Source organism: Bradyrhizobium sp. S3.3.6, from assembly GCF_040546905.1.
Taxonomy (GTDB): Bacteria; Pseudomonadota; Alphaproteobacteria; order Rhizobiales; family Xanthobacteraceae; genus Bradyrhizobium; species Bradyrhizobium cytisi.
In genome coordinates this window covers 450,238-507,908 of record NZ_JBEPOT010000002.1, presented here as the reverse complement: position 1 = coordinate 507,908, position 57,671 = coordinate 450,238, and the positions used below count along the sequence as shown (strand labels likewise).

Below are 57,671 nucleotides of genomic sequence, written 5' to 3'. Positions count from 1 at the left end.
CTGCTGTTTGCCGCCGCACGCGACGACCATGTCCGCACATTGATCGAGCCCGCGCTCAAGCAGGGCATTTGGGTGCTGTGCGATCGTTTCGCAGACTCAACGCGGGCCTATCAGGGCAGCCTCGGCAGCGTGCCCGCCGGTTTGATCAACGCCATGCAGCGGGTCACGATCGGCGATCTCAAGCCGGACCTCACCTTCATCCTGGACCTGCCGGTCGAGATCGGCCTGGCACGCGCGTCGGCGCGGCGCGGCAGCGGCACGCCTGACAGGTTCGAGGGCGAGAAGCTCGCCTTCCACCAAGGCCTGCGCGAGGCCTACCGCAAGATCGCCGCGGATGATCCCGCACGCTGCGTGCTGATCGACGCCAATTCCGATCCTGATACGGTTGCCGAACGCGTCTGGACCGCGCTGCGCGACCGCCTCCTGCCGACGCCCGCATCGGTGATCTCGGCATGAGCCCGCGTCAGGTCGAGCGTGAATCCGCCATTCCGCATCCGCGCGAGACAAGCCTTCTGTTCGGCCATCGCGAGGCCGAGACCGCGCTGCTCACCGCCTACCGCAGCGGGCGCATTCCGCACGCCTGGCTGATCGGCGGGCCGCAGGGCATAGGCAAGGCGACGCTGGCCTATCGTATGGCGCGCTTCGTGCTCGCTCGCGGCCAGCTGCTGGCGCCCGCCGTGCAGGGCGCCGAGGATCTCGCGATCGATCCTGATGACGCCGTGGCGCGGCAGGTTGCGGCGAGTTCGCATGGCGGTCTCTTGACGCTGGAGCGCACCGCCAACGACCGTGGCGTGATGCGGACGGTCATCACCGTCGACGAGACGCGCGAGACCATCGCGTTCTTCGGCTCGACTGCGGCCGCGGAAGGCTGGCGCGTCTGCATCGTCGACACCGTTGACGAGCTCAATCCCAATGCGGCGAACGCGCTGCTGAAAATCCTCGAGGAACCACCCCAGCAATCGCTGTTCCTGCTGGTCAGCCACGCGCCCGCACGCGTGCTCGCCACGATCCAGTCGCGTTGCCGCAAGCTGCGCTTGCGCTCGCTCACGACCGACGAGGTGATTGCCGCAGCCGCGACGGCCGCCGACCTCGCTCCGACCGATCTCGCGTTGCGCGAGGCGGCGGAGGCCTCCGAAGGCAGCGTTGCACGGGCACTGACCCTCCTTGGCGGTGATGCGCTAAAACTCCAACAGCGGACGGCGGCACTGCTGGCACGTCTGCCGCAAGTGGATCCGCGCGAATTGCACACGCTCGGCGAATCCCTTGGCACCAGCGACCGCGTCGCGCTTGCGGCCTTCATCGACGGCATCGATCGCTGGATCGCCGAACGCCTCCATGCGGACGAAGCCAATGCCAACCAAAACCTGCCGCGCCTTGCGCGCCTAGCTGAGGTATGGGAAAAGATCGTCCGCGCCGCGCGCGACACCGAAACCTACAATCTGGAGCGAAAGCCCTTGGTTTTCTCGGTGTTTGGCTGGCTCGCGGACGCAACGCGCTAGGCGCAGGTACGTTTCCAAATTTTGAGAAGCTGGTAAAGGAATTCGTGGTGGCAGCGCGAGCTAAGAAAATCGCCAAGGGCAAGAGCAGCAAGAAGAACGCTGCCAAGAAGGCCGCGAAGGCGCTCGCGCGCAAAGCGGCCAAGAAGGTCAAGACGACCAGGAAGGCTACCACCAAGAAGGGCACTGCGAAGACGGCCAAGAAGGCCGGCAAGAAAGCTGCGAAGAAGCAGGTCGTCGCCAAGAAAGCCGCGACAAAGAAAGCCGCGACAAAGAAGGCCGCCAAAAAACCCGCCAAGGCTCCGGCGAAGAAGGCGGCAAAGAGGGCGAGGGCGACCGCGCCCGCCGTGATCGCCGGGCCGACTCCAGTCGCCACACCCCCGAAGGCCGTGAAGCCCAAAGCGACGAAACCAAAGGCGCCGCCTGCACCGAAGCCGGTGGCCGCCCCGAAGCCGGCAGCGCCGGTTGCCGAGCCCGCGCGTGACAACGTCTTCTACATCTCAACCGCGATCGCCTATCCGAACGGTAACCCGCATATCGGTCACGCCTATGAGGCGATCTCGGCCGACGTGCTGGCGCGCTTTGCGCGGCTCGACGGCAAGGACGTGTTCTTCCTGACCGGCACGGACGAGCACGGCCAGAAGATGGTTCAGACCGCGCAGAACGAGGGACTCACCCCGTCTGCGCTCGCAACCCGTAACGCCGACCGCTTCAGGGAGATGGACCAGCGCCTGAACGTGTCGTTCGACCGCTTCATCCGCACGACTGAAGAACAGCACCACCGCTCCAGCCAGGAGATCTGGCGGCGCATGGAAGCGAACGGCGACATTTATCTCGACAGCTATTCCGGCTGGTACTCGGTGCGCGATGAAGCCTATTACGCCGAGGACGAGACACGCCTGAACGACGACGGCATGCGCCTTGGCCCGCAAGGCACGCCGGTCGAATGGGTCGAGGAGGAGAGCTACTTCTTTCGTCTGTCGGCCTATCAGGACAAGCTGCTCAAGCTCTATGAGGAGCACCGGGAGTTCATCGGCCCGGACGCGCGCCGGAACGAGGTCGTCAGCTTCGTCAAGGGCGGCCTGCGGGATCTCTCGATCTCACGCACCACCTTCGACTGGGGCGTGAAAGTGCCCGGTGCCGAAGATCATGTGATGTATGTGTGGGTCGACGCGTTGACCAACTACATCACCGGTGTCGGCTTCCCCGACGAAAGCGACACGAACTGGCGCTACTGGCCGGCGGACGTGCATATCATTGGCAAGGACATCATCCGCTTCCACGCGGTGTACTGGCCGGCATTCCTGATGTCGGCTGGCATCTCGCTGCCGAAGCGGGTCTATGCCCATGGCTTCCTGTTCAGCAGGGGCGAGAAGATGTCGAAGTCGGTCGGCAATGTCGTCGATCCCTTCAACCTCGCCGACCAGTATGGCGTCGACCAAATGCGCTATTTTTTCCTGCGCGAGGTCTCTTACGGCCAGGACGGCAACTACAACCATGAAGCCATCGTCGCGCGCATCAATGCCGATCTCGCCAACGATCTCGGCAACCTTGCGCAACGCTCGCTGTCGATGATCGCCAAGCAATTCGGCGGCGTGCTGCCGGAGCCGGGCGAGTTCAGCGACAGCGACAAGGCGATTTTGGCGATGGCCGACGGCATGATCGCCGCGTCGCGTGAGGCGATGGCGACGCAGCAGATCCATCACTGGCTCAATGCCGTGTGGGCCGTGGTCGCCGAGGCCAACCGCTATTTCGCGGGCGAGGCGCCGTGGGCGCTGGCCAAGACCGATCCGGCGCGACAGAAGACGGTGCTCTACGTCACCGCCGAAGTCGTGCGCCAGATCGCGATCCTGGTCCAGCCGGCGATGCCGACCGCGTCGGGCTTGCTGCTCGACAGCCTCGGCATCCCCGCGGACGAGCGCGATTTTGCGATGCTCGGCGGTGACAAGCGGATCGCTGCTGGATCGACGCTGCCAGCGCCGACGCCGGCGTTCCCGCGCTACATCGAGCCGGCGGCCTGAGGCGTTCGAACGATGCTGGTCGACAGTCACTGCCACCTGGATTTTCCTGACTTTGCGGAGGATCTCGACGGGATCGTGTCGCGTGCCCGCGCGGCCGGGATCGGCCGCATGGTCACGATCTCGACGCGGGTGCGGAAGCTCGATCAGCTTCTCGCCATCGCCGGGCGTTACGACGACGTCTATTGCTCGGTCGGCACTCATCCGCACAATGCGGACGAGGAAGACGGCATTGCGCCGGACGAGTTGATCGCGCTGACGCGGCATCCGAAGGTGGTCGCGCTCGGCGAAGCCGGGCTCGACTATTTCTACGACGACGGCTCGCCGGAGGCGCAGGCGAGGGGCTTTCGTGCCCACATCGCGGCGGCGCGCGCCACCGGCCTGCCGCTGGTGATCCACACCCGCGAGGCGGATGAGGATTGCGCGCGCATCCTGGAAGAGGAGGCGGCACGCGGACCGTTTCGCGCCGTGCTGCATTGTTACACCGGCGGGCGCGAGCTGGCTCTGAAGGCGGTGTCGCTCGGGCTCTACATCGGCTTCACGGGCATCCTGACCTTCAAGAAGTCGGATGCCTTGCGCGCGCTCGCGGCCGAACTGCCGGCTGACCGTATTCTGATTGAAACAGATTCGCCCTACCTTGCGCCGGGCAAGTTCCGGGGCAAGCGCAACGAGCCGGCCTATGTGGTCGAGGTCGCAAAAGTGCTCGCCGAGACGCGCGGCGTGTCGCTCGAAGAGATCTCACGCCAGACCAGCGAAAACTTCTTCCGCCTGTTCTCCAAGGTGAAAGCTTGAGGTTCTGATCCGCATGACGCTGACGCTGACGATCCTGGGGTGCGGCTCCTCCGCCGGCGTACCGCGCCCGGCCCTCGGCTGGGGCGCCTGCGATCCCAACAATCCCAAGAACCGCCGCCGCCGCTGCTCGCTGCTGGTCGAACAGACCTCGAATCACGGCACCACACGCGTCGTGATCGACACCTCGCCGGACCTGCGCGAGCAGTTGATCTCGACCGATGTCGACCACATCGACGCAGTGTTCCTGACGCACGAGCATGCCGACCAGACCCATGGCATGGACGATCTGCGCTCGGTTGTGATCCATATGCGCAGGCGCATCCCGGTCTATTTCAATCAATCGACCGCGAAAGATATCATGGCGCGGTTCTCCTATTGCTTCATCTCGCCAGAGGGCAGCGACTATCCGCCGATCCTGACGCGGCATTCGATCGAGGCAGGCGGGAGCCAGATCATCATTGGCAAGGGCGGGAACGTTACAATGACCGCCTTCCTGGTCCAGCACGGCAACATTCCCGCGCTCGGCTATCGCATCGGCAATGCCGCCTATACGCCCGACCTCAACGACATCCCGCCCGAGAGCTTTGGCGCCCTGGAAAACCTCGATCTCTGGATCGTCGATGGCCTGCGCTACACCCCGCATGTCAGCCATTTCAGCATCAACGACGCGCTGTCCTGGATCGAGCGCTTCAAGCCGAAACGTGCCGTCATCACCAACATGACCGCCGACGTCGATTACGAGGTGATCCGGCAATCGCTGCCATCAGGCGTAGTGCCGGCCTATGACGGGCTGCGGCTGGAGACTCACTGAGCCCATCCAGCGGAAATTTTTCCGCAGGCCGGCATGCTCCTTGCTTTCGCGAGCCCTGTCGTGTTGGTCTAACGTCTCAAAGACAGGCGTCGGATGGAGGCGATAATCAAGCGAGGCTGGCGATATCGCCGAGCTTGATTGAGCCGCAATATGAGGATGGGGGCCGGGTTGGCAGAGCACGGCGACGACGTAACAGCTATTGGACCTGTCCGACGCGTTCTGGATCTGCTCTATCTGGGTGCGGGTTACGCTGCCGGCGTCTTCCTGTTCGCGATCTTCGCCATCATGATGGTCATGTCGATCGGGCGGCAGTTTGCGCTCAACATCCCGGCCGGTGATGATTTTGCATCGTGGTGCATGGCTGCGATGGCGTTTCTGGGGCTCGCCCACACCTTCAAGCGCGGCGAGATGATCCGGGTCGGCCTGCTGCTCGAGCGCCTGCACGGGCGAAGCAAGCAGGTCGCGGAGATCGTGGCGCTCGGCATTGCAACGGCCTTCGTTCTCTACTTCACTCGACATGCCGTGCAGATGACTTACGATTCCTGGCGCTTCAACGACGTGGCGCAAGGCGTCATTGCGCTTCCTCTCTGGATTCCCCAGCTCGGCTTTGCCGGCGGTCTTGCGATCCTGTCCATCGCGCTGATCGACGAAATGGTCAATGTCGTCGGCGGCCACCGTCCGAGCTACGAGAGGAGCTCCCCGGACGAGACGCCGGACGAATTTATCGAACGTATCTCGCAAGGCGGCGGCGGTTGACCATGGTCAATCTTGGCATGATCGAGCTGTCGTTCATCCTCCTCGGGGTCATGATCCTGCTGCTGGGAAGCGGCATCTGGATCGCCGTTTCGCTCGGGCTCGTCGGCTTCGTGGCGATGGCGCTGACCACGAGCCTGCCGCTAGGGTCGGTGCTTGCGACCACCACCTGGAGCGCAAGCGCGTCCTGGACGCTGGCGGCATTGCCGCTGTTCATCTGGATGGGCGAGATATTATTCCGAACAAAACTGTCGGAGGAGATGTTCCGCGGACTTTCGCCCTGGGTTCAGTGGCTGCCGGGGCGCCTGACCCATGTCAATGTCATCGGCTGCGGCATCTTTGCAGCTGTGTCGGGCTCCTCTGCCGCGACCTGCGCAACCATTGGCAAGATCGCACTGCCGGAGCTCGACAAGCGCGGCTACGACAAGGGGCTCAGCCTTGGGTCGCTGGCCGGCTCCGGCACGCTCGGCTTGCTGATCCCGCCGTCGATCCCGATGGTCGTCTACGCGGTGACGGCGAACGTGTCCGTGCTTCAGGTGTTCCTTGGCGGCTTCCTGCCGGGCGTGCTCGTGATGGTGCTCTATTCCGGCTACATCATCATCTGGTCGCTACTCAATCCAAAAAAGATTCCGCCGCGCGACCCGCCGATGCCGTTTCGCCGGAAGCTGCAAGAGTCCGCCAAGCTCGTCCCGTGCCTGCTTCTGATCCTGGCCGTCTTCCTCTCGCTCGTGCTGGGTTTTGCGACCGCGACCGAATGTGCCGCCTGGGGCGTTACCGGCGCGCTGCTGCTGGCGTGGTGGAGCGGCACGCTCACGCGCAAGACCTTCTTCGAAAGCATCATGAGCGCGACGCGCCTGACCTGCATGATCATGCTGATCCTGGCAGGCGCTGCCTATACGACGGCCGCGATGGCCTATACCGGCATCCCGGCGGCGCTTGCCACCTGGGTCCAGGGACAGCAGCTCACGCCCGGCATGCTCGCGCTGTATCTGAGCATCACGTACATCATTCTCGGATGCCTGATTGACGGCATCTCGATGATCGTGCTGACCGCGGTCATCGTGCTGCCGATGGTCAAGCAGGCCGGACTCGATCTGGTCTGGTTCGGCGTCTACCTCATCATTCACGTGGAGATGGCGCAAATCACGCCGCCGGTCGGCTTCAACCTGTTCGTGCTCCAGAACATGAGCGGCCGCGATACGTTCACTGTGGCGCGTGCGGCGTTCCCCTTCTTCGTCCTGCTGCTGGCCGCCGTATTCATCATCACCGAATATCCGCAGATTGTGCTGTTCCTGCCCAAGCTCGCCTTTCCCGATTGATCGCACCCGGCATTCTAAAGTGACCGTGAGGAGAAGTACGATGACGCTTCATTTGCTCCGCGCAGGCCTGATTGCAGGCGCCGTGTTGGCCGCTGGGCCGGCCTTTGCCCAGACGAAATGGAATCTGCCGGCAGCATACCCGTCGGACAATCCGCACTCGGAAAATCTGGTTGCCTTTGCCAAGGACGTCGAAGCAGCCACGTCGGGAAAGCTCCTGATCACCGTTCATCCGAACGCTTCGCTGTTCAAGGCACCCGACATCAAGCGCGCGGTCGTGACCGGGCAGGCGCAAATGGGTGAGCTGCTGCTTTCAATCCACGAAAACGAGGATCCCGTCTTCGGGATCGACGTCGTGCCGTTTCTCGCGACCAGTTTCGCGGAGTCGGTGAAGCTGTATCAGGCCTCGAAGCCGGCAATCGCGAAGAAACTCGATGCGCAGGGCATCAAGCTGCTCTTCGCCGTGCCGTGGGCGCCGCAAGGCGTCTATGTCAACAAGCCGCTCGCCACGATCGAGGATATGAAGGGACTGAAATGGCGCGCCTACAATGTCGGAACGGCGCGCATCGGCGAGCTGGTCGGCGCGCAGTCGGTCACGATCCAGGCGGCCGAGCTTCCACAAGCGCTTGCGACCGGCGTGGTGAATTCCTTCATGTCGTCTGGCGGCACGGGTTACGATTCCAAAGCCTGGGAGTCCCTTAAGTATTTCTATGACGTGCAGGCCTGGATTCCGAAGGACTACACCTTCGTCAACAAGGCTGCGTTCGAGGCGCTCGACAAGCCGACGCAGGACGCCATCCTCAAGGCCGCCGCCGCTGCGGAAACACGCGGCTGGAAGGCTTGGGAGGACAAGGCCAATTGGTACATCGATCAGCTCAAAGCCAAGGGCATGATCGTTGAGCCGCCCAGCCCGGCGTTGAAGGCCGGTTTCCAGAAGATCGGCGAGCAGCTCACCGCCGACTGGCTCAAGAAAACAGGCGCTGACGGCCAGGCATTGATCGACGCCTACAGGAAGATGTGAGGACGGGTAGGGCTTTCGTCCGCCGCGTGCGAGCGGGCGGAAGTCTCCTGCACGTTCGCTTCCATCGACAAAATGGCGATATCACCAAGTGTAACGCAGGACAGCCTTGCCGGTATAGGAGCGTACAAGGCTCGATAGCTCGCTGTCGACATTTGCTGCGGCCGACCATCCGTTGAGCGCTCGCAGCTCGAGCGATACGCCCGTCAGCGCCGAGTTCGGCGCAATCGCGGTGCTGCCGATGACGAAGCCTTGAGGGGATACGGCCTGGAGCACCGCCGGCATCGATTGCGTCGCGCTGAAATCATGTGCCCAGGCAAGACGTCCACGCAAGTCGAGGAGGCCCCCAGCCAGCAGGAACGACGTGCCGGCGCGCAGGCCGAGCTCGCTGCGGCTGTCGGTGAAGCTGTTGCTGCCGGAGGTCGTCGCGGATGGGTCGGCCGCGTAAGCCGGCTGGCCGGGGTTGGTGGCCAGGCGAAACATGGTGATCTGGCCGGCCGCGTAAGGCGTGATGCCGAGCCAAGGCGTCGCAAAGCGGTAGCCGCCTTCGATACGGCCGGAATAAGCGTTGGCGTTGACGGCCGGGGAGAGCTGGTCGCTGCGGGGCGGCGTCACCTGATGATCGCTGGTGATGGCCTGCCAGCCATAGGCCAGCGCGGTCGCGACATAGGCCGCGCCGATCGTGTGCCTGACGAAGGTGCCGGCCTGGAACAGGTCGGAGCGGCCGCTGGACAGATTGCTGGCAAAGCCGGTGCCGCCGCCGGCGAGCGCAAAACCCACCCGCGTCTGCGGCGAGAGCGAGTAGTCGGCGCCAACCGCCGTGGCAAAGCTCCGGCTGACCGAGCCGTTGCCGCCAGTCGACATCTGCGAGCCACCGATACCTGAGGCCCAGATGCTCCAGTGCGGAGCCGCGAGCGATGGTTTGCCGTAGATCGCCTCATAGGCTTCCCGCCCGATGCCGCCATGTGTGCGGTCATTACCGGGATCGGCATAGGCCGAAAGTTCCGAGTCGAATTCGGGTCGACCGATGCCACGCCCGTCGATGGCTGGATCCAGCAGGGCCTGCGTGAATTGCGCCATCGCCAGGAACGTGGCTTGCGCCATCTCGGTCTGCGACGAAGCAGCAGCGGAGCCACCGCCAAACCCCCGCTGCATGCCAAACCTGCCTGCGGTGGCGAGACCTGGAGGCTCGGCGTTCCAGCCATAGTTCGGCTGCATCCCGGCGCCGCCACCATTTCCATTGCCGTAGGGCACGCCGCCAAGAGCCGAGGCCTGCGGCGGGGGGCCGAGCATCGGGCCACCCATGCCAGCAAAATTATTGCCGCCGCCGAAATTGCCGAAGCCGCCGCCAGATGCGTTCGGACCGGGATAGCCAAAATTCTCGGAGCCTGCGAAAGCGCCGTACTCACGCATGACCTGGGCATCCGCCGCGCGCGGCAGCAGCAATCCGGCCGTCAATAGCAGCAGCGCCAGACGCGCACGCACGTCTGTGCTCACGACACCAACCGCATGAAGCGCCCCAACCGCGCCGGTTGCCGGCCGCGCTGCCTGCGCGGCGAATCAGGTGGAAACAGCGAATCCGACGGGAGCGAAACGTAAATGCGTCTCTAATGTTTTCCAATCTTTTCCTGTGATGTCCTGATGTCGTCGAACATTCACAATCGTTTCGGGACGACGCGCGACCGTTACGGCCCATGTTTCTACATGTGTCTGAAACCGGAACGCACTCAGGCTGTAATCGCCTTGGCCGAGCCGACCTCGTTGCGCAGCAGGAATTTCTGGATCTTGCCCGTCGACGTCTTCGGGATCGGTCCGAACACGACGGCCTTCGGCGTCTTGAAGCCGCTCATATGCGAACGGCAGAAGGCGATGATGTCGGCCTCGCTCGCGCTCGCACCGTCCTTCAATTCGACGAAGGCGCAGGGCACTTCACCCCATTTCGGATCGGGCTTTGCGACCACGGCGGCGAACAGCACGGCAGGGTGCTTGTAGAGGATGTCCTCGACCTCGACCGACGAGATGTTCTCGCCGCCGGAGATGATGATGTCCTTGGAGCGGTCCTTGATGATGACGTAGCCGTGCTCGTCGAGCACGCCAAGATCGCCGGTATGAAACCAGCCGCCCTCGAAGGCTTCCTTCGTCGCCTTCTCGTTCTTGAGGTAGCCCTTCATCACGATATTGCCGCGGAACATGACCTCGCCGATGGTCTCGCCGTCACGCGGCACCTCCTGCATGGTCTGCGGATTGATGACCGTGACGCCTTCCTCGAGCGGGTAGGGCACACCCTGCCGCCGCTTCATGCGCGCCCGTTCGGGCGCTGGAAGCTCATCCCAGCCGGGCTGCTCGGCGCAGACGGAGGCGGGGCCGTAGACCTCGGTCAGGCCATAGACGTGCGTGAGCTTGATGCCGATGTTTTCCGCACCCTCCAGCACCGCGACTGGCGGCGCGGCGCCTGCGATCAGGCCGACGACGCGGCGGGCGGCGTTGCCTTTGGGTGCGTCGGGCGCATTGATCAGCGTGTTGTAGACGATCGGCGCGCCGCACATGTGGGTGACGCCGTGGGCTTTGATCAGATCGAAGATCTTGCTCGGCTCGACCTTGCGCAGGCAGACATTGATGCCGGCGGCCGCCGCGATGGTCCAGGGGAAGCACCAGCCGTTGCAATGGAACATCGGCAGCGTCCAGAGATAGACCGGATGCTGGCCGAGTTGGCCTGCGAGGATGTTGCTGACGGCGTTGAGATACGCGCCGCGATGATGCGTGACGACGCCCTTTGGATTGCCTGTCGTACCGGAGGTATAGCTCAGCGCGATCGCGTCCCATTCGTCCTCGGGCGGAATCGCCGTGAAGCCGGGATCGCCTTGCGCAACCGCCGCTTCATATTCGATCTCGCCGATGCGCTTGCCGCCCTTGAAGACGGCATCGTCGACGTCGATCACGAATGGCTTTGGCCCGCTCATCTGCGCCAGCGCATCGGTGATCACGCTCGAAAACTCGGGATCGACCAGAATGATCTTGGCGCCGCCATGGTCGAGCTGAAACGCGATCGAGGGCGCGTCGAGACGGATGTTGAGCGCATTGAGCACGGCGCCCGTCATGGGCACCGCGAAATGCGCCTCGTTCATCGCCGGGATGTTCGGCAGCATCGCCGCGACGGTGTCGCCAACGCCAATGCCCTTGCCGGCAAGATAAGAGGCAAAGCGCTTGCAGCGCTCGTAAGTCTGGGCCCACGTGAAGCTGCGGCCTTCGTAGACGGTGCTGACGTGATCGGGATAGACGGCGGCGCTGCGCGCGAGGAAGCTCAGCGGGCTCAGCGGCACATAGTTGGCAGGGGTCTTGTCCAGGCCGATATTGTACTGGCTCTCACGCATCGACACCCTCCTTCACACCGCCTTACAGGAATCCGATCGAAATCCACGGGAAGACCGCGACGATGATCAATCCCACCAGCAGCGCCAGCAGATAACCCCAGATCGGCCTGATGCCCTCGGCCGGATCGACGCGTCCGATGGCGCAGGCGGCATAATAGCCGACGCCGAAGGGCGGGGCGAATAATCCGATGCCCATGGCGAGAATGATCACCATCGCGTAGTGGACCTCGTGCACCCCGACGGCACGCGCAATCGGAAACAACAGCGGCCCGAACAGCACGATCGCCGGGATTCCCTCCAGCACGCTGCCGAGGATGGTGAAGGCCAGGATCGAGACGGCGATGAAGGCCGCCGGTCCCCCGGGCAATCCCGTCATGGCTGATGCCAGCGAGCGCGAGAACCCGGACTGGGTCAGACCCCAGGCCATGCCGGTGGCCGTGCCGATGATCAGGAGGATCGCACCCGACAGCGCCGCGGTCTCGACCAGCATCGGAAACAGCCGCCGCCAGTCGAAGCGGCGGTAGACGAGGAGGCCGACGAGGGCGCCATAGACGATGCCGATGGTGGAGACTTCGGTGGCGGTGGCGATGCCTTCGACCACGGCGTAGCGGATCACGAAGGGCAGTGCGAGCGCGGGCAGGGCGATGACGAAGGTCTTGCCGATCTCGCTGCCCGTGGCGCGGCGGACATGACTCATATCCTCGTGACGGTAGCGCCACCACACCAGCATGCAGAGCGTGACCGCAAGCACCACGCCGGGCAGGAGGCCGCCGGTGAACAGCGCCGCGATGGAGACGCCGGTGACCGAGCCGATCGTGATCAGCACGAGGCTCGGTGGGATGGTCTCGGTTTGGGCGCCAGTTGCCGCAAGGAGCGCTACGAGATCGCCGGGCTTGGCGCCGCGCTGCTTCATCTCCGGGAACAGCACGGGCGCGACCGCGGCCATGTCGGCGGCCTTGGCGCCGGAAATGCCTGAGACCAGATACATGGCGCCTACCAGCACGTAGTGCAGCCCGCCGCGGACATGGCCGAGCAGGCTCGCCAGGAACGCCACCATGGCCCGCGCCATGCCGGTCATCTCGATCAGCAGCCCCAGGAACACGAACAGCGGCACCGAGAGCAGGATGAGGTGGCTCATGCCCTCGTCCATCCGCCCGACCAGCACCATGACCGGCGTACGCGTGGTCAGCGCCAGATAGCCGAAGATCGCCAGCCCAAAGCCGAACGCAATGGGAACGCCGGCAAAGACACAGAAGCCGGCGACGCCGACGAAAAAGATGACAAGGTTGAGATTGCCGAGCGGCCGCAGATAAGGCTGCGCCAGCCAGAACAGGCCGATCACGATGACGACCGACAGCACGGCGGCCACGACCGTCCGGTAGTCCGCCGCGCGCAGCAGCCGCAGCAAGGCAAACGCCGCCATCAGGCAGATCCCGACCGGGAGCGCAGCGGCGCGCCACATGTTCGAGATCTGGAGCGCCGGCGTGGTGATGTAGCTCTCTTCGTAGGCGTAGTCGTAGGACGGCCAGACGATCAGCGCCAGGAACGCAAGTGCGGCACAGGTCGCGACGAGGTCGAGATAGGCCCGCATCGCCGGCCTGGCGCTCGCGACGATCGCTGTCATGCGCATGTGCTCGGAGCGGCGGAACGCCACCGCCGCGCCCAGCATAGCCAGCCACAGGAACAGGATCGAGGCGAGCTCGTCGGACCAGATCAGTGGGCGGTGGAGACCGTAGCGCGCCACCACGCCGGCAAACAGGATCACGATCTCGGCGACCACCAGGACGGCTGCCGGGATTTCGACGATGAGGCCGAGGATGCGCTCCAGCGAAGCCAGCAACGAAGGTCGGCGAGGGGACTGCACAGCCACCTCGCCCACCACTTCGGTCACCTTAACCTCGATATGAGCCATGACGGCCTGGATGGGTTACGACAGCTTGCCGACGGCCTTTTCCAGGAGCTCCCAGGGCTGCTCGCCGTATTTGCCTTTCCACTCGGCATAGAAGCCGGCGGCGCGCAGCTTGTCGCGGAACGGCGCGACCGTGGGCTGGTTGAAGGTCAGGCCCTTAGCCGCGAGCTCCTGCTGGAGATTGGCGTTCAGCTTGGCCGTGTCCACACGCTCGTTGACGGCGGCGGCATTGATGTTCTTGGCGACGACGGTGCGCACGTCCGCCGGCAGCTTTTCCCACGCGCGGCGGTTGGCCAGGAACCAGAAGCCGTCCCACATATGGTTGGTCAGCGAGCAGAACTTCTGCACCTCATAGAGCTTTGCGGTCGAGATGATGGCCAGCGGGTTCTCCTGGCCCTCGACGATCTTAGTCTGGAGCGCCGAATAGACCTCGCTGAAATTGATCGAGGCGGGCGCGGCATCGAACGCCTTGAACATCGAGGTCCATAGCGGCGACACCGGCACGCGAATCTTGAAGCCCTTGAGATCGTCCGGGCCCGTGATCGGCTTGCTCGACGACGTTGTCTGGCGGAAGCCGTTGTCCCAGATCTTGTCCATGACCTCGAGGCCGGCTTTCTTGATCTCGCCGCGGACATAGCCGCCGAGGTCGCCGTCCATGGCCTTCCAGACCGTGTCGTAGTCCGGGAATGCGAAGCCGATGCCGTTGATCGATGCCGCCGGCACCAGCGTTGCCAGGATCAGGCCGGACAACGTGAAGAACTCGACGCCGCCGGAACGGATCTGGCTCAGCATGTCGGTGTCGGACCCGAGCTGGTTGTTCGGAAAGATCTGGAGGTCGAACTTGCCATTGGTCTCGCTCTTGATCGCGGCCGCCATCTCCTTGGCGCGCACGTTCAGCGGATGGGTGTCCGGCAGGTTATTGGCATATTTGTAGGAGAACTCGGCGGCCTGGGCACGGGCCACATAAGGCGCGCCGACGCCGCCAAAGACGGCGGTCGCGGCGGAGGCCTTGAGAAGCGTGCGGCGGGAAAAACGCGTTGAAAAGACCATGGGTCTGCTTCCTCGGAAGTTTGTTCTTGTTGTGAGACGCAAACCTATACAGACGTCTGGTCGGCAGTCATCTGCGATCTCGCGAAGCTCGCTTATTGCAGCCGGACAAGGTCGCGGCAATATCGGCTTTGGGCAGATGGGCCGGATTCAAAAACCGAAAAACAACCCCATGCACAGTAGCCGTCAAGAGCCGGGACGATGGTTGGTGGTCGACCGGAGAATCGGCTGGAAGCGAAGGTGTAGTGGCAGGAATTTCGCCTAAATAATTGATCTAATTCGATATAAATATATTCCATAATATACCTTATGCGAATTACGGGATAACCAAGCCAAGCTGCCTGTAAATGCCCAAGTGGATGTCAAGTGAAGTCGCGCCCGCCCCGGCAAAAGGCTGAACCTCCAGGCACCGGCTGACTTGAACCGCAAAATGGCGCGCCGCGCAGCGGCTCACTGCAGTTTCATGACCTGCTCAAGGGCGACCCGGTGCTTCAGCACGGCAAATCTCTCCCGCGCGCTGAGGCTGGCTACGACCTCTTCGAAACTGTCGCTCTGCTCAATCTTGGCGCGGGCAATCGCAAGGTCCACGTCGATCCATCGCGATTTGCGCGGCGGCGGCTCCAGTGACTCCATATGCGCTCTCAACAGCCCACGGTTTTGCCAGAGCGCCAACAGGGCTCCGGGAATCTCGATCCGGGGCAAGCAGGCAAGCTCGCTCGCCCGCTTCAGCACTGTCGGCGAGAGATTATCCTCCGGCGTCGCAAACAGGCGCGCCATTCTCATTGGTGCCGACGTGACGAGTCCGATCGGAATGGCAAGAGCGAGGCCAATGATCACCGGCGACATCCAGAGGAGCAGCGGCAGCGAAACGGCGTAGGCACTTGCCGCCATCGCCATCCCGCACAAACTCGGGACGGCGAATTTGCGATAGACCTCCTCGCGCCTGATCCCGCCGTCGCCTCGCCGTTGCACCTGCCAGCCGGCATCACGCCCGAGCAGGATCTCCGCCACGGCAGTCGATTGAAAGATCATCATGGACGGAGCGATCAGGGCTGCAAGCAGGCTCTCGGCGATGACCGCTGCCAGGACACGAAATCCGCCACCAAAGGCCTGCCGTTCCGCACGCTTCGTGAGCAGAACAAGATATGCCAATAGCTTCGGCAGAATGAGGAGCCCCATGGTCGCGGCAAAGACCCAGGCGGCAAGCACGGGATCTTGTGCGGGCCACGTCGGAAACAACGCAAAACCTTTGGGAAAGTATTCTGGCTTGACGAAATAGGCCTGCAGAGAGATGAGAATTCCGAGCAATAGAAACAGCAGCCACAGCGGAGCGGTCAGGTAAGAGCCGATCCCGGTCAACAGGTGAAGCCTGGATATCCAGTGCAAACCGCGGGCCGGCAGAACGGCGAGATGCTGGAGATTGCCCTGACACCAGCGGCGGTCTCTTGCGGCAAAATCCAGCAATGACGGCGGCACCTCCTCGAAGCTGCCGCCCAGAGCGGGGGCCATGAAGATCCCCCACCCGGCCCGTCGCATCAGTGCCGCTTCGACAAAATCGTGACTAAGGATGTGCCCACCGAACGGCTTCCTCCCGCGCAGTTCGGGTAAGCCCGCCTCCTGCGCGAAAGCCTTTGTCCGGATGATGGCATTGTGTCCCCAATAGTTGCCCTCGGAGACGTGCCACCAGGCGTTTCCGGCAGCGATCAACGGGCCGTACAGACGGCTGGAGAACTGCTGAAGCCGGCTAAACAGGGTGCGCGCATTTACGACGATGGGAAGCGTCTGAATCAGTGCGGCTTGTGGGTTTGCCTCCATCGCGTGCACCAGCCGAACGATGGTATCTCCGCTCATCAGGCTGTCCGCGTCGAGAATGATCATGCAGTCGTAAGCGCCGCCGAAGCGCCTCACCCATTCGGCGATGTTGCCGGACTTCCGAGCGGTGTTGTCGGACCGGTGCCGATAGTAGAGACGGCCGGAACCACAGCTCCGCTGCAGTTCCACAAATGCAAGCTCCTCACTGATCCAGATGTCCGGGTCCGTCGTGTCACTGAGAAGAAACCAATCGAACAACGCGGCATGTCCGGTCTCGCCGATCGACTCGTGCATGGCGCGGAGCCGGGCCGTGAGATGATGGGGATCCTCGTTATAAGTCGGCAACAGCATGGCCGTTCGGCCGGTGATCGCCGGCAACGGACCGTGGCTGTCGATTGGCAGCACATCCTGTCGACGTCGCAGCAGCACAAAGAAGCCCGCCAGTGAAGACATGAATGAAAACGCGATCCAGGCGAGCAACACGAGGAATAGCGCAAGCACAATCCCTTCGAGTACCGTGACGCCGCCAACTTTGAGAACATCGTACATCTCAAAGGCGCCCCCAGCGGTAATCGCGATCGTTCCGCCAAAAATGAACAGGCGCCGCGCTGCAACCGCTCCGCTGGCCCGCTGTCGCGCCAGCTTTGCGTCGGTGCTCCCGTCCAATCGACATGGCGGCATCGGGAGAGGCGTTTCATCCGGGAGATACCGAACGCTCAGGTCAGACCCGAGCGCAGGCGAAGTCGTCAGGGCGCCCATCGATAAATCCATACTTCGGATATTGGTTGATCGCCCTGCATCAAGACCGCCCTCAACTCGATGGGTGCATTCTTGACGATGCACTGAAAACTCAGGCGCCAGCCGCCGGTTTCTGGATTTGGCTGTGTGACGACATTGCTGATCTCGGATTTGTCCGCGCTGACGGCGCCCTTCACCCTGTCAGGATCGACCTCTTTCAGCCTGTCGCCGGCAAGTTCGAGCACGAACAGCTTGCTGCCCTCGCCCCGCGTGCCAACGCCGGTGCGGGTAAATCGGGCCAGCGAATTCGGTTTCGGCGCATCGGGACCCCAGTGCAGCCGATAAGTGTAATTGTTCTCGCTTTTGGCGGGAATGGCCGCTTTCGGACGCCAGAACGCAGCGATGTTGTCGTGAATTTCCTCCTTGGTCGGGATCTCGAAAAGGACCACGCTGCCCTCGCCCCAATCTCCTATCGGTTCGACCCAGAGGCTTGGCCGACGCTCAAAGCGCGATTCGATGTCCTCGTAAGCAAAAAAGTTCTTCTCTCGCTGCATCAGGCCGAAGCCGCGAGGGTTGAGATCATTGAACGTGCCGGCCTGCAGGTCGCGAGGATTGTTGAGTGGACGCCAGAGCTGCTCGCCCTTTCCGTTGAATATCGCAAGGCCATCGGAGTCGTGCACCGCGGGGCGGAAGTCATCGACATTCTGCCGATCGTTCGGACCGAAAAAGAACATGCTCGTCGTCGGCGCAAGTCCAGCATGTTGCAGTTCGACCCGCGGATAGAGCGCCATCTCGACGTCAAAGACCGTGCTTGCACCAGGCCTGATCGTGAATCGGTAGCTTGCGGTTGCGCTCTTGCTGTCGAGCAGTGCGTGAACCACGATGGATGTGGCACCGGATGCGGGCTTCTCCAGCCAGAAGGCCTTGAAGAAGGGAAACTCCTCTCCCTTGGCTTCGCCGGTGTCGATCGCAAGACCGCGCGCGGACAGCCCATAGGTCTCGCCTTTGGCAACGGCGCGGAAGTAGCTGGCGCCGAGAAAAACGCAAACCTCATCATGGTAGTCGGCCCGGTTGATCGGGGCGTGAATGCGAAAGCCGGCAAATCCGAGATCGACATCCGGCACCGGGCCGATCTTGTCGCCGAACGCAAAATCGTCGCGCCGGTACCGGATCGGCGCGGCTCGTCCACCAGAGACCTCGTAGAAGTCGACCTTGTTCTTGTAGAAAAAACCGCGGTGGAAAAACTGGATCTCGAAGGGCAGTTTCTCGCTGCGCCAAAGCGCCCGCTCCGGCAGGAAGCGAATTGACCGATACTGATCGTAGTCGAGATCCTTGATTCCGTCCGGGAGCTTTTCCTCCGGTGCCTCAAACGGCTTACTCGCCATATTGCGGGCTAGCTCGCGCACATAGGAGGTCCCGAACGGGACCTCCTCCGCCAATGCCGCAGAGAATGCACCCGGTAGAGATGTCGCCAATGGCATCAATGCCGAGGCTTCCAAGAAGTGGCGGCGGTTCAATTGTTCTTCCCGTTCGGTTCCGGACCGCCAAGGCAACCGTCTCGACGTGTTCAAGTTCCACCGACGCCGCCGAATCGGCGCGCGGGCGGCGATCAAGGTCAAATGTCGCCTGAGTGCACGTTCGCCGGTCCAAAGCCGGAATGCGTTGGGATCTCGCCAGGCCGGCTGAATTCACGATGCCCAAACCCTTGCCTTCGACCTACAATCAATACCTCGTAGGGAGAACAGGCCGTTCAAACCGGCCGACAACGAGAAACGGAGGTTCGTCATGCAGGAGAACGTCGCCCGCGCCGGCAGCTCGCGCGCCATTCCATTCGATGCCGCCAAGCTCGACCTTCTCATGGAGGCCGCAGGGCTCGACGTCCTGATCGCGACCTCCAAGCACAATGTGCAGTACCTGCTTGGCGCCGAGCGCGCGATCTTCTTCGACTATATGGATGCCATGGGCGTCAGCCGCTATCTGCCGGTGCTGGTTTATCCCAAGGGCGCGCCTGACAAGGCTGTCTATATCGGCCACCGGCTGGAGACCCATCAGCGCGCCGTCGCGCCGCCCTGGGTGCCGCAGGTCCGCACGGAGTCCAACGGCTCGGTCGACGCGATCACGCGCGCCGTGGCGCTGATCCGGGATGCCGGCGTGCCGCTGAAGCGGGTCGGCGTCGAGATGGCGTTCCTGCCGATGGACGCAGGGAAGGCGCTGGCCGACGCCCTGCCCGGCGCCGAGCTCAAGGACGCGCTGCTGGTGCTGGAGCGGCTGCGGGCGGTGAAGTCGGCGGATGAGCTGAGGCAGCTCAAGACAGCCTCGGAGCTCGTGATCGCATCGATGCTGGAGGTGATTGGCAAGCACGGGCCGGGCACCACCAAGCAGCAATTGTCGGACGCGTTGCGCGTCGCCGAAGCCAACCGCGGGCTGACCTTCGAATACTGCCTGCTCGCCTGCGGCAGCAGCCACAACCGGGCGCCGTCGTCGCAGCGCTGGGAGCAAGGCGATGTGCTGTCGCTCGACTCCGGCGGCAATTATCACGGCTATATCGGCGATCTCGCGCGCATGGCCGTGCTCGGCGAGCCCGACACGGAGCTGAAGGACTATCTCGCCGAGATCGAGGCGGTGCAGCGCGCGGCCTTCGCCGCGGTCCAGCCGGGCACCATGGGCGGCGATATCTACGTCGCGGCCGAGCGGCAGCTCGCCCGAATCAGCCAGCGCGGCTGCACCGATTTCCTGGCCCACGGCATGGGCCTCGTCAGCCACGAGGCCCCTCACCTGACAGCCACGGGTCCGGTGCCCTATGACGACACCGATGCCCGGCTGCCGCTCGAGCCCGGCATGGTGGTGTCGATCGAGACCACGATGAAGCATCCGAAGCGCGGCTTCATCAAGCTCGAGGACACGATCGTGGTGACGGCGACGGGGTACCAGATTTTCGGCGAGGGTGGCCGCGGGTGGAATCTCGGGGGCAGCCTACCGCGCTGACGAATTTCTCAGCTCGACTTCTTCTTGTGAAGTGTGGCGGGCGACCGTGCCTTCCTCATACCACCGGAGGCGCCTTTTAATGTTTTCATCTAGACGCCTCCCAACTCGAGTTGAGACACTCTATGGATAAAGAGGTGAACAAGGAAGCAAAGCCGGAACGAGACGAACCGACGGAAGCCGTTCCGCCGGTTTGGCTGCGCGCCACCCTCGCGGATCTTGCGGACCTCGAATTCGAGAGTCCGATCACGGACTCGAAAAGCGCAGACAGCCAAGAACTTGGTGATCTGTTTCGGAAAGCCGCTGATGAAACGGAAGATGCCCCCGCCGCGCGTGTATTTCGTATGTTGTCGGCTGTTGCCGGGATGCTGTTCCGGCCCAAGGATCGGGGCGAACCCTTCGGCGCTATGGTGATTTTTGCGGATGGTCGTCGGTCGCCCGTAGCTGCTGATTTTCGGGGCCCGCCCGTCGAAGTGTTGTCCACCACGGCTCTGCGCGCGACGCATCCGGCTTTGCGGGCGCGCCTATCGGATGTCTGCTGGTTTCTCGAACGAAAACGAGCCGACCTGGGTACCGCGGCAGTTGCCGCCTATGTCGATATCCTGAAGAAGGTAGAGAGCGGAGCGCTTTCATTCCGGTCCGACGATGGCAAAGGAGCACTCAAGCACGACGCCCGCGATCTCCTGCGGAGAGCCTTGCAAATTGGCCGGGCCGTGGGATGGGACAAGCCTGAAACGAGGGCGGCTCGGACGCTAGCAAGTGAATTGCGCGCGCGGGCTGTTCAAGAGTCGCTTGCCGTTCCTACATTTTGGTTTAGCGAACTTGACTTGGATTTCGGCATTTCTGATCCGGCTGTCATCGGAAAAGATATCGAGGATTTGATTGGTGCCCTGCCCGCTGAAACCGATTCACACAGCATCGTTGAACTCTGGCGGCTAGGCGCGCGTGCCTACCATCTCGCCAAACAACCTGACGACAAGCACCGCTGTCAGTCAGCCGCAGCCGACCAATTTGTCTCAATGGCTGATCGCCAACCGGTGGCGATGATGACCTCATCGATGTTAGCCAATGCCATTGCTGAACTTCATGGTGTTCCTGGAAAAAAGGACCGGAGAAAAGAACTGCGGCACCGGCTTGTTGATGCTCAGGCAGGCATCGGCGAGGAAATGTCAGGGTTTTCAATTCCGCTCAACCTTGAGGATATGGCTCGGCAGATCGAACAAGGCGTCAAGCGCCAGCCGACCCTGCGCGACAAACTATTTGTGTTTGCCGCTTTAGAAAATTCACCCGATCCCGCAGAGCTGGCCGAAACAGCTTCCCAGTCGATTCGCGAGCATCCGTTGGCGTCGCTTTTTGGTACGTCACATCATGACAGCGAAGGGAAGGTTGTACACCGGACTGAGGGGGCCGGCTTTGGCGATGAGGGCGACGAGAGCGCAATTCAACATCAAATCGCTCAGGACGAACGCATTCGCCGCCAGGTCGCGGCGTATGGAAAGATTGAGACTGCCCGTCAAGGAATCGGGGCCGATCATTTCTTGTCGGACGACGTATTCTCGCGAATTCTCGCCCATAGTGCATTTGTTCCGAGCGATCTGGTCAGGACGTTCAGTCGCGGCTTCCTGCGCTTCTTTCAGGGCGATTTCGTCGCCGCGCTATACATTTTGACGCCCCTGCTGGAGAATTCGTTGCGCCATGTCCTGAAAACGCATGGGCACGACGTGACTATCTTCGACGATGCGACACAGACGCAGCAGGATCGCACGATCTCCTCCCTCTTTGAGCAGATGAGGAACGAACTGGACACGATCTTCGGCATAGCCATCACAGCCGATATCGAACGGCTCTTCCTGAAGAAGCCCGGCCCATATCTTCGGCATGCGCTGTCGCATGGCTTGCTGCATGACGGGGACCCCTACGGCCCCGATGCGATATACGCCAACTGGCTGATCTTCCGGCTTTGCCTGATTCCGCTGTTTCATTACCGGGAAGAGCTACAGCTGCCTTTCGATGAACCGGCGCCAAACTAGCCAAGATAGCCGCAGGTAGCCAATACCCGAGGCAACGGAACGCAGAGAACGGTGAACCTGCGTGCTGGATGATGTCATCTGCTCGGGCAAGCCACGTGAAACACTCGTCAAAGCTTCAGCAAACTCGGCCACGATCGCCTTCGTCAGGCGTCTGCTGAACTTGTCCTTCTGGAGTTGGCGACCCGCCTAAGCGGTTGGAGGCGGCAGCGGGCCTCAGACGTAAGATTTGGAGCCACGCTTCAGGCGAGAAACCTGCGTAGCGTTCCCGCAGCATCCATCGCGGCGCACCAGCCGAATACGATCGCGGGGCCGATCATTGTGCCAGGTCCCGGGTAAGTGCCGCGGAAGATCGAGGATGCATCGGTGCCGACCGCGTAAAGGCCGGATATGATCTTCCCATCTCGAGACGAGACCCGCCCGCATGAAACCGTGCGCAGGCCGGCACTGCTGGCAAGGTCTGACGGCCAGACGGCCACCGCATAATACGGTCCTGGCCCGATCCGCCGCAGACAAGGATTCGGTTTGCCCCTGGGATCGCCATTGAACCGGTTCAGTTCGCTGGAGCCTCGGCCGAAGTCTTCGTCGATCCCGGTTTCTGCAAAGTCGTTGTATCGCTCGACCGTCTGCACAAGGTGGTCGGCATCCACGCCGATCTTGCGGGCCAACGCCTCGATGGTTTCGCCTTCCATCAGATATCCGGCATCGAGGAAGCCACTCAAATTCCTGGTCCCGGGGTGAACCAGCCCGAGGCCAAAATCCCTGATGAAGCTGCGGTCGCAAATCAGGAAGGCCGGCGTAGCTGACGCTTCCGACGCGTTCGAGCGCAGCATCGCTGCGACGAAGTCGTGGTAGGAATCGGCTTCATTCACGAAGCGGCGGCCGGATTTGTTCACGGCTAGCAGCCCCGGCTTGGCCCGATCCAGCATGATGTGCGGGAAGACCGAGACATGGCCATCGGCCTGCGCCATCACCGAGCTCGGCATCCACAAGGCCGGGCTTTCGAGGTCGCGCTCGATCACGGCGTTGACACGCTCGGCCGCGAGGATGCCGTCTCCGGTGTTGGATGATGGCGCAAGCGAAAAGCGCCGTGCGGCGTCCGGGAACAGCCGCTCACGAAGGTCACGGCTCCAGCCGACACCGCCTGTCGCCAGCACCACGCCTTTGCGGGCACGTATAGCCACCTCTCCGCCCGGAGACGACAAGGCGGCACCGACGATGGCGTCGCCTTCGCAGATGATCTCGTGAAGTGCTGTCTCAAATCGCAAGCCGACGCCGGCGCGACGGACGCTGTCAAATAGTCTGGCAACAAGCGCATTGCCCATGAGCAGTCGCGTTCCGCGCCTGTGGTGGATTCGATCCAGCGCATAGCGCGTGAGAAGGCCGACGACGTGTCGAAAATTCGTCCAGTTGCGGAAGGGTGCCAGCAAAGGCGGAATGTCCGTCTTCCCGATCATCATGCCGCCGAAAGCCATGAACTCCCGGCGGGGCGGCCTGATGCGGGCAAAGTCGCTGCCGAGCTTGCGACCATCGAACGGTACCGCACCGAGCGCTCGACCGCCGATCGCGGCGCCCGGCAGGTTCTTGTAATCGGGATGGACCGGCGGTGCGGCGAACTGCACGGTCGTCTTCTGCTCGAGATAGTCGAGAACGATCGGGCCAACTTTCAGGAATGTGTCCAGGCGTTCGTCTGTCGCGTGCGCGCCGAGCATCGCGGCGAGATAGGTGCGCGCGGCCTCGATCGTGTCAGGGGTGCCTGCGCGTTGTCCCTGCCGATTGCCCGGGATCCAGACGGTACCGGCGGAAGTCGCGGTCGTGCCGCCCACCATGTCCGACTTTTCGCAAAGAATGACATCGAGCCCCTCGAGGGCACCGACCAACGCGGCCGTCATGCCGGCCGCACCGGCGCCTATGACCAGCAGATCGGTCTCGACGGCAAAGGAGCGATCGCCTTGCGGCATCCGGAGCACCCTTCCCTCAGGAATTCGCGCGCGCCCTACCGACCACGGACTTGCCCGCCGCGAGCGCCCGGCGCGCTCGCGTTTCGGCATCAACGGTCTTCGCCAGTTGAACGGTCGGGACTTCAATGCTGATTGTGAGGTCGTCCGGCATCGCCTTCGTCAGTCCAATAAGATCGATAGCACCCTCGCCCGGAAACATGCGCTCCTCACGCGCGGCATGGATGAGCTGCTCCGTCGTGGCCGGACGTTCGGCCGGGCCGTCGCAGAGTTGCCAATAGTGAAGCCGACGCGCCGGGATGGTGCGGAGATCGACAAGGGAGCTCTGCGATCGATCGAAATGCAGCGCATCGACCAGAATGCCGGCAGCGGGATGATCGACATCGCCGACGATCCGCATCGCGGCCTTGAGGTCCGGAACACTGGTCCAGGGCATGAATTCGAGATCGGACGTCAGTCCATACGTTGCGGCCGCTTCGCAAAACTGCCGGTAGCGATCCGAAAACCGTGCCAGATCCGGATCGTAGGCGGCAACGAGGATATGCTTGGCGCCGAGGCGCGCACCCGCCTCGAAGAAGGGTGTGAAGGACGCAACGTTCGTCTCCGGCCGGAACGCAACGACTTCGAGATCGGCGACGGTCACGCCCGTCGATTGCAGCCGCGCCAGCGTCTCCCGCAGCAGCGGCGCATCGTCCATCAGGCGATAAGCAATTCCGCCCGGCGTTGCCGGCAGCAGCCTCAGCCCGACTGTCTCGTAGCCGCAGCGCGCCGCCAGCTCGATCATCTCGGGCGGCGCAAGCTCGAGCACGGTCAGGGCAGCGAGCGAGAAACTTGCCATCAGCCGAAATCCGCGATGCGGGCGTCGAGCGCGAACATCCCTTGATAGACTTCCGGCTCGCTCGCCCGGCCGAGAACGTCGGGCGCAATCGTGCGCACCTGCTGCAAGGCTGCCTGCAGCGAGGCGGCGTCGAGCGCCTCGATCAACAGAAGGCCTGAGAAGAAACCCTCGTTCTTGCGCATGCCCTTTTCGGTCGTTGGCACCGATGTCCGAGCCTGATCGGTCGCACCGATTTGCAAGGCGGCGACCCCGTCGCATCCAACGACCGCTTCGGCAAATTTTTGGGGATTTCCAGGCAAGGTCTCGATCCGCAACGTGATGATCGTAGCCCCCTCGCCGCGCCCTGCCCGCGCCACCATGGTGCCGCCGCCCCGCATGAAATTGCCGAGCTTGGGCATGATGCGCTGCGACCACTGCGTCGGTGCGTTGAGGCGCGCCAGATAGGCGTCGCCATCGAGGACCTCGGGCGTTTCCAGCTCGTACAGGATGAAGAAGCGGTTGATGTCGCTCCTTGCGGCGCGGAAGACGCGCGATGCCAGGAAACCCCTGGTCGTGACGCGCTCAGTGGTGTGCTCGCGCGTCAGCCAGTGCCGGTAATCGGTCAGGTCCTGCGCCGCGACGTCGCTCCAGATGGCGAGAAATCCAGATCCGCGCATTGCGTTCTCCTTAGGCTTACGCCTGACCCGCAGCGGCAAGCCCGTGCAGAGCCGGCGGGATCGTTGCAGGCAATTGTCCGAGCTTTTGGACGGCCGCGAGCATCGCGGCAAGATAGCCGTATGGGCCCAGCCCGCAAATGACGGCCGTGCAGGCGCTCGACGTGATCGAGTGGCGGTGAAGCTCGTCGCGCGCATGGATGTTGGAGATATGCAGCTCGATCTTCACGCCCTCGAAAATCTTCAGCGCATCGATCAGCGCGATCGAGGTGAAGGAATAGCCGGCCGGGTTGATGATGATCGCATCCGCCTTGCCATGAGCGGACTGGATCAGGCCGACGAGCTCGCCCTCCATGTTGGACTGGTGAAACGAGATCGAGACGCCGAGCAGGTCGGCCAGCGCCTGGCAGCTCGCCTCGATCTCCTGCAGCGTCGTCCGGCCGTAGATATGCGGCTCCCGGATGCCGAGGAAATTGAGATTGGGCCCATTGAGGATCATGATTTTCGCGGCCATTGCCCTGCTCCGTTCCGTTATGTCCGATACACTAGCCGCCGAACCACTTGGCCGGGATCGTCACCAGTCCCGGGAACAAGACCATCGCGAACAGGACGATCAGTTGCGCGATCATGAAGGGCCAGACACCCTTGATGATGTCCTCCATGCTGATCCTGGAAACACCGCAAACGACGTTCAGCACCACACCGACCGGCGGCGTGATGAGGCCAATCGCATTGTTGATGATGAAGAGCACGCCGAAATAGACGGGATCGATATGCGCCGCCTTGATGATCGGCATCAGGATCGGCGTCAGGATCAGGATCGTCGGCGTCATGTCGAGCGCGGTGCCGACGATCACCACCACGACCATGATCGCGAGCATCAGCAATGTGTTGTTGCCCATGAATGGCTTCAGGAGATCGACAACCTGTGCGGAAATCTCCGATACGGTGATGAGCCAGGAGGACACCAGCGCAGCCGCGACCAGGAACATCACGATGCTCGTCGTCACCGCGGAGGACACGAACACCTCATAAAGCTGCGACAGCTTCAATTCGCGATAGATGCAGGTCGCGACGAAAAGTGCATAGACGGCGACGACGACCGCAGCTTCGGTGGGCGTGAAGATACCGAAACGCAGACCGACCACGATGATGACGGGCAGCATCAGCGCCCAGAATCCGTCGATGATGGCCTTCATCATCTCGGACAAGGAGGCCCGCGGAGGTGGCGTCAGGTTCTCCTGCCGCACCACCCAGGCCCAGGCGAGGCAAAGCCCTGCTCCGAGCAGCAACCCGGGCACGATGCCCGCCAGAAACAGTTTTGAGATCGAGACGCCGGCGGCGACGCCGAAAATGACGAATCCGATGCTGGGCGGAATCACGGGGGCGATGATGCCGCCGGCTGCCACAAGGCCCGCCGCATAGGACTTCTTGTGTCCAGCCGCCACCATCATCGGCACCAGAAGGGCCGCAAGAGCCGCGGCGTCGGCCGCGGCCGAGCCCGACAGCGAGGCGAGAATGCAGGACGCCAGGATCGTGACGTAACCCAGTCCGCCGCGAAAATGCCCGACTGCAACGAGAGCGACATTGACGATGCGCTTGGCCAGGCCACCCTTGTTCATGACCTCGCCTGCGAGCATGAAGAAGGGAATGGCCATCAGCGGAAAGCTGTCCGCGCCATTGATGACGTTCTGCGCCACGATCTGGGCGTCGAACATGTCGATCGTGCTCATCAGGGCTACGCCGCAAACGATCAGCGCAAAGGCGATCGGCATGCCGAGCGCCATGGCGCCAAGCAGCGAGAAGGTGAAGACGGCAATCGTCATGGCATGGTCCTGGTGGTTTGCAGGATGCGCGTGCCAAACGGCAAGATTCGGTGCGGCAACATCAGTGCTCTTCCGATTCCTTGATGGCCACCATGTCGGCTTCGCTGGCCTGCCTAGCGAGGACACGGAAGAGGTCGTAGAGAAGGATCACCGCAGCCGACGCGCCGAAGATCACGCCGACGGCGTAAAAGATACCGAGCGACAGACCGGTCGCCGGCGCCCGGTCGTCGATGTTGATGATGGTCTGACGCCAGCTGCCCGAGAGCAGCAGCCAATCGGCAAACAGCATCAGGCAGTAGTTGACGACGAAGCAGATGCGCTTGCCGGAGGCCGGCAACATCCGGACCAGACTATCGACACCGAGATGGGCGTGCTCGCGCAGCGCGACGATGGCGCCGAGGAAGGTCAGCCAGACCAAGAGCCAGCGCGACAGCTCCTCGGAAATCGCGATGCCGGAGTTGAAGCCGTAACGCAGAACGACGTTGCCGAACACCAGCACCACCATGACCGCAAGACATGCGGCAATGACGACCTTCAGGAAGCTGCAATAGAGGTCAAGAGCTCGCGCCATGCGTGACGTCCCGGCAAATGAGGGGTGAGCCGGCCATTGGCCGGCTCCGCCGCCCGCGTGATGAAAGAAGTCGGCTACTTCACGTCCTTGCGGATACGCTCGACTTCGTCGTTGAAGAGCTTCACGGTCTCGGGACGGAGACTGGCAGCAATCTTGTCCGCGACCGGCTGCGACGTCTTGCGCATGCGCTCGGTCTCCTCGGGAGCGATCGCGTTGTACTGCATGCCCTTGGCCTGCAACTCCGCCAGCGCCTTGTCGGTCTGAGCGCGCGTCTGCTCCTTCTGGTAGCCGCGGCTTTCTTCATAGGCCTCGTGCATCAGGCGCTGCTCGGTCGGTGACAGCTTGTCCCAGAAGATCTTGCTCACCAGAATGATGTTCAGCGTGAAGGTGTGATTGGTGGCGGAGACGAATTTCTGCACTTCGTAGAATTTGTTGGAGAGAATGACCGTGTAGGGATTCTCCTCGCCGTCGACGGTGCGGGTCTCCAGCGCCGAATAGAGCTCGCCGAAGGCCATCGGGACCGGATTGGCCTTAAAGGCGCCGAAGGTCTCGAGATAGACCGGGTTCGGAATCACGCGAAGCTTGAGGCCGCTGAAATCCTCGAGCTTGGTGATCGGGCGGGTGCTGTTGGTGACGTTGCGGAAGCCGAGGCCCCAATAGCCGAGGCCGATCAGCCCCTTCGACGGCAAGGTATCGAGCATTGCCGTGCCGAACTTGCCGGTCGCGAGCGCATCGGCCTGCTCGGTCGTGTTGAACAGGAATGGGAAATCGATAAGACCAAATTCCGGAACGACCGTCGCGAGCGATGTCGTCGAGGCCGACAGCATCTCCTGAGTGCCGCCGCGCAGCGCGGATTGCTGCTGCAACTCGTTTCCGAGCTGTGAGGCCGCGAACTCGCGGACCTTCATCTTGCCCCCGCTCTTCGCCAGCAGGATCTCGGCGAATTTCCGTACGCCAAAGCTGACGGGGTGGTCGGTGTTGTTCAGGTGCCCCCACCTGATCGTCCGCTCCTGGATGTCATCCGCGGCGGATGCGCCGACCGTCAGCGCCACGCAGATCGCCGTCGCCGACAGCGCCCGTACCAACAAGCTCATCGTTTCCTCCCTGTTCCCTCGGGCACGAACGGCGGCTTAAGCGCTCATTTTTCCGTACCCTCAGCTTATTCAGACATCATAGATATATTTTCATATCAAACGACATTATCAATTTCATATGAGATTTCTATAGACGTTAGATGTTTTGAGTCTGCTATAGTGCTGGCAACATTGACGGTTCGCCTGCAGCAAGGGCGAACGGCGGTCCGGACAATCGGGATCAGAAGGCATGACGGCACTCGAGGAACGGCCTTTGTCGGCGGGCGACAGCGGCTATCAGCGCATCCGCTCCGACATCATTTTCGGCGTGCTGACGCCCTCCGGGCGTCTCAGGCTCGATGCGATGAAGGAAGACTACGGCGTCAGCATCTCGACGCTGCGTGAGATCCTCAATCGCCTCACGTCCGAGGGGTTCGTGGTGGCCGAAGGCCAGCGCGGATTCGAGGTGGCGCCGATCTCGATCCAGAACCTGCGTGAGCTCGCCGATCTGCGCATCCTGCTGGAGCACCATGCCATGGCCGAGTCGTTCCGCGCCGGCGATGTCGAGTGGGAAGGCCGCGTGGTCTCGGCGCATCACAAGTTGGCTGCGACCGAGCGCACCGTTCTGAGGGAGGGCGACGATCCCGAGCTGCGCAAGCGCTACGACGGTGAATTTCACCAGGCGCTGATTTCGAGCTGCGGCTCACGCGAGTTGATGCATACCCACGCGGTCGTGTTCGACAAATACTTCCGCTATGCGCTGCGCTATCGCGGCACGGAGACGATCGACCAGCACAAGGCGCTGCTGGAATGCGCGTTGAAGCGCGACATCAAGAGCGCCCGGGCCGTGCTGAGCGAGCACATCGATGGCTGCGTCGCGCATGCCCTGTCCTCCTGGAAGGACGCCTGATCGCCCTCGCCTGCCTGCAAGATCAAATCGTCGACATGACCATGAATTCGATTTCCTCCGGCAAGGTCGAGACCGCAATCGCCAGCACGGATATCCTTGGCGAGACGCCATTGTGGTGCGACCGTTCCCGCAAGCTGTGGTGGATCGACATCGACGGCAGGCTGCATCAGTCCTTCGACCCGGCGACGGGCGCCCATCACGTGACCTCCTACGATTGCCAATTCCTCGGCAGCCAGGCCCTGGCGGCAGACGGTTCGCATCTGCTCGCGCAGGATTTGACCCTCCGCCATCGCCGGACCGTCATCGACGTCGAATACGGCCTCGACAACCGCCTCAACGACGGCCGGGTCGACGCCCGTGGCCGGCTGTGGATCGGCACCATGGACAATCAGCTACATCGCCCGAATGGGGCGCTCTATCGCGTGACCGGAGACGGACAGGTGGCACGCATCTTCGGCGATGTCATCGTGACCAACGGGATTGCGTTCTCGCCTGATAATCGCACGCTCTATTTCACGGACACCCGGCGATACCGCACATGGGCGTTCGACTTCGATCTCGATGACGGCGTGATCCGCAACAGACGCCTGTTTGCGGATTACAGCGCCTCGAACGAGCGACCCGACGGCGCCTGCGTCGACGTTGCCGGCGGGCTCTGGACGGCGTTCTTTTCGGGCGGCCGGGTGGCGCGCTATCGGCCGGACGGGACGATCGACATGGAGATTCCGCTGCCTGTGACCAATCCGACATGCCTGTGCTTCGGCGGCAGCGAGCTCAAGACGCTGTACGTGACGACGGCGCGGAAATTCCTGGATCAGCGGCAGCTCAGCGTCGAGCCTCAGGCGGGTCATGTCCTTGCCATTCACGGCGTCGCGCAGGGTCTGCCGGAACACCGTTTCCTGGCCGGTTAGCGCAGCGCCAGCAGCTCGAGCTGGCTCTGCGCCTTCTTGACGGCTGCCGCGTACCAGCTCTGGCTCGGCGCCTCCCTGGCGAAGCATTTGGTGTAGGCGTCCATCGCCTGGTCTTCCCTAGCCATGGAATCCTGAGGGACCTTTTTGGCCATCATCTGCTTCCAGACCTTCTCGCAGGTCGGGATTTCGGCCGTTTTCACGGCCTCGGTTGCGGCGAGGAAGAACACCTTCTCGCCCTGGATCGCGACCACGTCGATCTCGTGCGGCGGCCCTTTCAGGTCGCCATTGCCGCGCACGCCGAGCACGGCGACCGCGACGCTCGCGGATGCGGGTTTGGTGATCGGCAGCTCGGCATATTTGGCGAAGGCGGAGTCCTGGATCGCTTGATAGTAGAAGCGGTCCGACTTGAACGCCGCATCGATCTCCTGCGGCATGCCGTCCTCGCGGTGCTCGCGCAGCCAGTGCTTGAGCAAAGTGGTTGTGGTCACCACGGCCTGAAGCTTGTCGCCCTCTGAGGCGAAACCGAGCCCGTCGAGATGGCCGAAGCCCGAGTCGCCCTTGAACAGCGTGTCGGCGTTCGATTTGCCCTCTGCCGGCAGCCCCTTGATCGTGACGGGACCGACCAGGCCGCGCAGCATCCCGGTCAGCTCGTTGAGCGCCGCATCGTGCTGGTTGAAGGTTTCATCACTCTCCTTGGCTTTGGAGAATTTTGCGATGTAGCGGTCGCGCAGATCGAGATAGTGCTGCTCGGGCGTGGCCGCATGTGCGGGCGCGGCGAAGGCGAGCAGGCAGAGCACGGCGAGCGATCTCATTGCAAATTCCGGAAGGCTGGGAGCGATCTCCAGTCTTTGTGACCGTGCAGGGTCGGAAGGTTCATCCTGCTCGGGTCCGAGAACGAATCCTTCACCATGCCTGCCGGGTTCGATTGAGCGCAGGGAACCCGAGAGGTAAAATCGGCTGCAGATTCTTCAGCAAGTGCCGGGCATCCGGGAGCGACGTCCATGAGCGAATTGCGCGCTGCGACCAGGCAATCCACGGCGAGGACCGGGATCATCGAATTTGACGGCGCCAGGGGCACCGTGAGCATTCCCTGCACCATCGCTGATGTCTCCGGCACCGGCGCACGGCTGAAGCTCGACTGGTCGCTGGCGTTTCCGAAAGAGGCCACGCTGGTCTTTGCCGACGGCTTGCGAAAGACCTGCCGCGTGGCCTGGCAGAAGCGCCGCCTGCTCGGCGTCGCGTTCGCCGATGGCGTCGCCAGCGCGGATGAGCAGGCGCTCATGATGACCGAGGAAGAGCAGGCCTTGCACAGGCAGCATATTGGCGCTCAGGTCAAAGGCGCGCGCGAGGCGCGTGGCTATACCGAGGCCCAGATTGCGAACCTCGTCGGCGTCTCGCCCGAGTTCGTCTCACGCGCCGAAAGTGGTGAGATAATCATCCCTCTGCACCAGCTCACCCACATGGCCGATCTGCTGCTGGTCGATCTCGACAGTCTCGTGGCAGGTCCGGCGTCGATCGCAATGCCGCCGGCCGGGCTGGGCGCCAGCGACAAATTCGAGCCCCTCCTCCGCTAGCCCTTGTGGCAGCACGAGGCGCCGTCCGCGTTCTGCGGATCACCGGCCAGCACGCTGCGGCTGTTGCGCTCCGGCGGGATGTCGCCGGCGGCGTTGGCCGCGAAGAAGCCGGTCGGCTTCAGCGTGAAGCCGGCATACTCGACCGGCATGATCGGAAAATCCTCGGGCTTGCAGATATGGGTGTGACCGAAGGAGTGCCACACCACGATATCGGTGTTCTCGATGTTGCGGTTCTGCGCGGCGTAGCGCGGCAAGCCATCGCCGCCGGCATGGTTGTTGGGATAATCGCCGCTGGCGTATTTTTCGTCCCGATCGAACGCGGTGACCCAGACATGCTTGGTCGCGAAGCCGCCGCGCTTGCGCACGTAGCTGCCCTCCTGCGCCAGCATCAGCGGGCTCGGATTGACCACGAGCTTGTAGGCGGGCGCATTGCCGACCGAATTGGTCTCGTTGGGATTGCTGATCTTCCAGAACCGGCCGGTCTCGCCATTGGCGATGGCCGCGGCATCGCGCTCGCGTGACAGCACGCGCGTCGTGGTGTCGAACGCGTTGCCGTGCGGATTATCATGGCCCCAGGGTCGGGGCACGAAATCGTGCTCGCTGACGGTGTTGCCGCCGCCGTCGAGGTCCATGTGCAGGCGCACGTTGAAGAAGTGCTGGTGCGTCGGCCCGCCGAGATTGTCGTCGACCATGCCGCCCCATTTGTACTTTTCGCCCGGCTGCACGGCGGCGGTCTGGATGATGCCGGTGAGTTTTGTCTCCAGCTGGATCGTGCCGTCCTGGTAGAGGTACCAGTAGAAGCCGTAATCGTAATTGCCGACGGTGGCGAAGAACGAGATCACGAGCCGGCGGGATCTGCGGACCTCGAACAGGCCGTTGCGGAATTCGTAGTGTTTCCAGGAAATTCCGTAGTCTTCTTCATGCAGGCAAATGGCGTTCTGCATGACGAAGGGTTTTCCATTGTTGTCGGCGGCCGGCACGTCGAAATAATGGATGTTGCCGAGGCAGTCGCAGCCGAGCTCGAGCGCATTGGCTAGCGTGCCGAGCCCGTATTCGCCGGCATCGAACGCCGACTTCCAGAAATGGTTCGCGGTCGGATCGGCGTAAGGCACCACCATCTCGGTGACGCTGGCGCGATGGATCAGCGACCGCTTGCGCATCCCGTCCTGATAGCCGAGCTGATGCAGCACCAGCCCCTCGCGCGGCGTGAAGCCGACGCGAAAGCTCCATTTCTGCCAGTCCACCTTCCAGCCATCGACGCGAAAGCTCGCACCCTCGGGCTGCTCGATATGCAGCGGCCTGATGTCGGTGCGCGGATTGGTGACTTCATGCGCGCCATAATTCCGCTTCTTGCGCGGGATCGGCACGATCGGGTCCGCATCGGTGAGATCGATGACCTTGCCGCCGATCAGGTCGACGACGGCGACGACACCCTCGATCGGATGGGCGTAGCCGTTGTCCTGGAGGTGCTCGCGAAAGAAGCTGACGGCGCGAACGATGCGCGCGCCGCGCTCATACGCGAAATCGAAGAAGCCCGACGAGAACGGATCGACCTGGACCAGCTCGATATCCTCATCGGTGAGGCCACGTCGAACCATCGCCTTGCGCCAGCCGGGATCGGCCTTGACGACGGCCTCGCACTTGAAGAATTCCTCGAGCATCACCGATGGCTGCCCATAGGGCGCCTCGCGGTTCGGAATGACATTCCGCACGACGATCTCATTGCGTGCGAGATCGACGATGTGCTCGATCGCCTCGCCCGTCATCACGTCGAGCGTCAGCGCGAAGGCGCGGCGCGGCGTTCCGCCTGCGGCCAGCTCCTGCTTGGTCGGCTCCTCCAGCCGCACCGTCGGAAAGCGGCAGTTCTCGGGCGAGGTCGCAGCGGTACGTACAAGCGTGCAGGCTGCCGTGATTTCCTCCGCCGTCAGCGGATCGAGCGGATGCGGCGTGGCGGTCTGCGTCGACGATCTTTCTTTGACGGTATCGAGCATGTGATGTCCTGACGTCAGCGCGGAGCTAGATGTGTCGTGATGGCGCGGAAGGCCGCGAACCAGCGTTGGTCGATCGGGACATCCATCGCCTTGGGCTGCGTCGCGAGCTTGACGATGACGGTGTCCGAGTCGAGATCGACATAGAGGTGCTGGCCGTGGATGCCGATCGCGGTGAGCGCGTTGCGCGCCGGATCGATCGTGAACCATTTGCTGCGATAGCGCGCGCCCGGGAAGAACTCGGCGAGGTCACCATCGGCCCACGCCTTGGGGTCGCCGTTCTCGCGGATGTCGTCGATCCACCAGCCCGGTACGACCTGCCGCCCCTCCACCACGCCGCGATTGCGCATCATCTCGCCGAAGCGCAGCAGGTCGCGCGCGGTGACGGAGATACCGCCGGCGAGGCGGCCCATGCCGTGGCTGTCCAGCGTCAGCGAGCCGTCCTCCTCGGCGCCCAAGGGCTGCCAGAGATATTCGGAGAGGATGCGATGGTAGGGCATGCCGCAGGCGCGCTCATAGACCCAGCCGAGCACCTCGGTGTTGGTGGAGACGTAGTGGAACACCTTGCCATGCGGCTTTCCGGTGCCGCGGAGCGTGGCGAGATAGGCCCGCTGATGGCCAGGCTCGACGCCGGGCGGTGGCACGTCCCAGCCTGACGAGAAGCGGTAGCGCGCGACATCGCCGGCCGGGTCCTCATAATCCTCCTCGAATTTGATGGCGACCGTCATGTCGAGGAGATTGCGCACCGTGCAGCCGCCATAGACCGAGGTCTCGAGCTCCGGCACATAGCGCACCACCCTCGCCTCCGGATCGACCAGGCCGCGCGCGGCCAGCACGCCGCCGAGCGTACCGGCGATCGACTTGCTGATCGAGCAGATCAGATGCGGCGTGGTCACGCTCATGCCGTCGCCGTACCATTCGTGGATCAGCGTGCCGCGATGCATGACAAGCAACGCATCGGCGAAGGTCTCGCGCAGCGTGGCCTCGATCGTGGTCGCCTTGCCGTCGGGCGCGGTGAAGCCGAGCTTTGCCAGCTCGCGTGGCGCGCTGGGCATCGGCGTCGGCCGCGCCGAGCGGCGCACCTCGGCGGTCGGCAGAACTTCGCGGACATGGGTAAAGCCCCAGCGGATGGCTGGAGAGCTGCGCCAATTGGCACGGGTTACCTGGGCCTCGGGCGTGGGCGGGCTGCCGCGCATGATCTCGGTCGGTCGCATCTCGATCCCTCCGCAGAACGCGATCCCGGCCCCGATGCCGGGAATGGCAATGGGAAGACTGCACGCCGGCCCCATCGGGCGTTATCGAGATCCGGCAATATTTTGCTGGACAGGCGCGATAGCCATGCCAGTCTGGCGTGGTTCCTGCTGGCGACGCGGCCAACAAATTCTCACATGCTATCATGGCCTTAAGCGCAACTCTTCCGATTCAAGACTCGGCTGCCAGCCTATTTCAGGCGAGCAGCACTGATGTGGACGAGCATTGCGCGGCGCTCGGCCGCTGGCGGCTGAGCTACGACCAGATCAGTGCCGGCGCATTCACGGGAAGCTTTACCCAGCTCTCCCTGCCGCGCGTCGAGGTGTTTCGCGAGATCACCAGCCAGCAGGTCCGCCAATACGGCCAGCTCGGTGCCGGCAGCTTTGGCATCGGCCTGCGCTGGCACGGCGACGGCGAGATTAATTGCAACGGCGCCAGCGTCGCAGGCACTCAGGTGATCGCCTGCATCGATGCCGAAGTCGACATGTGCACGCCGAAGGCATTCGAGTTTCGCGGCGTCGTCACCAGCGCGGCGCTGATCGAGGAGCTGGCTGCCAACCTCGACATCGAGCTGCCACGCGCGGTCTGGCACCAGCTGCGGGCGATGGAGATGGCCGATGCGCCGGTCGCGCGGCTGCGCCAGCTTCTCACGGCGATCCAGGAGACCATCACAAAGGCGCCCGGGCGTTTCGACGATCCGGCGGCCCGGCAGGCGCTGGAAGATGCCCTCCTCGTCGAGATCATGGACATGTTGCCGACGGCGCGCCCTGCCGATCCCGGCCGCAACGCCGCAGCGCGCAAGCGCACGGTCGACCGCGCCCGCGCGCTGATGCATGGCAGCGGCGACCGCTCCCTCTCCCTGCTTGAGGTCTGCAAGGCCGTCGGCGCCAGCCCACGCAAGCTCGGCTATTGCTTCCAGGAAGTTCTGGGCACGAGCCCGATGCATTATTGGCGCGCGATGCGGCTGAACCGCGTCCGTCGCGACCTCAAGCGCGGCGCCGGGACGTCAGTCTATGACGTCGCCGTGCAGCATGGCTTCTGGCACTTCAGCCAGTTCTCGCTCGACTACAAGCGCCACTTCTCCGAGCTTCCCTCGGAGACGCTGCGGCGCGCGAAGCTTACCGCCTGACTCCTGTCAGCCGTGCCGCAGCCGGCGGTTGACCCGGCGCGCCAGATAATCGCCCGCGCTCTGAACCAGCTGCACCAGTGCGATCAGCACGACCACGACGGCCAGCATCATCTCCGGCATGAAGCGCTGGTAGCCGTAGCGGATGCCGAGATCGCCAAGCCCGCCGCCACCGACGGCGCCGACCATGGCGGAATAGCCGAGCAGGCTGACGACTGCGAGCGTCAGCGCCAGCAGCAGGCCGGGCAGCGCCTCGGGGATCAGCACCTTGAACACGATCTGGATCGGCGAGGCCCCGAACGAGGACGCAGTCTCGATCAGGCCGCCATCGACCTCGCGGATCGCGGCTTCCACAAGCCGCGCGATGAACGGCGCCGACGCGATCGTCAGCGGCACGATCGCCGCGGTCGAGCCGATCGAGGTGCCGGCAATCAGTCGCGTAAACGGGATGATGGCGACCACCAGGATGATGAAGGGCGTGGAGCGCGTCGCATTGACGACGATGCCAAGCACGCGATTGACGGCGGGAGCTGCGAACAGCTCGCCCTTCCGGCTGGTCGCAAGAAACACGCCGAGCGGCAGGCCGAAGGCGGTGCCGAGCAGCGCCGCGATGCCGACCATGTACAGGCTCTCGAAGGTCGCCTGGATAATCAGGTTGATGAGTTCAGGCGACATAGCCGAGACGCTCCGCCGAGAATTGATATTGAGACAGCCAGGCCAGCGTGCGCGTTGCCGCGTCTTCGCCGCGAGAAATGCCAAGAGGTATGCCGAGCACCAGCGATCCCACGTGCTGGCCGCCGACCTCGTCGATACGCGCCGACAGCACCGAGACATCGAGACCGAGCTCGCGGGCGAGCCGCGCGATCAGCGTGTCGCCGGCCCCTGCCCCGCGCACCTGGACACGGATCACGGCTTGGCTGCCTGGCTCCTGCACGATCCGGCTGGCCAGCGAGACCGGCAGGCTGTCGCCGGTCACCTCGGCCAGGAAGGACTGCGTGATCGGATGCTTCGGGTGCGTGAAGATGTCGGCGACGTGGCCGCTCTCGACGACGTGGCCGGCATCGAGCACGACGACTTCCTTGGCCAGCTGACGCACGACGGACATTTCATGGGTGATCAGCACGATCGTCACCCCAAGCTCGCGATTGATGTTGGCAAGCAGATCGAGGATGGCGCGCGTGGTCTGCGGATCGAGCGCGGAGGTCGCCTCGTCCGACAGCAGCACGCTCGGCCGCGTCGCCAGCGCCCGGGCAATTCCGACGCGCTGCTTCTGGCCGCCGGACAGTTCTGAGGGGTAGCGGTCGTGCTTGTCGGCGATCCCGACGAGGTCGAGCAATTCGGTCACGCGCGCGCGGATGTCGGCTTTTGACCAGCCGGCGATCTCCAGCGGCAGCGCAATGTTGTCAGCCGCGGTGCGCGACGACAGCAGGTTGAAATGCTGGAAGATCATGCCGATCGAGCGCTGCGCCAGCCGCAACTCGCGGCCCGCGAGCACCGAGATGTCTCCGTTATCGACAACCACGCGTCCCGTGGTCGGCTTCTCCAGGCCGTTGATCAGCCGAACCAGGCTTGACTTGCCGGCGCCGGAGCGGCCGATCACGCCTGTGATGGAACCGCGCGCGATCTCGAAGTCGATGCCTTGCAGCGCGTTGACGCCGGGCTTGCCGCGATAGGCCGGATAGGTCTTCGAAATATTCTCGAACCGGACCATCGCCTCCGGCTGAGCCGCGGCGTCTTGGATCTCGACCGGCTCTCCGATCACCAGCGATGGGTGCGCATTCATGGAAGCGGCTTTCATGCACGATATTTAGCTCGGTCGCCCGGAAGGCGCACGAAAACAAGGTCTCTCGCTGTCCAAGCGACGGAGGGTGGAACAAGGCAGTCGCCCAACGGCGACGCTGCGCTGCAACACACCATCGCCTTTTCCGGTCTTTCTTGCAATTTCAGATATTTGCGGGGAGTTGGGCGAAGTTTTCCCAATCCCCCGGCTGGAAAGAAAATTCATCTGCCGGGGGTATCCGCCTGCGGCGGGCTTACCGGACCATTGCGAGCCAGGGCATCACAATCACAAGTAACCCGGCGAAATAAAGCAGTCCGAAGATGAGCCCAAAACCCCAGAACTGGCGCTTTCCGATATAGCCGCTGCCGTAATACATCGGCGCCGGCCCTGTCGCGTAAGGCGAGATCACGCCCATCAGGCCGAGCGAATACATGCAGAGCGCGGCGAGTGTCGGGACCGGCAGATCGGGGATGCCGGAGCCGACAGCGAGCACCACCGGCAGCACGGCCGCCGCATGCGAGGTGATGCTCGAGAAGAAATAGTGGATCCAGAAGAACAGCGCGACCAAGAGGATCATCGCGGTCGATGGCGTGAGCCCTGTGAGCGGCTTGGCGAATTCATTGGCGAACCATTTGATGAAGCCGATCTCGTTCAGTCCCGAAGCCAGCGTCAACAGCGAGGTGAAATAGAAGAAGACCTCCCAGGCGCTCTTCTCGCTGACGATGTCGGCGAACTCGATCACGCCGGTGACCAGCATCAGCGAGATAACGATGAAGACGACGGTCGTGGCATTGACGAAGTTCGAGCCGAGCAAGGGTACGTGGATGTCCGGGCTCGAGCCCGCGATCCACAGGAACATCGCGAGGATAATCAGCACCAGCATGATCCACTCGTTGCGCGACATCGGCCCCATCTCCGCGAGCTCCTTCGCCGCCCATTCGGAAATCTCGGGGCTGCGCTTCACCTCCGGCCGGCAGATCGCGTAGCTGAGCAGCGGCACGAGGATCATCAGGAGGATGCCGAGCGGCGCGAAGCCGATGAACCACTGGCCCCAACTGACATCGACGCCGACCGTCTTCTTGGCGATCGCGAGTGCTGCTGCGTTCGGTGCCAGCGCAGTGAAGAACAGCGAGCTCGTGATCGCGGTCGCCGCGAAGGCGGTCCACATCACGTAAGTGCCGATCTTGCCGGCGGTCGGTCCCGGTTCGGAGCCGTAGATGCGCGGGATGTTGCTGATGATGGGATAGACGATGCCGCCGCTGCGCGCGGTGTTGGACGGCGTTGCGGGTGCAAGCAGGAAGTCCGACATCGCGACCGCATAGCCAAGGCCGAGCGTGTTGGTGCCGAGGCGCCGCACCAGCACCAGCGCGATGCGCCGGCCAAGCTGGCTCTTGCGATAGCCGATCGAGAACACGAAGGCGCCGACGATCAGCCACACCGTGCTCTCGGCAAAGCCGGCGAGCATCCAGCGCAGCGATTTGCCGGGATCGGCATCGATATAGCCGCCGACGCCGGCGACCGTCAGCCCGATCAGGCCGACCGCGCCGACCGGCATCGATTCCAGGATCAGCCCGGTGATGACGGCCGCGAACACGGCAAAATAGTGCCACTGATTGACGTTGAGACCTGCCGGCACTGGCCACAGATAAATCGCCAGCCATACCACCAGCGGCGCGATCAGCTTCCAGCGATGCATTCTCGGTCCCTCCCGCGGCGCGCGCGGGATCGCTGACCGAGCCGCTGCCGCCAAAGCCTGTTACGGCACAGATCGGCGGGCGTTTCAATGCCTGCGCGAAGCCGCCTAGCCCTCTGTACCCGTCTTGGCGAGCGGCGCCGGCGGTGCCATGAGAGAGCGGCGGTCGGATTCGACGACTCGGTTACGGCCCTGCCCCTTGGCCTGATACAGCGCAGCGTCGGCAGCCGCTACCAGCATGTCGCCCTTCGGCACATGGAGTGGCGTCACGGCCAGGCCGATCGACGCCGTGATGTGGCGCAGCGGCGCGCCGTTGGGGATTTCGACATGCATCGCCCTGACAGCATCGAGCACGGCATTGGCGCGCGCGAGCGCGGCATCGATATCGGCGCCCGGCATCAGCACCAAAAATTCCTCGCCGCCGAAGCGGCCGACGATATCGGTCTTGCGGATCGTCTTCTCGAGCACAGTGCCGAGCTCACGCAGCACCGCGTCGCCGGACTCGTGGCCAAAGGTGTCGTTGATCTTCTTGAAATGGTCGACGTCGATGATCAGCAGCGCCATCGTCTCGCCGGTGCGCATCGCACGGCCGGATTCACGCGCCAGCGCGTCCTCGAGGAAACGGCGGTTGTAGAGCCCGGTAAGCTGGTCGCGGATGGCCTGGCTGCGCAACTGCTCGCGAAGCTGCAGGTTGGCGAGCGCCAGCGAAATCTGCTCGGCCAGCATCGTTGCGAGCTGATCGGTATCGTCGGCAAACGACGTGCCGGCGGCCTCGCGATAGAGCACGCCGAGCAGCGTGTTCTGCGCGATCAGCGGCTGGCAGAGGTAAGTGCCGATTCCGGCCTCGCAGCAGGCGTGGCCGCATACGAGGCCCTGGCTCGCCTCCGAGACCGGGAACTTGGTGCCGCGGCGCAACGCCCAGCAATCGTCGAGAGCGAATGCCTGCGCGGTCGAGGTCACCTCGCCCCAGCGCGGCCCGCGGGTCACGCCGTCGCGGGCATCGTTCATCAGGTATAGCGCGCCGGCCTCGTCGGGAAACAGGAAGCCGGCATAGGTTTCCACGGCCGCAAAGATCTCGTCCGGCTTCTGGCAGGACTGGAGCACGCCGGAGAGTTCGGTCAAAAGCGCGATTTCCTTGGTGCGGATCTCGGATGCCTTCAGCGATGACGTCAGCCGCGCGTTGGTGTCCTGCAATTGCCTGGCATGCTCGGCGCGTTCGGCTTCCGCCAGCATCACGTCGGTCTTGTCCTGGACGATCCAGAGGATCTCGCCCTCGCCGCCGCGCCCCGAGGGCAGCGGCTTGCCATAGGCGTCGATCAGGACCGTGGAGCCGTCCTTGCGGCGCAGGTGAAGCTGCGCGGCGCTCGCCATCGCGCTGTCGCGGATCTTGGTCAGCGTCGCGCCGAAGACCTGACTGTCGGCGTCGGATGCGAGCAGCGATTCCACCGTTTCGTTCTGGAGCTCGTCGGACGATCGTCCGCACAACTCGGCGACGCGCCGGTTGCTGCGCAGGATCTTGTGCCCGCGGGTGAACAGGATGCCGGCCAGGGGATTGTCGACCAGTGCGCGCTGCTCGGCGTCGAGCGCCATGAGGTTCCCAAACAGCCGGCGCGAGCGGAGGCCAATGCCCGCAATCAACGCGATCAGCAGCGTGATCACGGCTCCGCTGGCGAGCACCAGATCAGGCACGACATGGTCGACCGCATAGATCGATCCCGGCCGGGCATTGAACACGAGGCGCCAGACCCGCTCGCCGACGACCAGCGAACGATCGGCCGCGACGCCGCCGGGCTCGGCGACTTGCGAGACCAGGCTGACGTTCGGCTCGGTGCTGTTGTACATCAGCGTCGAGGCCGCGGTCGGGTCCTCCGCCTCGCCGCTCATGGTGCCGTCCCTGGCCTGCTTGGCATAGCCGCGATCGACGATCTGCACCTGCATCTGCTGCAGCGAGCGCGGATCGAGCACGCCGCGCATCAGATCGTTCATGCGATAGACCGAGGCGACGAAACCGCGCAATACGGCAACACGCTGCGACGGGGTCTGGGCCGGCTCGCCCGCGCGATAAATCGGTGCGCGCAGGATGAAGCCGAGGCCGCCCGAGCGATCCTGCACCAGCTTGACCGGCGGTGTCGCGACGATGCGGCCCGTCTCGGCCGTACGCCGCAGGGAATCGAGTTGCGCCGGATTGGCTGCGGCGTCGAAGCCGAGCGCATCCTCATTGCCGCGTATCGGCTCGACGAATTCGACGATGTCGTAGACCGCGCGCTTGCCGGGCGGCTTCAGCGCGAAATCGGGCTGGCCTGCGGAATCCACGCTGCCGTCGGCGCGCACTTCGGCAAGGAATGCGTCGAGACCGTCTGGTGTGACATGACGGAGCGCTTGCAGCGCCTGGAAACCGGGATAGCGGCGGCCGAGGTCGAGCACGTCGATGTAGCGGCGGAACTGCGCCCGGTCGACGGTGCCGCCGATCGAGGCATAGAGCCCCTGCATGCTGACCAGCACCTCGGCATGGGTGCGCAGGCGTTCACCGACGGCTGCGGAGATATCGGCGGCGTCGGCGCTGAAGCGGCGCTGCATGTCGGCGGCAAGCATCCTTTCGGACAGCACGCGCGCCGCGAAGGTCAGCGAAAGCCCAACAACGAGAATGGCACCGGTCGCGGCGATGGTTCGCGTCCGCGCCGATCCCAACATGCCCCGCAATGCCATGGCTGCAATCCCTTAACCACAAGCGCCCACCCCTGGGCAGAAACATGCGGGGTGGATATCGCAGGCGGCATTGAGAATGGGTTTGCGGCGCGTCTCTCCTGCGCAAAGCGGTAAAGAAAGGGTTGGCTACCTTCCTCCAAACTTAGGTTTGCGCCGCGTCAGGAACGCTTCGACGCCCTCCTTGTGGTCTTCGCTGAGGCTCGCCAGCGCGAACTGGTCGATATCCATGTGGCTGGCGAGATCGTCGAGCGCATGCGCGAGCCGGTTGACGGTCAGCTTCGTCATCGCGACCGAGAGCGGCGGCTGTGCGGCGACCTTCCACGCGAGCTCCATCGCCGCGTCGAATGCCTTGCCGGGATCGACGACCTGCTCCACCAGGCCCCATTGATAGGCCTCGTCAGCCGAGATGCGCTCGTCGGCCAGGATCACCGCCTGCTTGGTGCGGGCCGGCCCCATCAGATGCAGCATGCGCGGGATGCTCTGCCAGCTCATGTTCATGCCGAGCCCGATCTCGGGCACGCGCAGATGCGCATCGCTGCCCATCACGCGGAAGTCGAGCGCGACCGCCAGCGCCACACCGCCGCCGACGCAAAAGCCTTCGATCGCAGCGATGGTGATCTGCTCCATCTCATGCCAGGCATGGGTGAGCCGCGGCCCGAGCTTGAGATGCCGCCGCAGCGCACCAAGATCCATCTCCTTGCGCGAGCGCCCTTCGGCGTCCTTCAGGTCGAAGCCGGCGCTGAACGCGCCCGCATTGCCCATCAACACCACGGCGGTCGTCGCCGCATCATCCTCGAAGCTGCGCGCCGCCGCCGTGAGCTGGCGCATCGCCTCCGGCGACAAGGCGTTGATGCCATCATGGCGGTCGAACCGCACCACCGCGATCCGCCCCTCGGGACCGAGGCCCTTCTCGATCTTGACGAAGTCCTTCATGGCGCATCTCCGAAGCTGATTTTTGCCTGATCGTAGCGCACAAACGCCGTCACGAATACGTGGCCGGATTGCGCTGCAACGAACCCTCGACAGGCAGGGAAGGTTTCGCTTAATCTTTCGCCATGAGCCACGATCACGACCACCATCATCACCACGACCACGATCATTCGGAACTGTCGGAGACCGAGCTGCGCGTGCGCGCGCTCGAGACGATTCTGACCGAAAAAGGCTATGTCGAGCCGGCCGCGCTCGACGCCATCATCCAAGCGTACGAGACCAAGATCGGTCCACATAACGGCGCGCGCGTCGTCGCCAAGGCCTGGAGCGATCCGGCGTTCAAGAAGGCGCTGCTGGAGGACGGCAGCAAGGCGATCGGAACGCTCGGCCACGTCAGCCGCGTCGGCGACCATCTCGTCGTGGTCGAGAATACGCCCGAGCGTCACAACATGGTCGTGTGCACGCTGTGCTCCTGCTACCCCTGGGAAATGCTCGGGCTGCCGCCGGTCTGGTACAAGGCCTCGCCCTACCGCTCGCGCGCGGTTAGGGATCCGCGCGGCGTGCTTGCCGATTTCGGCGTGACGCTGCCGACGGACATGGAAATTCGGGTCTGGGATTCCACGGCAGAGACGCGCTTCCTGGTGCTGCCGATGCGCCCCGCGGGCGCGGAAGGCTGGAGCGAGGAGCAGCTCGCCGGCCTCGTTACGCGAGACTCGATGATCGGTACGGGATTCCCCAGGACGCCCGGAGCCCCGTCGTGAACGGCGTCCACGACATGGGCGGCATGGACGGTTTTGGCAAGGTCGAGCCCGAGCCGAACGAGCCGATGTTCCACGAGGCGTGGGAGTCCCGCGTGCTGGCGATGGTGCGCGCGATGGGCGCGGCCGGCGCGTTCAACATCGACACCTCGCGATTCTATCGCGAGACGCTGCCGCCGCATGTCTATCTCTCGAGCTCCTACTACAAGAAGTGGTTCCTCGGGCTCGAGGAGATGCTGATCGAGAAAGGCTACCTCACCCGCGAGGAAGTCGCCGCCGGCCATGCGATGCAGCCCGGCAAGGCGCTCAAGCACGGCAAGTTCGACCTCGCCAATGTCGAGCGCATCATGGTGCGCGGCAAGTTCGCCCGCCCAGCGCCTGCGCCCGCCAGGTTCAGCATCGGCGATCGTGTCCGTGCGAAAAACATCCATCCGACCACGCACACACGGCTGCCACGCTATGTGCGCGGCCATGTCGGCGTGGTCGAGCTGAACCACGGTTGCCAGGTGTTTCCGGATACGGCGGCGATGGACCTCGGCGAGAACCCGCAATGGCTCTACACCGTCGTGTTCGAAGGCCGCGATCTCTGGGGCGCGGATGGCGATCCGACGCTGAAAGTCTCGATCGACGCGTTCGAGCCCTATCTGGATCCGGCGTGATGAGCAGCAAGGCTGCTGCCGCCGCGACGGCGGCCATTCCGAGCATTCCGCGCGATGGCGACGGCCCGGTGTTCCGCGCACCCTGGGAAGCGCATGCCTTTGCGATGGCGCTGACGCTGCACGACCGCGGCGTGTTCACCTGGCCGGAATGGGCCGCAGCGCTGGCCTCCGAAATCAAGCGAGCGCAGGCCGCCGGCGACCCCGACACCGGCGAGACCTACTATCTGCACTGGCTAGCCACGCTGGAAGGGCTGGTGGCGCGCAAAGGCGTCGCATCGACGGAGACCCTGCATCGCTACCGCGACGCCTGGGACCACGCGGCGGATCGCACGCCGCACGGCAAGCCGATCGAGCTGCGGGACGAGGATTTTCGGTAGGCCTCCGTCATTGCGAGCGGAGCGAAGCAATCCAGAATCTCTCCGTAGAGGCAGTCTAGATTGCTTCGTCGCAAGGGCTCCTCGCAATGACGGCGGAATTACCTTCCCGCCACAAACTCCCGCCAGCCCTTCGCCCGCAAGCTGCACGCCGGACACTCCCCGCAGCCATAACCCCACTCGTGCTGCGCGCCGCGTTCGCCGAGATAGCAGGTGTGAGACTGTTCCCGGATGAGATCGACGAGTCCCGCGCCGCCGAGGTCATGCGCCAGCTTCCACGTCGCCGCCTTGTCGATCCACATCAGCGGCGTATGAAGCTCGAACTTGCGGGCCATGCCGAGCGAGAGCGCAGCCTGCATCGCGCGAATGGTGTCGTCGCGGCAATCGGGATAGCCGGAATAGTCGGTCTCGCACATGCCGCCGACGATGTCTGTGATGCCGCGCCGGTAGGCCAATGCCGCGGCGAAGGTCAGGAACACCAGGTTGCGGCCGGGCACGAAGGTGTTGGGCAATCCATCGGCGCCCATCGCGATCGCGACATCGCGCGTCAGCGCGGTCTCGGAGACAGCCGCCAGCGTCGGGATCGACAGCGTATGGCTCTCGCCAAGCTTTGCGGCCCAATCCGCGCGAAGACCCTTGATGCCCTCGAGCAACTGGTCGCGGCAATCGAGCTCGACAGCGTGGCGTTGCCCGTAGGCGAACCCCAGCGTTTCCACGCGCGCGAAACGGCTGAGCGCCCAGGCGAGGCAGGTGGTGGAATCCTGGCCGCCGGAGAACAGCACCAGCGCGGTTTGTGATGAAAATGCGTCACTCATGGCCCGCGCTTTAGCACTGCGGAAGCGGCCCGCCAATCGGTGGAATTGGCCTGTTCCGCATGCCGGTGCTGGGATCGGCGGCCCGCTTTTGGCATAAGGTTCTGGACCCAGGAGACTGCCCCGCAATGACCCCTTCCCGCGACATTTCCCGCCTGATCGAGATCATGGCCGCGCTGCGCACGCCGGTGACCGGCTGCCCCTGGGACCTCGAGCAGAATTTCGCGACCATCGCGCCCTACACGATCGAGGAAGCGCATGAGGTGGTGGACGCCATCGACCGCGGCGATCTCGACGATCTCAGGGAGGAGCTCGGCGACCTCCTGCTGCAGGTGGTGTTCCACGCCCAGATGGCCTCGGAGCAGAACGCCTTTGCGTTCGGCGATGTCGTCGAGGCCATCACCCGCAAGATGATCCGCCGTCATCCCCACGTCTTCGCCGACAAGGACGGCAATCTCGCCGCCTCCCACGTCAAGGAAGTCTGGGACCGCATCAAGGCCGAAGAGAAGGCCGAGCGCGCCGCGCGCCGGCCGCCGGAGGCAACGCCGCCGCATAAATCGCTGCTGTCGGGCGTCAAGGCCGGCCAGCCCGCGCTGACGCGCGCGATGGAGCTGCAGCGCAAGGCCTCGACCGTCGGCTTCGACTGGAACGACCCGCGCGCGGTCCTGCAAAAGATCCGCGAGGAAGCCGACGAGATCGAAGCCGCGCTCGACCGCAACGACAAGCGGGAGATCGCAGAAGAAACCGGCGACCTGATGTTCGCGCTCGTTAACCTCGCCCGCCATGTCGACGCCGATCCGGAAGCAGCGCTGCGCGCGACGAACGCGAAATTCGAGCGGCGCTTTGCGTTCATCGAACGGGCGCTGGAGGCGCAGGGCCGGACATTGGAGCAGGCATCGCTGGCGGAGATGGATGCGCTGTGGAACGAGGCGAAGGGTGACGAGCAGAACGCTCCTGCTGCCCAGAGCAGCAATGGAGCGCGCCGCTAACTCCGCTGTTGTCGCGGCGAAGGCCGGGATCCATTACCCCGACCGTACATGTTGAAGCAGGCTGGAGCCACCAGCGTGCCATTCCAGCCGTCCGTGGTCATGGGTCCCGGATCTGCGCTTACGCTTGTCCGGGACGACGTGGGGAGAGATCACGCCACGCGCGGCACGGCGTCGAACCTGTTCACCACGATATCCCGCTTGGTCTCGTCCACCCGCACGGTCATGTCGAAGCGGCCGTCGTGCAGCTCTTTCGCCAGCACTTCGGAATTGCGGTGCAGCCAGGAGATGCCGGCGCCGTCGGCGGCGTCGATGGAGAGGTCGAGCGTGGTGCGCGTGGCCGCCAGCCGTTCCTCGATCGTGGCGAGCAGTGCGTCGATCCCCTCGCCTGATACAGCCGAGACCAGCATCGCCGGATGATCCTCGGGCCTGCGCGCTGCGATGTTGAGCAGCTCTTCGCGTTGCTCGGCATCGTAGCGGTCGATCTTGTTCCAGACCTCGATGATGCGGCCCGAGTCATCTGGATTGATACCGAGCTGGCGCAGCACGGCATCGACGTCGCTCTGCTGCGCCTCGGCATCTTCGTGCGAGATGTCGCGCACATGCAGGATGACGTCGGCCTCCAGCACCTCTTCCAGCGTGGCGCGGAAGGCGGCGACGAGCTGCGTTGGCAGATTGGAGATGAAGCCGACGGTGTCCGACAGCATCGCCTTGCCGCCATGCGGCAGCGTCAGCGCGCGCAAGGTGGGATCGAGGGTTGCAAACAGCATGTCGGCGGCCTGCACGTCGGCACGGGTCAGGCGGTTGAACAGCGTCGACTTGCCGGCATTGGTGTAGCCGACCAGCGCGACCACGCGATACGGCACGCGCTGGCGACCGGCGCGATGCAGCCGCCGCGTCGCCTGCACCTTCTTCAGCTCACCCTCGAGCTTGGAGATGCGCTCCTGGATCAGGCGGCGGTCGGCCTCGATCTGCGTCTCGCCGGGACCGCCCATGAAGCCGAAACCGCCGCGCTGGCGCTCGAGGTGGGTCCACGATCGCACCAGGCGCGAGCGCTGGTAATTGAGATGCGCAAGCTCGACCTGGAGCGAGCCCTCCTTGGTCTTGGCGCGGCGGCCGAAGATTTCCAGAATGAGCCCGGTGCGGTCGAGCACCTTGGCGTGCAGCTCCTTCTCGAGATTACGCTGCTGGATCGGCGCCAGCGCGCAATCCATCACCACGAGCTCGGCGTCGAGGCTCTTGGCCAGCGCGGCGATCTCCTCGACCTTGCCCTTGCCGATATAGGTCGCGGGCCGGATCTGGCTGATCGGCGCGATGATGGCGTCGGCAACGACGAGATCAATGGCGCGCGCGAGGCCGGCGGCTTCGTCGAGCCGGGCCTCGGCATCGCGCTGGATGTGACTCTCCGATTGCGCGTCGGCACCGCCTGCGCGCACTCGCAAATAGGGGCCGATGACAAGCACCCGCCCCGTCTGCTTAGCCCCTGCCGACCGCGGACGGTCGGCATCCCCGTCGAAATTCCGGGGTTCCAATCAGATCACTCTCAAGCCGGCTGATCCTCGCCGCCTTCGAACAGCTGGATCGGAGCGCCCGGCATGATGGTCGAGATCGCATGCTTGTAGACGAGCTGCGAATGACCGTCGCGCCGAAGCAGCAAACAGAAATTGTCGAACCAGGTCACGATGCCCTGGAGCTTCACTCCGTTGACCAGAAAGATCGTCAGTGGCGTTTTGGTTTTGCGAACGTGATTGAGGAAAGTGTCCTGCAGGTTTTGTGCGCGGTCTGCCGCCATTGTTTTTTTCTCGCTTTGAGTTTCTTTTTATTGCGCCGGTCGTGACCCTGTTTTCAAAAAAGAGGCCTTCTTCCGGTTGCCGTCCCTCATGAGATCCCCCTCGGAGGAACGGCAGATCAATTAGAGGACAGGTCGGCTTGTTAGGCAAGCCGCTTGACGCGGCAGGGCCTGCTCGATTGCCCCGAAAAACTACGGAAATCGATGATTTTTCTCGCTTATCCCTGCGGTCTGACCGGGGCGCCGGGGCCTCAGCCGACGCCCAGCGCCTTCAACTTCCGATGCAGCGCCGAACGTTCCATGCCAACAAACTCGGCCGTGCGAGAAATATTTCCTGAAAAACGGCTGATCTGAGCAATCAAATAGTCGCGCTCGAACACTTCGCGAGCCTCGCGCAGCGGTAGGCCCATGATGTGCTCGCCATTGTTGCTGGTCGGCATCGCCGGCACCATCGAGCCGACATCCTGCGGCAGCATATCGGCGGTGATAATCACCTCCGGTCCGCCCGCGGCCAGAATCATGACTCTCTCAACGTTGTTGCGGAGCTGGCGCACATTGCCCGGCCAGACATGCGATTGCAGCACCGCCATCGCGTCCTGCCCGATCTGCCGCTTGGGCAGGCCGCTGCCGGCCGAGATCTGCTCCATGAAATAGTCGATCAGCTCCGGAATGTCCTCGCGCCGCTCCGAGAGCGCGGGCACGCGGATCGGCACCACCGAAAGCCGATGATAGAGGTCCTCGCGGAAACGGCCGACCGCGATCTCCTCCTCGAGGTTGCGCGCGGTCGAGGAGATGATTCGGACGTCGACCTGAACCTTGCCGGTGCCGCCGACGCGCTGGAACGACTGCTCGACCAGCACGCGCAGGATCTTGTTCTGGGTCTCGCGCGGCATGTCCGCAATCTCGTCGATGAACAGCGTGCCGCCATGGGCTTCCTCGAGTGCACCCGCCTTGCGCGGCTGCTCGCCGTTGGACTGCTCGACGCCGAACAGCTCGTGCTCCATCCGCTCCGGCGTGATCGCGGCGGCATTGATGACGACGAAGGGGCCGTCGGCGCGGCCCGAGGCCGTGTGCAGCGTACGGGCGGCCAATTCCTTGCCCGCGCCGGCGGGGCCGACGATCAGGATGCGGCTGTTGGCCTTGGCCGCGCGCTCGATGGTCTGGCGCAGCTGGTTCACGCTCGGGGAACGGCCGACGAGCTGGCTGGCGCTCGGCGCGAGCTGCTTCAGCTCCTTGACCTCGCGCTTGAGCCGCGAGTTTTCCAGCGCGCGGGTGGCGACCAGGATCAGCCGGTCCGCCTTGAACGGCTTCTCGATGAAGTCATAGGCCCCGCGCTTGATCGCGGCGACCGCGGTCTCGATGTTGCCGTGGCCGGAGATCATCACGACAGGTAGATCGGCATTGTCCTTTTTGACCTGCTCGAGCAGCTGCAAGCCGTCGAGCTTGGAGCCCTGCAGCCAGATGTCGAGGAACACCAGGTGCGGCCGGCGATTGGCGATTTCGGCCAAGGCCGAGTCGCTGTCGCGTGCGGTTCGGGTGACGAAACCCTCGTCCTCGAGGATGCCCGCAACGAGATCCCGAATATCGGCCTCATCATCGACAATCAGAATTTCACTTGCCATGGGGTCGCGCCTATCTTGTCAGATGCCTGATGAGGCTTCGATTTTCGTTGAATCATTGGTCTTTTCAGCGGGCTCTTTGGTTTCGCCCGCCGGCTCTTTTGTTTCCTGCGCCTGCTCGGCTCCCTCGGCCTTCTTGGCCTCGCCGGAGATCGCAAAGCGCATACGCATCCAGGCGCCGCGCTGGCCTTCGCGGAAGTCGGAGGCGTCCTTCAGCTCGATGCGGCCGCCATGGTCTTCCAGCACGCGGCCGACGATGGCGAGGCCAAGGCCGGTGCCCTTGGCGCGCGTCGTCACATAGGGCTCGAGCAGCCGCGAACGCGCGACCTTGGGCAGGCCGATGCCGTTGTCGACGACGTCGATCAGCACGTCCTCGTCCTCGCGCGACACCACGACGTCGATACGGCCTTTGCCGAGCTCCTCCGCCGGGACCTGCTCGATCGCCTCGGTGGCGTTCTTGATGATGTTGGTGACCGCCTGCGAGATCAGCCGCCGGTCGAACTGGGCGCGCAGCGGATCGTCCCTGAACTCGGCCTCAATCTCGATCTCGGGATGGGCAACCTTCATCAGGAACACCGCCTGCCGCACGGTGTCGGCGACGTCCTCGCCTTCCATCACGGGCTTCGGCATCCGCGCAAAGCGCGAGAACTCGTCGACCATGCGCCTGATATCGTCGACCTGGCGCACGATGGTGTCGGTGCACTGCTCGAAGATCTGCTTGTCCTTGGCCTCGGTAATGTCCTTGCCGAATTTGCGGCGGATGCGCTCGGCGGAGAGCTGGATCGGCGTCAGCGGGTTCTTGATCTCGTGGGCGATACGGCGCGCGACATCGCCCCAGGCCGAGGTGCGCTGCGCCGACACCAGCTCGGTAATGTCGTCGAGCGTGATGATGTAGCTGTCGTGCGGCTGGTTCTTCTCGGCGCTGACGCGCACTGAAAGATTTCGCTCGGTGCCGTCGCGCGTGATCGTGATCTGGCCCTGCACCAGGCGCTGGGTCCCTTCCCGCGACGTCTTCATCATCTCGTCGAGCTCGGGCAGCACGTCGGAGAGCGGATGACCGAGCGTCTCGGCCTCGGAATGCCCGATCAGCTTCTCGGCGGAGCGGTTAAGGATGCCGACGCTGCCCGAGGTGTCGACGCCGATGATGCCGGCGCTTGCAGAGGACAGCACCGCCTCGATGAAGCGGCGGCGGCTGTCGATGAGGTCGCTGGCGTTGACGAGCTCGTCGCGCTGGCTGCGCAATTCCTGCGTCATCTTGTTGAAGGTCTCGCCGAGCTGGGCGAGATCGCCTTCCGATTGATGCACGGGCACCTTCACATGGAGGTCGCCGGTCGAGACGGTGTGGGCCGCGTTCATCAGCCGCCGGATCGGCGCCACCAACGAGTTGGCGAAGTTCAGGCCGATCAGCACAGAGGCCATCAGGATGGTCAGCGCGATCACCGCAAACATCAGCGCAAACGCCACCTGAATGCCGAGCCGGCGCGACTCGATCTGGGCGTATTCGGCGACGCTGATCTCGGTCTGCTTGAGCTGACTGACGACCTTCGGATCGAGTGGCCGTGCCACGTACAGGAAGGTGTCGCTGAAGGCGCGCAGGCGGATCACTGCCGCGACGTAGCTCGCATCTGGCAACACCGCGATCTCGGGCTCGGATTCGTTGACGTTGCTGAGGAAGTCCGGCGCCGGGGGCGAATAGGCCAGTCGCATGCCGGTGTCAGCGGACTCCAGGATATTGGTGTTCTTGTCGATGATCATCGCGCCCGGCAGGTTGCGGGAGCCGGCGCTGGCGGTCAGCAGCTCGCGGAACGACCGGCGATCCTGGTCGTAGAGTGGCCTTGCATGGGCGATGTCATTGGCCATGCCGATGATGTCGCCGCGGATCAATTGCGCATGGTCCTGCATGTAGGCCCGTGCGATATCCAGCGAGTTCTGGATGACTTCCTTGGTCGGCCCCGAGAACAGCCGGTCGAGACCGCGTTCGAGCGTGACGTTGGCGACGACGGAAACAAGCACCGCCGGCAGCACCGCGACGATCGAGAACAGGCTGACGATCTGGACATGCAGGCGCGCCGCCGCCCTGCCCCGCCGCCGCGCCAGGATCAGCTGCCAGAGCTCGCGCACGATGATGCCGACCAGCAGCAGGATCGTGCCCGCATTGATCAGGTAGAACGAGCGGACCACCTCCGGCGTCGGATCGATCCTGGTGAGGCCGGTGAGGACCAGGAAGGTCAGGAGGCCCGACAACAGCGCCAGCGCCACCGCAAACGGCACCAGCCAGCGCCGCACCGACCAACGCCGGGGCTCTTCCGCTGGGGCCGTGTCAAAGGATGCGGCCGAGGTGTCTGCGCTGGTCATTCCGGCAATGGGGTGCTGAAAACGGGTCCGCGATGGGCGGGTACTGATGTATTCGTACCACATTGTTGCCGAATTGTGACAATTCCACGGCGTCCGCGCCGCGACGGACGAGCGCATCCACAGGGGTGGCGGCCGGAACAGAATCAGGCCATCCCGGCTTGACCCGGCATGGACAGGATTTTTCTCGTGATCACGGTGACGGCGATGCTGCTGCTGATCGTGGCCACTGACCTCTTGGTCAATGGCCCCAGCAGGCAGGACCAGACGGCGGAGATGCCAATACGCAGCCGGTCGTGGCGCTCCTGGTCAGATCCGGCGGAACATTTCAGCCCGATGATGCGGACAGGCTCAGCTCACCTTTGGCAGGGGGAGCTGAGCCGCCGTTCCGAAATTAGCCCCCGCTCCGATACACCTGGATATCGAGATCCCGGATCTTCTTCCGCAGCGTGTTGCGGTTGAGGCCGAGCAGATCGGCGGCGCGGATCTGGTTGCCGCGGGTGGCGGCCAGCGCGGCAGTGAGCAGCGGCACCTCGATCTCCTTGAGGATGCGGTGATAGAGGCCCGGCGGCGGCACGCCGTTCGGGAAGCCCTGGAAGTGCGACGAGAGATAGGCCTCCACCGCACCGCCAAGATTGTCGACGCCCTGCTGGACCGCAGCACCTGGGCTGACCGAGGGCGGCGCGAGCTCGCCGTCGATGACGGAGGCCGTGATCACGTCCTGCGGATAGAGGGCAGCGAGGCGCCGGGCGAGGTTTTCGAGCTCGCGCACGTTGCCGGGCCAGCGATGCTGCTTCAGCCGCTCCAGCGCCAGCGAATCGAGCTTCTTCGGCGGCAGGCCGTCCTTCTCGGCCAGCGCGAAGAAGTGACGGATCAGATCGGGCAGGTCCTCGATACGTTCGCGCAAGGGCGGCAGCCGCAGCGGCACGACGTTGAGGCGGAAGAAAAGATCCTCGCGGAACAGACCCTGCTGGATCAGGACGCGCAGATCCTTATTGGAGGCAGCGACGATGCGCACGTCCGTCTTGATCGGCGTACGGCCGCCGACCGTGGTGTATTCGCCCTGCTGCAGCACGCGCAGCAGGCGGGTCTGCGCCTCCATCGGCATGTCGCCGATTTCGTCGAGGAACAGCGTGCCGCCCTCGGCCTGCTCGAAGCGGCCCGACGCTCTGGTGTTGGCGCCGGTGAAGGCGCCGCGCTCATGGCCGAATAATTCGGACTCGATGAGGTCGCGCGGGATAGCCGCCATGTTGACCGCAACGAACGGGCCGTTGCGGCGCTTGCCGTAATCGTGCAGCGCGCGCGCCACCAGCTCCTTGCCGGTGCCGGACTCGCCCGTGATCATCACGGTGAGGTCGGTCTGCATGAGCCGCGCGAGAACGCGGTAGATTTCCTGCATCGCCGGCGAGCGGCCGACCAGCGGGATCGCCTCCATCTCGGCGTCGTCGTCAGGCGTCGCGACCCGCTCCTTCGGCTCGGCGAGTGCACGGCCGACGATGGCGATCAGCTCCTTCAGGTCGAAGGGCTTTGGCAGATATTCATAGGCGCCGCGCTCGGAGGCGCGAATCGCCGTCATGAAGGTGTTTTGCGCGCTCATGACGATGACCGGCAAATTTGGCCGCATCTTCTTGATCCGTGGCAGCAGGTCGAAGGCGTTTTCGTCCGGCATCACCACGTCGGTGATGACGAGATCGCCCTCCCCCTGGCTGACCCAGCGCCACAGCGTCGCGGCATTGCCGGTCAGCCTGACTTCATACCCGGCCCGGGAAAGCGCCTGGTTGAGAACCGTGCGGATGGCGGTGTCGTCATCAGCTACGAGAATGCTACCTGCGGGCATCGTTAATCCTCATTTTGCCCCCTGTGATGCAGACGACGACTTCCCGGCAGAGCCGTCGCGACTGCTGTGATCGGGATGTTTCACCGATGTGGAATACATCGGCATCAGCACGCGAAAGGTGGTCTTGCGCGGCTGAGACTCGCATTCGATGATGCCCCCGTGATCGCCAATGATCTTGGCGACCAGCGCGAGACCGAGGCCAGAGCCGGTCTGCTTGGTGGTCACGAAGGGATCGAACAGATTGGGCAGAAGATCGTCCGGCACGCCTGGTCCATTATCCCTCACGCAGAATTCAAGCGGCAGGGATACCCGGGATTTTTGACCGGGGACCGACAGGCGCACGCCGGGCCGGAACGCGGTGGTGAGCTGGATCTCGGCGTCGGGGACGTCGATCAGCGCTTCGGCGGCATTTTTCACCAGATTGAGGAACACCTGGATCAGCTGGTCCTGGTTGGCCAGCACCGGCGGTAGCGACGGATCGTAATCCTCGATGAAGCGGATGTTGCGGGCAAAGCCCGACTGCGCCAGCCGCTTCACGTGGTCGAGCACCGAATGGATGTTGACGGGGCCGCGCACCACGGGCCGCTCGTCGCCGAATACCTCCATGCGGTCGACCAGCGTCACGATGCGGTCGGCTTCGTCGCAAATCAGGCGGGTCAGCATGCGGTCTTCGGACGAGGCCTGCTGCTCCAGCAGCTGTGCCGCGCCGCGGATGCCGGAGAGCGGGTTCTTGATCTCGTGTGCCAGCATGGCGGCCAGCGCAATCACCGAACGGGCGGCGCTGCGATGGGTGAGCTGCCGGTCCATCTTGTCGGCGATGGAGCGCTCCTGAAGCATCACCACGATGTGGCCGGGCCGTTCGGTGAGCGGCGCGACATGCAGATCGACCTGGCGGTCGCCGCCCATGCGCGGTGTGCCAAGATCGACCTTGTATTCATTGACCGGCGAGTTCGACGAGCGCACCTGGTCGATCAGCGCCAGCAAGGGACTGCCGAACGGCACCAGCTCTTTCAGCGACTGCCGCTTCAAGAACTGCGTCGAGATATCGAAGAACGCTTCGGTCGCAATATTGGCTGCGACGATCTTGCCGTCCGGTCCGATCATCAGCACGGGATTGGGCAAGGCATCCAGGATCGCGTCGCTCTCGGACAGAAGCGGCCGGCGATGGTCAGCAGCTGAGCTCATGCAGCGGCGCTCCATGCGAAATCGTCGAAGGCATCCTGAAGTGAGCGGTGGACGAGGCCCGGATCCTCAGATGTGAGGATGTTCCGGCGCCAGGCCTTCAGCGTCTCGACCGGCGCGCCGCTCGCACCGGCCGCGACATCAAGCGCCCAGCCGAGATGTTTTCGCGCGTGCTTCAGGCCCACGCGCAGGCCATAGAGCGCGCAGACGCCCTCATAGAGCGTGCGGACATAATGCAGCTGCGTTGCGAGCGACGGCGTGGCTTCCGCCGCCCCGCCGTTCAGGCGCCGGCCGATCTCGCCAGGCAGCCAGGGCTGGCCCTGTGCGCCGCGGCCGATCATCACGGCATCGGCGCCGGAAGCTTCGAGCGCCGCGAGCGCCTTCTCGAACGTGGTGATGTCGCCGTTGACGACGAGCGGAATGGAAATGGCCTCTCGCACCGCGCGGATCGCATCCCAATCGGCCTCGCCCTTGTAGAACTGGCAGCGGGTGCGGCCATGCACGGTGACGAGCTTGATGCCGGCGGCCTCCGCGCGACGCGCGAGCTCCGGCGCGTTGCGGGTGCGGTCGTCCCAGCCGAGCCGCATCTTCAGTGTCACCGGAACCTTCACAGCGGCAATCGTGGCCTCGATCAGGCTGACGGCATGATCGAGGTCGCGCATCAGGGCCGAGCCTGACTGGCCGCCGGTGACGTGGCGGGCGGGACAGCCCATGTTGATGTCGATGATGTCGGCGCCCTCGGCCTCGGCGATCCGGGCGCCTTCCGCCATCCAATGCGCCTCGCAGCCGGCGAGCTGGACCACATGCGGCCCGATCCCGGCCGCTTCGCAGCGCAACCGCGACATGCGGTGACCGTTAGCGAGCTCATCGCTGGCCGTCATTTCGGAGATGACCAGACCCGCCCCAAGTTCGGCGGCCAGCCGGCGGACGGGTGAATCCGTCACTCCCGACATCGGTGCCAGGAAGACCGGGGTAGCGATTTCAATATCGCCTATTTTCAACGGCTTAGAGCCTGATCTTGCCGGGCCGGTCACAGCGGTCTCATTGAGTGGACAGGGGCCTCATCGCGCCTGCCATGGCCTATCTTGCGCACAATTCTTGTGCAGTCAAGCGCCATGCCTACAGTTTAGACAGTTCTGCAAATCTTTCAAGTGCAGTGCAGCAAAATGCTGAATCCCACAATCCGGGGAAACCCCTTTTTTTGCGGGCCTGCCGTGCTAGAGGCATGCCGGCAATCACCCCATGCCCGGCGCCTCTCCTTAAACAGTCGAATATTTGAGTCCTATGGCGAAATCACAGCGCACCGCAGTCGTTCTTGTCGCGGCCGGTCGTGGCCTGCGCGCAGGCGCGGGCAGCCCGAAGCAATATCGTGAGATCGGCGGCGTGCCCGTGATCTACCGCGCCATGGAAGCCTTCAGCACCCAC

General features: G+C 63.8%; 48 protein-coding genes (2 of these 48 only partly in view). 19 read left to right on the top strand and 29 right to left on the bottom strand.

What is annotated here, in order from left to right:
• The 8 genes from tmk to ABID59_RS06960 all read left to right on the top strand — a co-directional run.
• Window positions 1–456, top strand: partial view of a dTMP kinase gene (gene tmk / locus ABID59_RS06995; RefSeq protein WP_354082884.1) — the 3' portion only. Its footprint begins 231 nt before the window's first position; only the last 456 of its 687 coding nucleotides appear in the window; its start codon lies beyond the left edge, outside the window; the stop codon is at window positions 454–456.
• Window positions 453–1,499 (top strand): DNA polymerase III subunit delta', encoded by a 1,047-nt coding sequence (locus tag ABID59_RS06990; RefSeq protein ID WP_354082883.1) that lies wholly within the window; start codon window positions 453–455, stop codon window positions 1,497–1,499. Before tmk ends, ABID59_RS06990 begins: the two co-directional genes overlap by 4 nt.
• A 47-nt stretch (window positions 1,500–1,546) precedes the next feature.
• Complete coding sequence (gene metG, locus ABID59_RS06985) at window positions 1,547–3,517, top strand: methionine--tRNA ligase (protein WP_354082882.1); 1,971 nt, start codon at window positions 1,547–1,549, stop codon at window positions 3,515–3,517.
• Between the two features lie 12 nt (window positions 3,518–3,529).
• Window positions 3,530–4,306 (top strand): TatD family hydrolase, encoded by a 777-nt coding sequence (locus ABID59_RS06980; protein WP_354082881.1) that lies wholly within the window; start codon window positions 3,530–3,532, stop codon window positions 4,304–4,306.
• Window positions 4,307–4,319: 13 nt separating this feature from the next.
• A complete protein-coding gene (locus ABID59_RS06975; RefSeq protein WP_354082880.1) occupies window positions 4,320–5,117 on the top strand; it encodes an MBL fold metallo-hydrolase in 798 nt (265 codons plus the stop codon).
• A gap of 150 nt (window positions 5,118–5,267) precedes the next feature.
• A complete protein-coding gene (locus tag ABID59_RS06970) occupies window positions 5,268–5,873 on the top strand; it encodes a TRAP transporter small permease (protein ID WP_354082879.1) in 606 nt (201 codons plus the stop codon).
• Window positions 5,874–5,875: 2 nt separating this feature from the next.
• The gene (locus ABID59_RS06965) at window positions 5,876–7,189 is read left to right on the top strand and encodes a TRAP transporter large permease (protein ID WP_354082878.1); all 1,314 of its coding nucleotides are present in this window, start codon (window positions 5,876–5,878) and stop codon (window positions 7,187–7,189) included.
• A gap of 40 nt (window positions 7,190–7,229) precedes the next feature.
• Entirely contained in the window at window positions 7,230–8,207 is a 978-nt protein-coding gene (locus ABID59_RS06960) for a TRAP transporter substrate-binding protein (protein WP_354082877.1), read from the top strand.
• An 81-nt stretch (window positions 8,208–8,288) separates the two neighbouring features.
• On the opposite strand, the gene ABID59_RS06955 is transcribed toward ABID59_RS06960, so the two are convergent.
• The 6 genes from ABID59_RS06955 to ABID59_RS06930 form a co-directional block, all read right to left on the bottom strand.
• On the bottom strand, window positions 8,289–9,689 hold the full coding sequence (locus tag ABID59_RS06955; RefSeq protein ID WP_354082876.1) for an autotransporter outer membrane beta-barrel domain-containing protein: 1,401 nt from the start codon (window positions 9,687–9,689) through the stop codon (window positions 8,289–8,291).
• Between the two features lie 242 nt (window positions 9,690–9,931).
• A complete protein-coding gene (locus ABID59_RS06950) occupies window positions 9,932–11,575 on the bottom strand; it encodes an acyl-CoA synthetase (protein ID WP_354082875.1) in 1,644 nt (547 codons plus the stop codon).
• Between the two features lie 22 nt (window positions 11,576–11,597).
• Complete coding sequence (locus tag ABID59_RS06945) at window positions 11,598–13,487, bottom strand: TRAP transporter large permease (protein WP_354082874.1); 1,890 nt, start codon at window positions 13,485–13,487, stop codon at window positions 11,598–11,600.
• A 15-nt stretch (window positions 13,488–13,502) separates the two neighbouring features.
• On the bottom strand, window positions 13,503–14,534 hold the full coding sequence (locus ABID59_RS06940) for a TRAP transporter substrate-binding protein (RefSeq protein ID WP_354034534.1): 1,032 nt from the start codon (window positions 14,532–14,534) through the stop codon (window positions 13,503–13,505).
• Window positions 14,535–14,981: 447 nt separating this feature from the next.
• Window positions 14,982–17,102: a glucans biosynthesis glucosyltransferase MdoH gene (gene mdoH / locus ABID59_RS06935; RefSeq protein ID WP_354082873.1), complete on the bottom strand. Its 2,121-nt coding sequence runs from the start codon at window positions 17,100–17,102 to the stop codon at window positions 14,982–14,984.
• Window positions 17,090–18,598: a glucan biosynthesis protein G gene (locus tag ABID59_RS06930; protein WP_502916782.1), complete on the bottom strand. Its 1,509-nt coding sequence runs from the start codon at window positions 18,596–18,598 to the stop codon at window positions 17,090–17,092. Before ABID59_RS06930 ends, mdoH begins: the two co-directional genes overlap by 13 nt.
• Window positions 18,599–18,866: 268 nt before the next feature.
• On the opposite strand from ABID59_RS06930, the gene ABID59_RS06925 reads away from it, so the two are divergent.
• Both ABID59_RS06925 and ABID59_RS06920 read left to right on the top strand, forming a co-directional pair.
• The gene (locus tag ABID59_RS06925) at window positions 18,867–20,066 is read left to right on the top strand and encodes a M24 family metallopeptidase (protein ID WP_354082872.1); all 1,200 of its coding nucleotides are present in this window, start codon (window positions 18,867–18,869) and stop codon (window positions 20,064–20,066) included.
• Between the two features lie 122 nt (window positions 20,067–20,188).
• The gene (locus ABID59_RS06920; RefSeq protein WP_354082871.1) at window positions 20,189–22,093 is read left to right on the top strand and encodes a DUF7380 domain-containing protein; all 1,905 of its coding nucleotides are present in this window, start codon (window positions 20,189–20,191) and stop codon (window positions 22,091–22,093) included.
• A 239-nt stretch (window positions 22,094–22,332) separates the two neighbouring features.
• Here the strand turns inward: ABID59_RS06920 and ABID59_RS06915 are convergent, their stop codons facing one another.
• The 7 genes from ABID59_RS06915 to ABID59_RS06885 all read right to left on the bottom strand — a co-directional run bounded on the left by ABID59_RS06915 (window position 22,333) and on the right by ABID59_RS06885 (window position 29,030).
• Window positions 22,333–24,051, bottom strand: a complete 1,719-nt coding sequence (locus tag ABID59_RS06915) for an FAD-dependent oxidoreductase (protein WP_354082870.1) — start codon at window positions 24,049–24,051, stop codon at window positions 22,333–22,335.
• Window positions 24,052–24,067: 16 nt separating this feature from the next.
• The gene (locus ABID59_RS06910) at window positions 24,068–24,886 is read right to left on the bottom strand and encodes a sugar phosphate isomerase/epimerase family protein (RefSeq protein WP_354082869.1); all 819 of its coding nucleotides are present in this window, start codon (window positions 24,884–24,886) and stop codon (window positions 24,068–24,070) included.
• A complete protein-coding gene (locus ABID59_RS06905) occupies window positions 24,886–25,542 on the bottom strand; it encodes a hypothetical protein (protein ID WP_354082868.1) in 657 nt (218 codons plus the stop codon). Before ABID59_RS06905 ends, ABID59_RS06910 begins: the two co-directional genes overlap by 1 nt.
• A 16-nt stretch (window positions 25,543–25,558) precedes the next feature.
• Window positions 25,559–26,053, bottom strand: coding sequence for a type II 3-dehydroquinate dehydratase (locus ABID59_RS06900; protein WP_354082867.1), 495 nt, complete (start codon window positions 26,051–26,053; stop codon window positions 25,559–25,561).
• Window positions 26,054–26,084: 31 nt separating this feature from the next.
• Window positions 26,085–27,365, bottom strand: a complete 1,281-nt coding sequence (locus ABID59_RS06895) for a TRAP transporter large permease subunit (protein WP_354082866.1) — start codon at window positions 27,363–27,365, stop codon at window positions 26,085–26,087.
• A gap of 61 nt (window positions 27,366–27,426) precedes the next feature.
• Entirely contained in the window at window positions 27,427–27,936 is a 510-nt protein-coding gene (locus ABID59_RS06890) for a TRAP transporter small permease (RefSeq protein WP_354082865.1), read from the bottom strand.
• Window positions 27,937–28,010: 74 nt separating this feature from the next.
• Window positions 28,011–29,030: a TRAP transporter substrate-binding protein gene (locus tag ABID59_RS06885; RefSeq protein WP_354082864.1), complete on the bottom strand. Its 1,020-nt coding sequence runs from the start codon at window positions 29,028–29,030 to the stop codon at window positions 28,011–28,013.
• Between the two features lie 229 nt (window positions 29,031–29,259).
• On the opposite strand from ABID59_RS06885, the gene ABID59_RS06880 reads away from it, so the two are divergent.
• The gene (locus ABID59_RS06880; protein WP_354082863.1) at window positions 29,260–29,919 is read left to right on the top strand and encodes a GntR family transcriptional regulator; all 660 of its coding nucleotides are present in this window, start codon (window positions 29,260–29,262) and stop codon (window positions 29,917–29,919) included.
• Window positions 29,920–29,954: 35 nt separating this feature from the next.
• Entirely contained in the window at window positions 29,955–30,830 is an 876-nt protein-coding gene (locus tag ABID59_RS06875; RefSeq protein ID WP_354083115.1) for an SMP-30/gluconolactonase/LRE family protein, read from the top strand.
• On the opposite strand, the gene ABID59_RS06870 is transcribed toward ABID59_RS06875, so the two are convergent.
• Entirely contained in the window at window positions 30,827–31,642 is an 816-nt protein-coding gene (locus ABID59_RS06870) for a hypothetical protein (RefSeq protein WP_354082862.1), read from the bottom strand. The two genes, ABID59_RS06875 and ABID59_RS06870, sit on opposite strands and share 4 nt — an antisense overlap.
• 189 nt (window positions 31,643–31,831) lie before the next feature.
• Here ABID59_RS06870 and ABID59_RS06865 point away from each other — a divergent pair, with 189 nt between their 5' ends.
• Window positions 31,832–32,404: a helix-turn-helix domain-containing protein gene (locus tag ABID59_RS06865; protein WP_354082861.1), complete on the top strand. Its 573-nt coding sequence runs from the start codon at window positions 31,832–31,834 to the stop codon at window positions 32,402–32,404.
• On the opposite strand, the gene ABID59_RS06860 is transcribed toward ABID59_RS06865, so the two are convergent.
• The gene (locus ABID59_RS06860; RefSeq protein ID WP_354082860.1) at window positions 32,401–34,395 is read right to left on the bottom strand and encodes a primary-amine oxidase; all 1,995 of its coding nucleotides are present in this window, start codon (window positions 34,393–34,395) and stop codon (window positions 32,401–32,403) included. The genes ABID59_RS06865 and ABID59_RS06860 overlap by 4 nt on opposite strands.
• Before the next feature lie 14 nt (window positions 34,396–34,409).
• A complete protein-coding gene (locus tag ABID59_RS06855; RefSeq protein WP_354082859.1) occupies window positions 34,410–35,606 on the bottom strand; it encodes a serine hydrolase domain-containing protein in 1,197 nt (398 codons plus the stop codon).
• Between the two features lie 182 nt (window positions 35,607–35,788).
• Between ABID59_RS06855 and ABID59_RS06850 the strand changes: the two genes are divergently transcribed.
• On the top strand, window positions 35,789–36,772 hold the full coding sequence (locus ABID59_RS06850; protein ID WP_354082858.1) for a helix-turn-helix domain-containing protein: 984 nt from the start codon (window positions 35,789–35,791) through the stop codon (window positions 36,770–36,772).
• 6 nt (window positions 36,773–36,778) lie between these two features.
• Here ABID59_RS06850 and ABID59_RS06845 read toward each other — a convergent pair whose 3' ends face one another.
• The 5 genes from ABID59_RS06845 to ABID59_RS06825 all read right to left on the bottom strand — a co-directional run bounded on the left by ABID59_RS06845 (window position 36,779) and on the right by ABID59_RS06825 (window position 43,881).
• Complete coding sequence (locus ABID59_RS06845) at window positions 36,779–37,444, bottom strand: methionine ABC transporter permease (RefSeq protein WP_354082857.1); 666 nt, start codon at window positions 37,442–37,444, stop codon at window positions 36,779–36,781.
• Complete coding sequence (locus tag ABID59_RS06840; protein WP_354082856.1) at window positions 37,434–38,552, bottom strand: methionine ABC transporter ATP-binding protein; 1,119 nt, start codon at window positions 38,550–38,552, stop codon at window positions 37,434–37,436. The genes ABID59_RS06845 and ABID59_RS06840 overlap by 11 nt, the downstream gene beginning before the upstream one ends.
• 250 nt (window positions 38,553–38,802) lie before the next feature.
• Window positions 38,803–40,245, bottom strand: a complete 1,443-nt coding sequence (locus ABID59_RS06835; protein ID WP_354082855.1) for a DASS family sodium-coupled anion symporter — start codon at window positions 40,243–40,245, stop codon at window positions 38,803–38,805.
• Window positions 40,246–40,350: 105 nt separating this feature from the next.
• Complete coding sequence (locus ABID59_RS06830) at window positions 40,351–42,948, bottom strand: diguanylate cyclase (protein WP_354082854.1); 2,598 nt, start codon at window positions 42,946–42,948, stop codon at window positions 40,351–40,353.
• A gap of 126 nt (window positions 42,949–43,074) precedes the next feature.
• Entirely contained in the window at window positions 43,075–43,881 is an 807-nt protein-coding gene (locus ABID59_RS06825; protein WP_354082853.1) for an enoyl-CoA hydratase/isomerase family protein, read from the bottom strand.
• Between the two features lie 122 nt (window positions 43,882–44,003).
• Here ABID59_RS06825 and nthA point away from each other — a divergent pair, with 122 nt between their 5' ends.
• The 3 genes from nthA to ABID59_RS06810 are packed head-to-tail and all read left to right on the top strand — an operon-like array spanning window position 44,004 to window position 45,672.
• Entirely contained in the window at window positions 44,004–44,639 is a 636-nt protein-coding gene (gene nthA / locus ABID59_RS06820; protein WP_148752246.1) for a nitrile hydratase subunit alpha, read from the top strand.
• Window positions 44,636–45,295, top strand: coding sequence for a nitrile hydratase subunit beta (gene nthB, locus ABID59_RS06815; protein ID WP_354082852.1), 660 nt, complete (start codon window positions 44,636–44,638; stop codon window positions 45,293–45,295). Before nthA ends, nthB begins: the two co-directional genes overlap by 4 nt.
• Window positions 45,295–45,672 carry a nitrile hydratase accessory protein gene (locus ABID59_RS06810; RefSeq protein WP_354082851.1) on the top strand — a complete coding sequence of 126 codons (378 nt, stop codon included), beginning with the start codon at window positions 45,295–45,297 and terminating at the stop codon, window positions 45,670–45,672. The genes nthB and ABID59_RS06810 overlap by 1 nt, the downstream gene beginning before the upstream one ends.
• A 98-nt stretch (window positions 45,673–45,770) precedes the next feature.
• Here the strand turns inward: ABID59_RS06810 and queC are convergent, their stop codons facing one another.
• Complete coding sequence (queC, locus tag ABID59_RS06805) at window positions 45,771–46,484, bottom strand: 7-cyano-7-deazaguanine synthase QueC (protein ID WP_354082850.1); 714 nt, start codon at window positions 46,482–46,484, stop codon at window positions 45,771–45,773.
• A 125-nt stretch (window positions 46,485–46,609) separates the two neighbouring features.
• Here queC and mazG point away from each other — a divergent pair, with 125 nt between their 5' ends.
• The gene (mazG, locus tag ABID59_RS06800; protein ID WP_354082849.1) at window positions 46,610–47,470 is read left to right on the top strand and encodes a nucleoside triphosphate pyrophosphohydrolase; all 861 of its coding nucleotides are present in this window, start codon (window positions 46,610–46,612) and stop codon (window positions 47,468–47,470) included.
• A gap of 149 nt (window positions 47,471–47,619) precedes the next feature.
• On the opposite strand, the gene hflX is transcribed toward mazG, so the two are convergent.
• The 7 genes from hflX to dusB form a co-directional block, all read right to left on the bottom strand.
• Window positions 47,620–48,999 (bottom strand): GTPase HflX, encoded by a 1,380-nt coding sequence (gene hflX, locus ABID59_RS06795; RefSeq protein ID WP_187434958.1) that lies wholly within the window; start codon window positions 48,997–48,999, stop codon window positions 47,620–47,622.
• Window positions 49,000–49,010: 11 nt separating this feature from the next.
• Window positions 49,011–49,259, bottom strand: coding sequence for an RNA chaperone Hfq (hfq, locus tag ABID59_RS06790; RefSeq protein WP_007591126.1), 249 nt, complete (start codon window positions 49,257–49,259; stop codon window positions 49,011–49,013).
• Window positions 49,260–49,507: 248 nt separating this feature from the next.
• On the bottom strand, window positions 49,508–50,878 hold the full coding sequence (gene ntrX, locus ABID59_RS06785; RefSeq protein ID WP_148752256.1) for a nitrogen assimilation response regulator NtrX: 1,371 nt from the start codon (window positions 50,876–50,878) through the stop codon (window positions 49,508–49,510).
• Between the two features lie 18 nt (window positions 50,879–50,896).
• The gene (locus ABID59_RS06780; RefSeq protein WP_354036821.1) at window positions 50,897–53,230 is read right to left on the bottom strand and encodes a sensor histidine kinase NtrY-like; all 2,334 of its coding nucleotides are present in this window, start codon (window positions 53,228–53,230) and stop codon (window positions 50,897–50,899) included.
• Window positions 53,231–53,621: 391 nt separating this feature from the next.
• Window positions 53,622–55,064, bottom strand: a complete 1,443-nt coding sequence (ntrC, locus tag ABID59_RS06775) for a nitrogen regulation protein NR(I) (protein ID WP_148752259.1) — start codon at window positions 55,062–55,064, stop codon at window positions 53,622–53,624.
• Between the two features lie 9 nt (window positions 55,065–55,073).
• Window positions 55,074–56,249, bottom strand: coding sequence for a two-component system sensor histidine kinase NtrB (locus ABID59_RS06770; RefSeq protein ID WP_148752261.1), 1,176 nt, complete (start codon window positions 56,247–56,249; stop codon window positions 55,074–55,076).
• Complete coding sequence (gene dusB / locus ABID59_RS06765) at window positions 56,246–57,247, bottom strand: tRNA dihydrouridine synthase DusB (protein ID WP_354036822.1); 1,002 nt, start codon at window positions 57,245–57,247, stop codon at window positions 56,246–56,248. Before dusB ends, ABID59_RS06770 begins: the two co-directional genes overlap by 4 nt.
• A 283-nt stretch (window positions 57,248–57,530) precedes the next feature.
• On the opposite strand from dusB, the gene ABID59_RS06760 reads away from it, so the two are divergent.
• Window positions 57,531–57,671: the 5' end (the start) of a bifunctional 2-C-methyl-D-erythritol 4-phosphate cytidylyltransferase/2-C-methyl-D-erythritol 2,4-cyclodiphosphate synthase gene (locus ABID59_RS06760; protein WP_354082848.1), read on the top strand. It continues 1,056 nt past the right edge of the window; 141 of the gene's 1,197 nt are visible here — the first part of the coding sequence; the start codon lies at window positions 57,531–57,533; the stop codon falls past the right edge of the window.

Excerpts from the sequence above, each read along its gene's own strand:
- ABID59_RS06990 (WP_354082883.1), top strand. The coding sequence starts at position 453 with ATGAGCCCGCGTCAGGTCGAGCGTGAATCCGCCATTCCGCATCCGCGC.
- ABID59_RS06980 (WP_354082881.1), top strand. The coding sequence starts at position 3,530 with ATGCTGGTCGACAGTCACTGCCACCTGGATTTTCCTGACTTTGCGGAG.
- ABID59_RS06975 (WP_354082880.1), top strand. The coding sequence starts at position 4,320 with ATGACGCTGACGCTGACGATCCTGGGGTGCGGCTCCTCCGCCGGCGTA.
- ABID59_RS06970 (WP_354082879.1), top strand. The coding sequence starts at position 5,268 with ATGAGGATGGGGGCCGGGTTGGCAGAGCACGGCGACGACGTAACAGCT.
- ABID59_RS06965 (WP_354082878.1), top strand. The coding sequence starts at position 5,876 with ATGGTCAATCTTGGCATGATCGAGCTGTCGTTCATCCTCCTCGGGGTC.
- ABID59_RS06960 (WP_354082877.1), top strand. The coding sequence starts at position 7,230 with ATGACGCTTCATTTGCTCCGCGCAGGCCTGATTGCAGGCGCCGTGTTG.
- ABID59_RS06950 (WP_354082875.1), bottom strand. The coding sequence starts at position 11,575 with ATGCGTGAGAGCCAGTACAATATCGGCCTGGACAAGACCCCTGCCAAC.
- ABID59_RS06945 (WP_354082874.1), bottom strand. The coding sequence starts at position 13,487 with ATGGCTCATATCGAGGTTAAGGTGACCGAAGTGGTGGGCGAGGTGGCT.
- ABID59_RS06940 (WP_354034534.1), bottom strand. The coding sequence starts at position 14,534 with ATGGTCTTTTCAACGCGTTTTTCCCGCCGCACGCTTCTCAAGGCCTCC.
- mdoH (WP_354082873.1), bottom strand. The coding sequence starts at position 17,102 with ATGGGCGCCCTGACGACTTCGCCTGCGCTCGGGTCTGACCTGAGCGTT.
- ABID59_RS06925 (WP_354082872.1), top strand. The coding sequence starts at position 18,867 with ATGCAGGAGAACGTCGCCCGCGCCGGCAGCTCGCGCGCCATTCCATTC.
- ABID59_RS06920 (WP_354082871.1), top strand. The coding sequence starts at position 20,189 with ATGGATAAAGAGGTGAACAAGGAAGCAAAGCCGGAACGAGACGAACCG.
- ABID59_RS06915 (WP_354082870.1), bottom strand. The coding sequence starts at position 24,051 with ATGCCGCAAGGCGATCGCTCCTTTGCCGTCGAGACCGATCTGCTGGTC.
- ABID59_RS06910 (WP_354082869.1), bottom strand. The coding sequence starts at position 24,886 with ATGGCAAGTTTCTCGCTCGCTGCCCTGACCGTGCTCGAGCTTGCGCCG.
- ABID59_RS06905 (WP_354082868.1), bottom strand. The coding sequence starts at position 25,542 with ATGCGCGGATCTGGATTTCTCGCCATCTGGAGCGACGTCGCGGCGCAG.
- ABID59_RS06900 (WP_354082867.1), bottom strand. The coding sequence starts at position 26,053 with ATGGCCGCGAAAATCATGATCCTCAATGGGCCCAATCTCAATTTCCTC.
- ABID59_RS06895 (WP_354082866.1), bottom strand. The coding sequence starts at position 27,365 with ATGACGATTGCCGTCTTCACCTTCTCGCTGCTTGGCGCCATGGCGCTC.
- ABID59_RS06890 (WP_354082865.1), bottom strand. The coding sequence starts at position 27,936 with ATGGCGCGAGCTCTTGACCTCTATTGCAGCTTCCTGAAGGTCGTCATT.
- ABID59_RS06885 (WP_354082864.1), bottom strand. The coding sequence starts at position 29,030 with ATGAGCTTGTTGGTACGGGCGCTGTCGGCGACGGCGATCTGCGTGGCG.
- ABID59_RS06880 (WP_354082863.1), top strand. The coding sequence starts at position 29,260 with ATGACGGCACTCGAGGAACGGCCTTTGTCGGCGGGCGACAGCGGCTAT.
- ABID59_RS06875 (WP_354083115.1), top strand. The coding sequence starts at position 29,955 with ATGACCATGAATTCGATTTCCTCCGGCAAGGTCGAGACCGCAATCGCC.
- ABID59_RS06870 (WP_354082862.1), bottom strand. The coding sequence starts at position 31,642 with ATGAGATCGCTCGCCGTGCTCTGCCTGCTCGCCTTCGCCGCGCCCGCA.
- ABID59_RS06865 (WP_354082861.1), top strand. The coding sequence starts at position 31,832 with ATGAGCGAATTGCGCGCTGCGACCAGGCAATCCACGGCGAGGACCGGG.
- ABID59_RS06860 (WP_354082860.1), bottom strand. The coding sequence starts at position 34,395 with ATGCTCGATACCGTCAAAGAAAGATCGTCGACGCAGACCGCCACGCCG.
- ABID59_RS06855 (WP_354082859.1), bottom strand. The coding sequence starts at position 35,606 with ATGCGACCGACCGAGATCATGCGCGGCAGCCCGCCCACGCCCGAGGCC.
- ABID59_RS06850 (WP_354082858.1), top strand. The coding sequence starts at position 35,789 with ATGGCCTTAAGCGCAACTCTTCCGATTCAAGACTCGGCTGCCAGCCTA.
- ABID59_RS06845 (WP_354082857.1), bottom strand. The coding sequence starts at position 37,444 with ATGTCGCCTGAACTCATCAACCTGATTATCCAGGCGACCTTCGAGAGC.
- ABID59_RS06840 (WP_354082856.1), bottom strand. The coding sequence starts at position 38,552 with ATGAATGCGCACCCATCGCTGGTGATCGGAGAGCCGGTCGAGATCCAA.
- ABID59_RS06835 (WP_354082855.1), bottom strand. The coding sequence starts at position 40,245 with ATGCATCGCTGGAAGCTGATCGCGCCGCTGGTGGTATGGCTGGCGATT.
- ABID59_RS06830 (WP_354082854.1), bottom strand. The coding sequence starts at position 42,948 with ATGGCATTGCGGGGCATGTTGGGATCGGCGCGGACGCGAACCATCGCC.
- ABID59_RS06825 (WP_354082853.1), bottom strand. The coding sequence starts at position 43,881 with ATGAAGGACTTCGTCAAGATCGAGAAGGGCCTCGGTCCCGAGGGGCGG.
- nthA (WP_148752246.1), top strand. The coding sequence starts at position 44,004 with ATGAGCCACGATCACGACCACCATCATCACCACGACCACGATCATTCG.
- ABID59_RS06810 (WP_354082851.1), top strand. The coding sequence starts at position 45,295 with ATGAGCAGCAAGGCTGCTGCCGCCGCGACGGCGGCCATTCCGAGCATT.
- queC (WP_354082850.1), bottom strand. The coding sequence starts at position 46,484 with ATGAGTGACGCATTTTCATCACAAACCGCGCTGGTGCTGTTCTCCGGC.
- mazG (WP_354082849.1), top strand. The coding sequence starts at position 46,610 with ATGACCCCTTCCCGCGACATTTCCCGCCTGATCGAGATCATGGCCGCG.
- hfq (WP_007591126.1), bottom strand. The coding sequence starts at position 49,259 with ATGGCGGCAGACCGCGCACAAAACCTGCAGGACACTTTCCTCAATCAC.
- ntrX (WP_148752256.1), bottom strand. The coding sequence starts at position 50,878 with ATGGCAAGTGAAATTCTGATTGTCGATGATGAGGCCGATATTCGGGAT.
- ABID59_RS06780 (WP_354036821.1), bottom strand. The coding sequence starts at position 53,230 with ATGACCAGCGCAGACACCTCGGCCGCATCCTTTGACACGGCCCCAGCG.
- ntrC (WP_148752259.1), bottom strand. The coding sequence starts at position 55,064 with ATGCCCGCAGGTAGCATTCTCGTAGCTGATGACGACACCGCCATCCGC.
- ABID59_RS06770 (WP_148752261.1), bottom strand. The coding sequence starts at position 56,249 with ATGAGCTCAGCTGCTGACCATCGCCGGCCGCTTCTGTCCGAGAGCGAC.